We start from the raw sequence: 57,081 nt of genomic DNA on the forward strand, positions 1-57,081 counted from the left end.
GCGCGTGCCATACGCTTGTCGCGAGGGCCGGGGTTTCATCCCGTGCCCCTGACAGGCCCAAGGGCACGCGCAAGGGGCCCCCAGGTCAAGCCGACCCCGCCGCTGGTACCGACGCAAGCCGGAAGCCCAACCCAAAAAAGAGGTGCGCGTGCCAACAGGAAGACACGCGCACCCCCACCTCACCCGTGCGTCACGTTCACCCGAAACACGTGAACCTCCCCATAGTTCGAAGAACTGCACGGCGAAGACTTCGAACAGTTCGCCTGCGTATAGGCTCCAGTCTTGAAATACGCTCCCGAAAAGCTCTTCGAGAGAGTCGTCTGCAGCTTCCCGTCGAAGTACGCCTTGATCTTCCCGCCGCTCACCTCGAACCGCGCGGTGAACTTCTTCCCGAGCTGGTAGTCGCTCGTCACGAGGTGGTACTTGGAATTGTCCCCGTTGGTGATGTAGACCTTGTTCCCCTCGATGCGGAAGACCGACACGTCGTCATCTCCGCCGTGGATCTGCGCGGCGACCACGTGGGGCTTGTCGTTGGGCAGGTGGGTGACGGCGGCCTCGACTTCGAGGGTGTGCTTCCCGGAGTTCGACGACCAGGCGGCGTTGTCCTTGCCGTTGTTGGTCATCTCGCGCAGCTCGGATCGCGGGTAGCTCGACCCGCTGGTGGTCACCCCGTTCACGGCCGCGCGGAACCGGACCCCGTTGCAGCCGGGCAGCGGGACGAACCAGGGGTCGGCGCTGAACGTGGCGAGTTCGGGCTGCTTGACCTCCTTGGGTTTCCCGGAGGAGCCGGTGGGCAGGGTTTCCTTCCAGTTCTTCAGGTCCAGCACGTCGGCGGGGTACTTGCACTCCGCGTCAGCCGCGACCGCGGGCACCGCGGAGGCCAGGGCTCCCACGGAGAAAGCCGCGCAGAGCAGGGGAATGGCACGGTTCATCGGTCATGGTCCTCTCGTCGAACACCAGCACGGGAACGAATCGGAGCGCCAGCAACACGGGTGTGCCCACACTCCACAACAACGGGGCGAAAACTCCTGCGGACGCGAGCGCCAACGCGAGCACGACCACGGCCGTCAGCCCCAAACACGGGGCGAGGGAACCGAAAGCCGTCACCAGAACGGCCTTCGGGCGTGCCTCGCCCCCAACAGCGACCTGAGCCGCCAGAACAAGGTGATACGGAATCAGCACGAGCCCGAAACCCACCTGAGCCGCGAGCAGCACGAACGCGATCTGCTCAGGTCGGTCGGCCAGGAACATCACGTTGGCGGCGAGCACCGCGATGACCGCGGTGGAGACAACGGAGTGCTGCCACAGCGAACGCCAACACGCGGGGAATGCCTTGAAGACACCCAAGAAGCATCGTGCGTCACCGTCAACCCGCCACTGCTGAAGCGCCACCGCAGCGGCTGCCAATGCGGGAAGCCACGTCACAACACCGATGCTCAACACGAAGAACGCGGCACCGGCGAGCGCCGGATAAGCAACAAACTCCAACGCGCGCAACACGTTCCGCGTAGTCATCAGACGATCTCCGTAACCGGACGAGCCGAATCCAGGACGACTCGACCATCCACGACAACGCGAGTCCCACCAACAACGGCCGTCCTGTCACCACTGCGAAGCACAGCTACCGCGTCAGCGGTGACATCCGGAGCCTCGATCCGTCCCTCGACCGGCGAGAGGTACACGGATTCACCGGCACCGAACCGGACACCCCAACCGCGGGTGCAGTCCACCCGGCACGCAGCACCGGAATCCGTCGGCTCGATCGCCGTTAACAGATGCCCGGAGGAATCCATCCGAACCGTGTGCAGGGTCTTCGCTATCCGCAGGCTCGGCGTGCTCGCGGTGGGGTTGGCCTCGATCTCCGTCGTGGTCTGCGAAATTCGCGGGAGCGGGTCACCCAACGCGCGAACCACGGCGGCACCGGGGCCCGACCGCAACAGCACGCCATCCGAGCCCACGGGCACAGCCGGCCAATCGGAGTGCAGCAACAACGTCCATGTGCGCGGCGTAACGGATTCGACGAGATCCAACAGCACGATCCGGCCGGACGGCGTCATCACGAACGTGCGGTCGAGCCGCCGCACTTCCAAGGCTTCATCGAACATCGCCGCGGTCTCGGACGTCGCGTGCACAAACCCTTCCGCGGCAAGCACATCGCGCACTCGACACAAGCGCTCCCACGGGATTCCCTTGTAGACGTGGTAGCGGTCCTCATCCGCCCAGCCCTGCCCATCCACGAGAACCAGGTTGTGGTCCCCGGCGCGCTTCCGATTGGAGTAGCCGTCATCGACGACAAGAAAGGCTCCGTGGGAAGCAAGCACAAAAGCGCCGGAGTCGGGGTGGTGATGCCCGGCGTTGAGCGTCTGCCACCCATATGCCTCGTAGAACCGGTGCGCGGTCTCCCAAGCACCGTGCCCACCACCCGGCGCCGCCTTGAAGCTCGCGAACGTTGCCCGCGGGTCCCAACTCGTGCGCGCCGTCACCTGGCCCAGATCGGGGAAGTACGCCGTAGTAGGAACGGATGTAGCCGGATCGACGGCGGCAACTGAGGGATCGAACCACAGGTACTCAAGGAAAGCCTCGGGCATCACACCCGGTTTCACCCCGGACGCGTAAGCCTCGCGCCAGAAGAACTCGCCTGACACCTTCTCGGCCAACCACTGCGCCTCGCCGATGCGATAAGCCGAGGCCAGCTTGTAGTACAGGGACACGCTGTGCCCACTGCGCCGGTCATGGCAGTCGCCGTGGTCGACGTTCTCCTCGAAGCCCGGCGCGCACTGGTGCAGCCGCCAGTGGAAAGTGTTGCGCAGGAACGAACCCCGGTTCCACCAGTCGATCCCTTCCTGCTGCTGGAGCAGGTCGGTGTAGATCGCCAGCCACGGAACCCCGTAGCGCCAGTACACAACGCCCTCGGAGTCCGATCCGTCCGACGGCATCAGCTCCAGGACCCGCGCGAAGTTCGCCTTCGCCCGCTCCGTCCACTCCGGACGGTCGAGCGCGTAGCCCACCGCGGCCAGGCCGGTGTAGCAGATCCAGTTGTGGTTCTGCCAGAAGCTCGAAGACCACCAGGTCCCCTCGGACTCGACGGCGAACTTGTACAGCCGTTCGCCCTGGAGCGTCAGCTTCTCCCGCAGTTCAGCCTCCTGCGCGGGCTCCAGGTCATCCGCGATCCACGAGTAGGCCAGGGAAAGCCCGTGCAGCAGCCACCCCGCGTCGAGGTCGTGATCGGGGAGGTTCGCCTTGCCCCAGTGCGGATAGCCGATGCACGTGGAAATCCACCGCCACGCCTCGTCCAGGTAGCCCCGCTGGCCGCTCAGCACGTAGGCGAGCGCGAGATTCGCCGCCGCGGGGCCGAAGTACGTGATGCTCGCGGTGGGGTGCTCGCTGGGCGGGTGCTGCGTCCGATACCAGTCGCACTGCTCGTACAACCGCTTCCACTGCCGCGCGCGATCACCGCGCATGTCCGCGCGAAGCGAGTCCAGGCGATCGCCGATCAGGATCACAGTTCGCCCCCAACTACCCGGTACACCGACCGGAACGTGACGTCCGCGGTCGGCTCGCTGGTCCAGTCGATGTGCACCCGAGTGCGGTTCGGGTCGTCAGCGGGCGCCCTGCCCGGCCGTACGAGAAAGCACGCGGGCGCACCGCGAACCGTGTGCTCGCCGTGCAGGCGTTGGCCGCCGATCCACTCAGTGGTGCGCGCATTCCCCTGCGCCCGCGCTACCAACGGAACATCTGGTCGCAAGTGGACAGTCACGACGCTGGGCCGATCGCAGCGCACAGTCAGCTCGTCGACGAGGCACCCGTCCCGCAAGGACACCCGCCGCGTCGCGGTGACACCGGGATAAGCCTCGTACACCGCAACAGTGATCTCATCCGGTTCCGCCGAGATCAACCGCCCGGCGCACTCCGCCTGGTCCTTACCGTCCACAGTGAACGTCGGATGAGCGGCGGTACTCGCGTAGTAGGCGCGCATCGCGCGGTGTCCGTAGGGGACCTGGCCGGGGTCGGGCTGCCACGGCGTGCGCGCTCCGTACAGGTACAGGGAGAGCTTGTCGCGGTGTCCGTGCGGCCCCCCGTGCGGACCGAAATCAACGATCGCGTGGATGCCGAAGCCCTTCAGCACCGCGTGCCCGGCGTCGGGGAACACTCGGACCACAGCATCGTTGGGGGCACCCGTCAGACCGAATTCCTCCACCAGGGATTGCACTTCGGCGTACTCGGCGGCGGTGTCCGAGCGCTCGTAGGGACTGTCGTGCAGGGCCGGAACCAGGCCGCCGGAGGTCTTGATCGTGGCGAACACGCTTGCCATCGCGGAAATACGCGCGTGCACCGTGGCAGGCATGTCGCGGTATCCGCTGTGCCGCAACGCGAGCAGGTACGCCCGCAGCACGAAGGCGTGGTAGTAGGTGCTGCCTTCCCATTCCCACCCGTCCAGGTGGGTGGAGGCCAGCACGTGCTCGTACACGCCGCTCTCATCGGTCAGCCAGCTCCTGTCGGCACTCGTGTGCTGGATCTGGGCGACCGCCGAGGAGCACACGGCGCCGGCCGCGTTCAGCCACGCCGTGTAGTTGGAGTGGAACTTCCCCTCCCCCACCAGAATCGCCCGCGCGCTCCGCGCGGCATCGACCACGCCCTTCAGCAAGGGAAGGAGATCCGCCAGACCATCCACTTTGGACATTGCGAGGGCACGCGCCGCCTGTCCGACGGTGACCGCCCAGATCGCCTCCGTCAGCGCCTGCTGGAAGAGCCGTCCGCGCAGCATCCATGACTGCGCGCCCTCGTGCGCGTCGGTCCCGAGCGAGACGTAGAGCCGGTTGTAGTCCAACAGCATTGCCAGGGCGCGATTCTGGCTCACGGACGAGCTGCTGCGCGCGAGAATGAGAATCTGCCGAGCGCACGCCTGGTGCGCGAGGACGGTCCACGCCCCGCGCACCTCCGGGGAGTCGACGCGGCAGCCGTGCACGCACGAGACACCCCCGTCCGGGAATCGCCCTTCCAGCAAGCCTTCGTGGATCAGCTCGCCGCCGTGGATCGGGCACACGTAGTTGTGCCACCAGCCGCCGCGCTCGGTGGGAACGGTCACCATGGCCGCACTGGTCACCGGAACCACGCCCCGCCGTCGATGTCGATCGTGGCACCGGTCAGGTACCCCGCCTCGGGCGAGGCCAGGAACAGCGCCGCGGCCGCCACCTCGTGGGCGGTTCCCGCCCGCTTGAGCGGAATCCCGGCGACGATGGCGCGCTGCGAGTCCTCCGGGGTGAACGTGCCGTGGAACTCGGTCCCGCCGATGAACCCCGGGGCCAACGCGTTCACCGTGATCGCGGATGGGGCCAGCTCCTTGGCGAGCGCACGGGTGAAGCCCGCGACCCCGGCCTTGGCCGCGGAGTACGCCGCGGCGCCCGGCCCTCCGCCGTTGCTCGCGGCGAGCGAGGACATCGTGACGATCCGCCCACCGCCCGCGGCCTTCAGGTACGGGATGGCCGCGCGGCAGGTGCGGAAGGTCGCCGTCAGGTTGACCGCGACGACCCGCTCGAAGTGCTCATCGGTCATGTCCTCTGTAGACACTCGTCCGACCAGGTGGCCCGCGTTGCAGACCACGATGTCGAGCCCGCCGAGGAATGTCGCCGACTCGCTGAGCAGCCGGTCCACCTCGGCGCTCACGGTGACGTCCGCGCCGAGCGCCAGTGCCTTGCGCCCCAGCAGCTCCACCTCGGCGGCGACCTCAACGGCCCGCGCCTCGGACCGTCCATAGTGGATGATCACATCGGCTCCGGCCCCCGCGAGGGCGAGCGCCACCGCCGCACCGATGCCGTGCCCGGCGCCGGTCACCAGCGCGCGCTTTCCGGTCAGGTCGAAAGACATGCCAAACCTCACTTGATTCCCGCTGTCGCGAAGCCCTGGACGAAGTACCGCTGGGTGAACAGGAAGAGCACGATCATCGGCAGCGTCGCCAGCGCGGACCCCGCCATCAGGTAGGCCCACTCGGTCCGCTCGGCCTGCTGGAACGCGGCGAGGCCGACCTGGACCACGCGCAGCTCGTCGCTGGTGGTGACCAGCAGCGGCCAGAGGAAGTTGTTCCAGCTGCCCTCGAAGGTCAGCAGCGCGACCGTGGCGATGGCCGGTTTCACCAGCGGCGTCATCACCCTGGCGAAGATGCCGAACTCGCCCATGCCGTCGATGCGCGCCGCCTCCTCCAGCTCCTTGGGCAGCGCCAGGTAGAACTGGCGGAACAGGAAGATGGCGAACGGGGTGAGCGCGCCGGGGATGATCAGCGCCCACCACGAGTCCAGCCAGCCCGTCCCACCGCGGCCGAGCCAGTCGTTGCCGCCGAAGAACGGCACCGACTTGGCGATCAGGTACTGCGGGACGATCTTGGTGTAGGTCGGGATCATCATCATCGTCATCACGCCGAAGAAGATCAGCGTGCGGCCCCGGAAAGCGATGCGCGCCAAGGCGTATCCGGCCATGGACGCGACGACCAGGTTCAGCGCGGTGTGCCCGACCGCGATGGTGAGGCTGTTGCGGAAGTAGGTGCCGAACGGTGCGAAGCCCATCGCCTCCGGGTAGTTGCTCCACAACCACTCCGTCGGCAGGATCTTCGGCGGGTACGCCGCGATGTCCGCGCGGTTCTTCACCGAACTCAGCAGCATCCACACGAACGGCACGATCATCAGCAGCGACCCGGCGCCGAGCACGAGGTGCAGCAGGAAGCGCCCGCTACGCTCCGTTCTAAGAGGAGACATGACTGTCGTCCTTCCCGGTGAGCCTGCGGCTGATCACCGTCAGCACCATCAGGAAGCCGAAGAGCACGACGCTCTGCGCGGAGGCGGTGCTGATGTCGAAGCGGCCGAACGCCGCCTGGTAGATCTCGTAGGTCATCACCGTGGTGGAGTTCGCCGGGCCGCCGTCCGGGGTCAGGATGTAGACCTGGTCGAAGACCTGGAACGCGTCGATCATCGAGACCACGAAGACGAAGAACGTCGCGGGTTTCAGCAGCGGCAACGTGATCGAGAAGAACTTGCGCGGGCCGCTCGCCCCGTCGAGGTCGGCCGCCTCGTACAGCTCGTGCGGGATGCTCTGCAGCGCGGCGAGGTAGATGAGCATCTTCACGCCGATGCCCTTCCAGATGCTCACCACGATCACCGACGTCATCGCCCAGTCCGGGTCGGCCAGCCACGCGGGCCCGGTGACGCCGACCATCTCCAGCAGCGCGTTGAACAACCCGATGCGCGGCTCGAACATCCACATCCACACCAGCGCGATCGCCACGGTCGCGGTGACGTGCGGCAGGAAGAACGCCGCGCGGTACCACGCCCGCGCCCGCATCTTCACGTTGAGCAGCACCGCGACCACGGCGGCGATGACCATGGCGACCGGGACGGTGAAGAACGTGTAGACCAGCGTGTGCCAGATCGAGGCGTTCCACACGTCATCGGAGAAGATCCGCGCGAAGTTGTCGAAGCCGACCCACTCCGCGGTCCCGGCGAAGATGTCGTACTGGAGGAAGGCCAGCACGAACGTGGAGACGACCGGGATGCCGATCCACCACACCAGGTGGATCACGGCGGGCGCGAGCATCAGGGCGGCCACCCTGCGTCGGCCGCGATCCTTGCGGCGCAGCGCCTTCCGGCGTTCCAGGACTGCCGTCATCGCCCGGAGACCTGGGTGGCGGCGCGTGCGGCGAGCTCGTCGAGCGCTTCCTTCGGCGACTTCTGGCCGAGCAGCGCCGACTCGATGGCGGCCTTGAAGTCGTTGCGGATGTTCAGCCAGCCCGGCACCCCGCCCTCGGAGAACGCGGAGTCCATATTGGACATGGCGAACCGGACGAACGCGTTCTCCTTGACGTAGCTGGAGGATTCCAGCGACCTGACGGCGGGAACGTTGCCGCGCTGGCTGCTCGCGGCGAGCGAGGCGTCCGCGGAGGCGAGGAACTTGACCAGCGCGAGCGCGGCGGGCTTGTTCTTGCCGCTCGCCGACATCGAGGCGAGCGTGCCGCCCTGGAACATCGCGGGCCGTTCGTCGGTGATGACGAACGTGCCGATCTTGTCCTGGGCGATCAGCTCGGGCCGCTGCGCCTGGATCTCCAACCAGAGGTTGTTGTGCCCCAAGGCCATCGCGGCGCGGTCGGTGATGATCGGGATACTGGTGTCGCCGACCTTGGTGAACCCGATGTCCAGCGCGCGGTCGGTGCGGATGAGATCGGTCATCAGCTCAAGGCCGCGCACCGCGTTGGGGCTGTTGAACGCGACCTTGCCGTCCGGGGTGAACAGGTCCCCGCCCGCCGCCCACAGCAGCGTCTCGTAGACCTGGCGCGGATCGGTGGACAGCACGTCCATCCCGGCGCGCTGGAGCTTGCCCGAGGCGTCGCGCACGGTCAGCCTGCGCGCGTGGTCCCGCAGTTCGGCGAAGGTGCGCGGGGGCGCGGTGATGCCCGCGGCGGCGAAGAGGTCCTTGCGGTAGATGCCGAAGCGCATGTCGAGCATCACGGGCAACGCGTAGACCTTGCCGTCGTGCACCCCCGCGTCCACCGCCCGCGGCGAGTAGGTCTTCGCCAGCTCGGCGCGGTCCATGCCCAGGTCGGCCAGCAGCCTCCCGGCGAACGGCGGCACCCAGCCGATGCCCAGGAGCATCACGTCGTAGGCGCGGCCGCTGACCATCGAGGTGGTCAGCTTCTCGTTCAGCTTGGCGTAGTTCGTGTAGTCCGGCCGCACCCTGACCTTCGGGTACTGCTTGCGGAAGGCGGCCAGCTGCTCCTCGAGCACGCGCTGCCCGTCCGAACCCTCGAAGATCGGCGTGACGAGGCTGATCTCACCCTGCGGCTCACCGCCGGTGCCCTGGCCGGAGGACGGAGCGGGGCCCCCGCACCCCGACGCCAGGACGGCGACGGCCAGTACTGCTGCTGCGGCGGTTCTCATCGTGACCTCGTTCTCCACGGCGACGGGGAAGAGAGTGGTGCATCGATTTACTGTTCAGCGGTGCCCGAAGGGTAGGTGCGGGGTAGGACGCCGTCAACGCCCGCTCGCGAAAACATGTCTCTGGTACGGTCTCATCAGGTGATTGGGAGGGGTCCCGAAGTGCGCAACGGCAGCAGTGTGACGATTTACCAGGTCGCCCGAGCCGCAGGGGTCTCACCGAGCACGGTGTCCAACCTGCTCAACGGTCGGCCCGGTCGCATGCTGCCCGCGACCAAGCAGCGGGTGGAGGAGGCGATCGAACGCCTCGGCTACCGCCCCAACCGCACCGCGCGCCAGCTGCGGACCGGCCGCACGCAGGCGATCGGCTTGGTCGTGCCCTCGGTGGCGAACCCGTTCTGGGGGACATTCGCCCGGCACCTGGAGGGCTCGGCGCTCGCCGAGGACTACCACGTGCTGCTGTGCAACAGCGAGCGCGAGCCGGAGCGGGAGCGCCGCTACCTCGAACAGCTCTGGGACGACGGCATCCGCGGCGTCGTGCTGTGCTCGTCGCTGCCCTCGCTCGACCACGTCAAGCCGCTGCTGGAGGCGGGCCTGACCGTCGTCGCCTTCGACCGCACCGCCCAGGCGGGCGACCCCGAGACGCTGGTGAACATCAGCGTGGACAACGTCGTCGGCGCGCACCTGGTCACGCAGCACCTGCTGGGCCTGGGACACCGGCGGCTGGCCTACGTCTCCGGTTCGCTGCGCGCGGTGAACCGGCAGGAGCGCTACCGCGGCTACCTCTCCGCGATCGCCGAGGCGGGCCTGGACATGGCCGCGGCCAACGCCGAACTGTCCACTTCGGACGACCGCTACGGCGACCGGGACGCCGCCGAACTGGGCCGCGCCCGCACGGTGGAGCTGCTGAACTCGCCCAACCCGCCGACCGCGCTCGTCGCGATGAACGACATGTGCGCGCTCGGCGTCTGCGCGGGCGTCCGCGACACCGGCCGCCAGGTCGGCGAGGACGTCTCGGTGGTCGGTTTCGACGACATCCTGCTCGCCGAACTGTGCGCGCCCGCGCTGACGACGGTGCGACAGCCCTTGGAGCGCATGGCGGCCGAGGCTTTCCAGCACCTGCGCACCGGCATCGAGGGCGGCGCGCCCGTCGCGGGCCGGTCGCTGCTCATCCGGCCGGAGCTGGTCGTGCGCGCCTCCACCGCTCCCCCGCGCTGACGCTGGTCATGGCCCGGCTCCAATGGGCTTACGAGATGGGAACGGAGCACGGCGTTCCCGGCCCGGGCGGCGCACGCTGATCTCCTGACTCCAGACGGGTGACTCGGTTGCCGGTCCGACGGGAGGAGCTGCGATGACGCCGTTCTGGGAGGCCACGTCCGGCAGGCTCCGCGACCGCGTGGCGCACGCCGGCGCGCCCGCGGTGATCTTCTGGCTCGGCGGGCTCGCGCTCGTCCCCGGCGGGCCCGCGTGGCTGGCCACCGTTCCCGGCGCCTTCCTGTTCGCGGGCGCGCTCGTCGGCTCGGCGGTGCTGGTGAACCAGGTGGCGCCGTTGGCGTTGCAAGTGCTCCAAGGCCCGTGGCCGGGGCCGCTGAAGGAGTTGTCCCGCAAGCGAACCGCGGAGCTGAGCGCGCGCGTGGAGGCCGACGAGCTGAAGTGGCACGAGCTGACCGCGGCGGTGAAGTCCGATCTCGCCACCGACGAGGAACGCGCCGAGTACGTGGAGCTGGCGCGGCGGCTCAGCCGGTGCTCGGCCGATGTGGCCCAGCACCAGCCGACTCGGGTGGGCAACCTGCTCAGCGCGGCGCAGGCGCGGGTCGGCGAGAAGTACGGGCTGGACGCGGTGATCACCTGGCCCCGGCTGTGGCTGGTGCTGCCGAAGGCGGCGCGGGAGGAGCTCGCGGCGGCGCGCGCGGCGCTGCACTCCTCGGCGGCGACCCTGGTGTGGGCGGCGTTGTTCTGCGGCTTCACCTGGTGGTCGTGGTGGGCGCTGCCGATCGGCCTCGCGCTGATCGGGGTGACCGCGTGGTTCTGGGTGCCCTCGCGCGCGGCGAACTTCGCGGCGCTGTTCGAGTCCACCTACGACCTGCACCGGGCCGCGCTCTACGAACAGCTGCGCTGGCCGATGCCCCAGTCCTCTGTGGACGAACGCGAACAGGGCCGCGCGCTGACGAAGTACCTGCTCCGCGGCACCCGCCCCAGCTTCACCTGACCTCCCAGCCGGGTACGTACCCAATGCGGCATTCGTTACGTCTGACGAAACAAATGCCACATTGGGTACGTAAGCGCTGCGGGATCAGTGCTGGGCACCGATCGGGTCGGCCTCCGCCATGGCCTGGGCGGTCAGGCGCAGCAGCGGCGGGAAGCGGTAGCGGAACCAGCCCGCGAAGTCCGCGGCGCCGCCGGTTTCGGGGATCGCCAGGTGGAACTCGACCAAGCGCTCCAGCACCGACTCCGCGTGGTACTCGTCGAGGTTGAGCAGCTTCGCCGCGTCCTCCAGCGGCAACGGCTCCTTGGCGTGCGGGGCGAGCGCGAGGAACGCGGCGCGGGCGTCGGCGTCCAGCTCGGCGACGCTGGCCTCCACGCTCGCGCGCACGTCCAGCTTGCCGCTGGTCAGCTCGCGCAACCGCTGGTCCTCCGCGGCCAGCCGCTCCACCAGCCGGGCCACCGACCAGTGCGGGCGCAGCGCCAGCCGGGTCGCGGCCGCGAGGATCGCCAGCGGGGACCCGCCGCACAGCCGCAGCAACGCCGCGGCGGCCGCGTCGTCCCGGCCCGCCCTGGGCTGGCCGATCACCGAGACCAGCAGGTCGGTGCTCTCGCCAGGGCTCAGCGGCGGCAGGTCGAGCATCAGCCCGACGCTGCGCCAGTGCAGCCTGCGGCGGCAGCTGACGATCACCGCGCAGCGCTGGCCGGTCGGCACCAGCGGCGCGACCTGGCCGGTGCTGGTGGCGTTGTCCAGCACCACCAGCAGCTTGCGCTGCGCCGTCCAGCTGCGGAAGAGCTGGCTGCGTTCCTCCAGCGTCGCGGGCAGCGGGATGTGCGGGCCGCGCAGCGCGCGCAGGAACCCCGCGAGCACCTCGGCGGGCTCAGTGGTCGCCAGGTCCGCGTAGAGCTGGCCCTGGGAGAACCGCGCCCGCACCCGGTTGGCGGCGTGGATGCAGAACGCCGACTTGCCCGAGCCGGGGGGCCCGGTCACCGTCACCACGGGCGGCGCGGAGGACGGCGGGCGCAGCATCAGCGCCTCCACCTTGCCCAGCTCGTCGGACCGGCCGATGAAGGCGGGCAGGTCCGGCGGGAGCTGCGCGGGCGGTTCGCCCCAGCCGGCGTCCCGGCCGCTCTCCCGGACCACGGTCAGCCCGCTCGGCGTGGACTCGGTGTGGTCCGCCCCGCCCGCCAGCAGCGAGCGGTGCAACTTCTGCAGTTCGGGGCCGGGCTCGATGCCGAGCTTGGCGACCAGGGTGGAGCGGATGGTCTGGAACACCCGCAGCGCCTCGGAGCGGCGGCCCGCGCGGTGCAGCGCGAGCATCAGCTTGCCGTGCAGGCCCTCGTGCGTGGGGTACTGCCGGACGAGCGTGCCCAGCTCGGCGATCAGCTGGTGGTGCCGCCCGAGCAGCAGGTCCACCTCCATGCGCTGCTCGGTGACGCTGCTGCGGCTCTCCTCGAGCCGGGCGATGTGCGTCTTGAGCACCGGCCCCGGCTGGACGTCGCTGAGCGCGGAACCGCGCCACACCGCGAGCGCCGAGCGCAGCGAGTCGGCCGCGTTCTCGTACATCCCGCTCTCCAGCTCGGCCCGCCCGCGCTGGGCCAGCTCGGCGAAGTGCTGGACGTCCAGCGACTCCGACGGCAGGTCGAGGGAGTACCCGACGCGGTGCGTGCGCAGCACCGAGTCGGCCAGCTCGGCCCGCTCGGAGCTGGCCAGGATCTTGCGCAGGTGCGAGACGTAGGTCTGCAGCGTGGTGTTCGCCTTGGACGGCGGCCGAGGTCCCCACAGCTCCTCCATGAAGGACTCGGTCCGGACCACGCTGTTGGCGTTGACCGCGAGGAGGGCGAAGACCTGACGCATCTTCGGCGGGGTCGGCGTGATGGCGACGCCACCACGCAGGACCTCGAACTGGCCGAGCACGCGCACTTCGATGATCTCAACCTCCGCTCAGCAGGATCGCACTTGGTATACCGCAGAGTCCTCCCACCGTAGAAGGAGAAGATGGAGAAGAATCAACGCGGGGTAAACAGTTCGTCGGACGTGCGATGGCAGTCGACGAACGGTGTCCAGGGACTTTAATACCCTAACTCCATCGGGTGAAAACCGGCCCCTGACCAGCAGTAATTCCGTTACTCCACCGATCGTGTCGGCATGCGCCCGGCTGTAGCCGCCCGCTCGCTTGCCGCACAACCACGGCCCTTTGTCCCCAACAACTTGAAATCGCTTGGCCCGGTCCTGGCCGGCAGTAAGGGCCACCCGTGTATCGAACTAATCTGTTTTGTCGTTCGTTGGAGCGACGCAAAACGGCGGGGACGAGACTTCGGTCTCAACCCGTGATCGTTCCCGCCATTCGGGACAGCACCGCGTGCGCGACGGCCTCGGGGGCCTCGTCCGGGATCCAGTGGCTGATCCCGTCCAGCACGCGCAGCTCGTAGGGCGCGTCGACGAACTCCGCGCACTTGCGCGCGCCGGCCTCGCCCAGCGCGATGTCCGCGGTGCTCCAGATGTAGGTGGTCGGCACCCGCGCGGGCGGCACCGCGGCGCGCTCGCCGGGCACCGCGGCCCGGTACCAGTTCAACGCGGCGGTGAGCACGCCCGGCTCGGTCATCGCGCGCACGTGGATCTCGGTGTCCTCCAACGGCAACGCCGTGCCGAAGACCTTGTACAGCGACTCGGCTTCGTTGGCCAGCAACACCTCTTCCGCCTTGCCCGCCGTGCGGAACAGGTGGATGTACTCCGAGCGCTTGGCCTGGTCCGGGTCGTTGGCGCGGGCCCAGGCGAAGGCGGCGGGATGCGGCACCGACACCGCCGTCAGCGTCCGCACGCGCTCCGGGTGCCCGATCGCGGTCGACCACGCGACGATGGCGCCCCAGTCGTGCCCGACGAGGTGGAAGGAGCCCAGCCCGAGCGCGTCGGCGATCCCGATCACGTCGCGGACCAGGTTCGGCACCGCGTAGTCGGCGACGTCCGCGGGCCGCGCGCCCGGGGAGTACCCGCGCTGGTTGGGCGCGTACGTGCGCAACCCGGCCGCGTTGAGCAGCGCGGTGACCCGGTGCCAGCTGTGCGCGGTCTGCGGGAAGCCGTGCAGCAGCAGCACGGGCTCGCCCGACTCGGGCCCGGAGGCGACGACGTCGAAGGTGAGCTCGCCGAGTTGGATCTCCATGCGCCCCAAGCTATCGGTTGGAGCCCGGCCCCGGGAGTAGCTCGATGTCGGTGGCGCGCATCGGCTCGCCGCAAGCGGAGCAGCACGGTTCGACGTGGGCGATCTCGCCGCACGCGCGGTGGCGGTAGAGCACCGGCGGCCCGGCCTCACCCGCGGTCCACTTGTCGCCCCAGCGCACCATCACCGTGAGCAGATCGCAGAGTTCGGCGCCCTTCCCGGTGAGCACGTACTCGTACCGCGGCGGGCGGCTGGAGTACTCGCGCCGCTCCAGCACCTCCTGGTCGACCAACCACTTCAGCCGCTCGGCCAGCACCTTGCGGGAGATGCCGAGGTCCTGCTGGATCTGCTCGAACCGGGTCATGCCCACGTAGACGTCGCGCAGGATCAGCGGCGACCACGGTTCCCCAATCACGTCGAGGGTGCGCGCGATCGAGCACGCCATGTCGCCGAACCGGGTCCGTTGCACCACACGATCATAGTTCCCTAAGGGAACGTTCTGCGCTACAGTCAGTTCCCTCAAGGAACTTGGAGGTTGTGATGAGCCGTCCCGCCGTGGTCTCGGTCCAGGAGTGGCGCGCCGCCCGCGACGCCCTGCTGGTGAAGGAGAAGGAGCACACCCGCGCCCTCGACGCACTCGCGGCCGAACGGCGCAGGCTGCCGATGGTCCGCCTCGACCCCGGCTACCGGTTCACCGCGCCGGACGGCTCAGGCGTCGACTTCGCCGACCTGTTCGACGGCCGCCGCCAGCTGGTCGTCTACCACTTCATGCTGCACCCCGGCAGCGACCACGTCTGCGACGGCTGCTCGTCGTTCACCGACAACCTCGCGGACCAGTCGCACCTCAACGCCCGCGACACCACGCTCGCCCTGATGTCACCCGCGTCGCAGGAGCAGATCTCGTTGGTGCGCAAGCGGTTCGGCTGGACCACGCCCTGGTACTCGGCCTTCGGCAGCACGTTCTACGACGACCTGGAGCTGGGCGGGGGCTTCGGGGTGAGCGTCTTCCTCCGCGACGGCGACGAGATCTTCCGCAGCTACTACACCTCCGGCCGCGGCGTGGACCGCCTCCGCATGGACTTCAACCTGCTGGACCTCACCCCGTACGGCAGGCAGGAGACGTGGGAGGACTCCCCGGAAGGCTGGCCCCAGACGCCCACCATGCAATGGCTCCGCCACCGCGACGAGTACTGAGCCCCATCCCCACCCACCACCGTCGCTTTTCCCGTTTCGTACTCTTGCCGGGATTTGGGAGCGCTCTCTTCCCCGCTAAGAGTACGAAACGGGATTGGTTTGGACCACCTCAGCCGATGTGGAGGGGAGCAGGGGCGGGGTGGGCACGAGGGGAGTTTAGCGCGGGGGCGGGGTGTAGCTCTCGATTTTGGTGAGCAGGCGGCGGATGCGGAGCGCGTGCAAGGGCGAGAGGGCGTAGCCGGGGTAGCTGGCGAACCACGACGCGCTGCCGAGGCTCACCGCGTCCGCGCCCGCCCAGAAGTACTCCCGGCAGTCGTCGAAGGTGCGGATGCCCCCGGTCGCGATGATCGGCAGCGTCACCCCGGCCTCGCGCAGCTCGGACACCACGCGCAGCCCGATCGGCTTGATCGCGCGGCCGGAGACGCCGCCGTAGCGGTTGGCCAGCCACGGCTTGCCCGTGCGAGGGTCCAGCCGCAGACCCTTCACGGTGTTGATCGCGGTCAGCCCGGAGACCCCGTGCTCGGCAGCCAACCTGGCGTGGCCGAGGTAGTCGTAGTCGGGCGACAGCTTGAGGATCACCGGGTGGGTGCTGCGCGGAACGGCCTCGGCCAGCACCGCGCCGATGATCTTGTTGAAGTCGAAGTTCACGTTGTGGCAGGACACGTTGAGCTCGACGGCGGCGATCTCGCCCGCGGGGACGGCGGCGTTCACCTTGTCCACCAGGGTGACGAACTCCTCCGCGGAGAACCCGCCGAGCGAGATGATCGTGCGCTGCCCCCGGGTGCGCGGGAAGTAGTCGCGGAGGTAGGCGTCGATGCCGACGTTGCACCAGCCGAAAGCGTTGAGCCAGCCGGTGTCGGTCTGCCGCAGCACCGTGCCGTAGCGCTTCAGCAGACCGGGCAGCTCGCGCACCGGCCACACGTCGCGGGTGGTGAAGTGCCCCTCGCGCGGCTCGACGGTGACGGTCCGCGCGGTGACGGCGCCGAAACGCTCCAGCGGGACGAACTTCGAGATCGGGCTCATCCCGTACGGCACGAGCGAGGAGTTGGACACGCCGTAGCCCAGCAGGCTCGACGACGTCACCAACCGGTTGCGCAGAACGATATCGCCGAGCCGGACAGTCACTTGGTGTGCTCCGCGTGCATCGCGCGCAGCTCCCGCATCGCGTCGACCGCGTGCCGGGAGTCGGTGGACTGGATCGCCATCACCGACACGTACTCGTCGTCGGGCAGCTCCAACCGCGCCCACGCTGAGCCGTCCGGGAAGTTCACCTCGCGCACGAGCGCCCACGGAAGCCGGTGCGTCACAACGATGTTGCGCACCTCGACCCCCTCGGCGTCGGCGCGCAGGCGGGGCCGGGTGAACAGCAACGCGGCGGCGGCGAGCGCGACGCCGATGCCCGCCATGGCGATCTGGTCGGCCACCCGGAAGTACGCCCCGGTCGGGGTGTTCCCCAGCAGCACGCCCACCACGACGAAGACCGCGACCAGCGCGACGGCCAGCACGGGGGCCACCCGCCGGACCTTGCGCGGCCTGATCACCAGCTCAGTCACCCTCTCAGCCCCTTCAGCGTCAAAGCCGTGTCGAGCGCGGCGACGCACGCCTCGAAACCCTTGTCCTCCACCGAGTCCGACCGCCCGGAGCGGGCGACGGCCTGCTCGACGGTGTCGCAGGTGAGCACGCCGTTGCCGACCGGGGTGGACTCGTCCAGCGCCACCCGGGTCAGCCCCGCGGTCACCGCGTCGCACACGTACTCGAAGTGCGGGGTGCCACCGCGGATCACCACGCCGAGCGCGACGACGGCGTCGTGCGTGCGCGCGAGCTGTTGGCAGACAACGGGAAGCTCCACCGCGCCCGCGACCCGGACAACGGTCGGAGCCGCGATGCCCGCCTTCGAAGCGGCGAAAACCGCGCGCTCCAACAGGTTCCCGGTGATCTCCGCGTGCCACGTGGTCGCGGCGATCCCGAGGCGCAGCCCCGACGCGTCGGGCACGACCTGCTCCGGCCGTCCCTCCCCGCTCATGACATGTCCAGATCGTGCAACTCGTGTCCCATCCGATCCCGCTTCGTGCGCAGGTAGTCGACGTTCTCCGGGTTGGGGCGCACCGGAAGCGGCACGCGCCCGGTCACCCGCAGGCCGTAGCCCTCGAGCCCGACCCGCTTCGCCGGGTTGTTGGTGAGCAGCCGCATGGCGTGAATACCCAGGTCCACCAGGATCTGCGCGCCGGTGCCGTAGTCCCGCGCGTCCGCGGGCAGCCCCTGCGCCAGGTTGGCGTCCACGGTGTCCGCGCCCGCGTCCTGCAACTGGTAAGCCTGGAGCTTGTGCATGAGGCCGATGCCCCGGCCCTCGTGCCCGCGCATGTAGAGCACCACGCCGCGCCCCTCGGCCGTGACCATGGCCAGCGCCGCGTCCAGCTGCGGACCGCAGTCGCAGCGCAGCGAACCGAACGCGTCCCCGGTCAGGCACTCCGAGTGCACGCGCACCAGCACGTCCTCGCCGTCGCCGATCTCGCCGTAGACGAGGGCGACGTGCTCGACGCCGTCGATGAGGCTGTCGTAGCCGTACGCGCGGAAAACCCCGTGCACCGTGGGCATCCTGGCCTCGGCGACGCGCACGACCTGCTTCTCCGAGCGGCGCCGGTAGGCGATCAGGTCGGCGATGCTGATCAGCGCGAGGTCGTGCTCGGCGGCGAAGACGCGCAGCTCGTCCTGGCGCGCCATCTCGCCCTCGTTCTTCTGGCTCACGATCTCGCAGAGCACACCGGCGGGCCGCAGCCCCGCCATCCGGGCCAGGTCCACCGCGGCCTCGGTGTGGCCGGGCCGCCGCAGCACGCCGCCGTCCTTGGCGCGCAGGGGAACCACGTGCCCGGGGCGGTTGAAGTCACCGGCGACGGACTTCGAGTCGGCCAGCAACCGGATGGTGTGCGCGCGGTCGGCGGCCGAGATGCCGGTGCTGACGCCCTCCTTGGCGTCCACGGTCACCGTGTAGGCGGTGCCGCGCACGTCCTGGTTGGAGTGGTACATCGGCGGCAGGTCCAGCCGGTCGCAGTCCTCGCCGGTCAGCGGCACGCAGATGTAGCCGGAGGTGTAGCGGACCGTGAACGCGATCAGCTCGGGCGTGGCCTTCTCGGCGGCGAAGATGAGGTCGCCCTCGTTCTCCCGGTCCTCATCGTCCACGACGACAACGGGACGGCCCGCCGCGATATCGGCCAACGCCCGCTCGACGGGATCGAAAGTGGTCACCGGGCCTCCTTGCTCAGTGCTGCCCATTGTCCCCCACTCAGCGGTGCCCATCGGGGCGGTGTTCGTCACTTGGACGACAGGTGCGGGGCGGCGAGGCGCTCGACGTACTTGGCGACCACGTCGACCTCCAGGTTCACCACGTCACCGGGCTCGCGGCGGCCGAGCGTGGTCAGCTCCAGGGTGGTCGGGATCAGCGCGATGCTGAACTCGTCGGTGCCCGCGCGCACCACGGTCAGCGAGACGCCGTCCACCGCGATCGAGCCCTTCTCCACCACGTACCTGGCCAGGTTCTCCGGCATCGCGAACCGGGTCAGCCCGGAGGCGTCGCGGGAGAGCAGCGTCCCGGTGCCGTCGACGTGGCCCTGCATGATGTGGCCGCCGAGGCGCTGACCCGCGGCGACCGCGCGTTCGAGGTTGACGACCTGGCCCGCCTCGGCCTTGGCCAGGCTGGAGCGCTGCAACGTCTCGTGCACGACGTCGACGGTGAACGCGCCGTCGGTGACGTCGACGACCGTGAGGCACACGCCGTTCACCGCGATCGAGTCACCGTGCTTGGCGTCGGAGGTCACCAGCGGCCCGTGCACGGTCAGGCGCGCGGAGTTCGCGGCGTGCTCCACCGCGGTGATCCTGCCCAGTTCCTCGACGATTCCGGTGAACATGGTCCTCCTACTCAGGTGCCGGGACGGCGCTGATGCGCACGTCCGGGCCGATCATGGTGGCGCTCTCGAACGCCAGCGGCAGCGCGTCGCCGATGGTGCCGACGCCGATCCCGCCCAGTACGGGGGTACCCGCTCCGAGCAGCATCGGCGCCATGTACACCAACGCCCGGTCGACGAGCCCTGATTCCCAGAACGCGCCCGCGAGCCGCGGACCGCCCTCCAGCAGCACGTCGACCACGCCCCGCGCGGTGAGGGCGTCCATGACCTCCATCGGGTCCCGGGTGCGCAGGTGCACCGTCTCCGCCGCGTCGTCGAGCACCCGCGAACCCGGGGGGATGTCGCGCTCACCGACCACGACGCGCAGCGGCTGCCGGGTCGCGGACTCGTTCGCGGGCGGGCGGGCGATCAGCTGCGGGTCGTCGACGAGCACCGTGCCGATGCCGACGATCACCGCGTCGACCTTGAGCCGGAGCTCGTGCACCTCGGCGCGGGCTTCCGGGGAGCTGATCCAGCGGCTCGTCCCGTCCTCCGCGGCCGTCCTTCCGTCCACAGTGGACGCGAACTTCCACGTCACGTGCGGCCGCCCGGTGCGCACGTGGTGCAGCCACGCGCGCAGCGGCCCGGTGCGGACCTGGTCGGCGAGCAGTCCTGAGTGGACGGTCACGCCCGCATCGCGAAGTCGTCGCGCCCCACCGGAAGCAGCCGGGAACGGATCGTCGACCGCGTAGTACACCTGGGCGATCCCGGCGTCCAGCAACGCGTCCACGCACGGCGGGGTGCGACCGTGGTGCGCGCAGGGCTCCAGGGTGACGAAGGCGGTCCCGCCCCTGGCCGCCGTCCCGGCCATCCGCAGCGCGACCACCTCGGCGTGCGCCTGGCCGGGCGGGGAGGTGCCGCCGAACCCGACGGGTTTGCCCGCCGCGTCGACGATCATGCAGCCAACGGGCGGGTTCGGGCTGGTGAAGCCGCGTACGCCCTCGCTGACCGCGATCGCCGACCGCATCGCGAGTTCGAGCCCCGATTCCGAGGACATCAGCGCCGCGCGTCGAGGACCTGGCGGCGCAGGGCCCGCACGGCCTTGCCGGGGTCCTTGCCGTCGTAGACCGCCGAGCCCGCGACGAAGCAGTCGACGCCCGCCTCCGCGGCCTGCTCGACGGTGTCGGCGTTGATCCCGCCGTCGATCTCCACCACGAGCGTCAGGTGCCCGGTGTCGACCAGCCGCCGCGCGGTGCGCACCTTGTCCAGCACCTCGGGCATGAACGACTGCCCGCCGAAGCCCGGCTCCACCGACATCACCAGCAGCGTGTCGTAGTGCTTGAGAACGTCCACATAGGACTCCAGCGGGGTGCCGGGCTTGACCGACAGACCCGCCTTGGCCCCGGCCGCGCGCAGGTCCTTCGCGATCTTCACCGGGTCCCCGGCCGCCTCGGCGTGCACGGTCACGTTGTAGGCGCCCGCCTCGGCGTAGCCGATCGCCCACCGGTCCGGGTTCTCGATCATGAGGTGGCAGTCCAGCGGGATCTCGGTCGCCTTGCGCAGCGACTTCACCACCGGCAGGCCGAGCGTCAGGTTCGGCACGAAGTGCGCGTCCATGACGTCGACGTGCAACCAGTCGGCGCCGTCGGGACCGCCGACGGCGGCGGCCTCCTCGGCGAGACGGGCGAAGTCCGCGGACAGGATGGAGGGGGCGATCAGCGCCTGACGAGCCACGGAACAGCAGTCTAGGTGGCCTGTTCGGCCGCACGCGCGGCGGCCCGGCGGCGCACCGGCAGGTACGCGAGCACGAGCAGCAGCAGGAACGGCGGCCCGGCCAGCCACGCCACGAAGAACTGGTCGGTGAAGCCGGTGGTGACCAGGACCGCGACGAGCACGAGCGCGGCGAGGCCGGAGGTCACCGGCGCTCCCGGCAGCCGGATCGGCGACGGCGGCGCCCCCTCGCGCTCCCGGGCGCGCCGGAACGCGAAGTGCGTGGCGAAGATGATGATCCACGCCGCGAGGCCGCTGAACAGCGCGGCGCCGATCAGCAGCGGGAACGCCTGCTGCGGTGAGAACACCGAGGCCAGCACGGCGATCACCAGGCCGACCGCGCACAGCCCGAGCGAGCGCGTCGGCACTCCGCGCGAGCTGATCTTCAGCAGTGACCGCGGGGCGTGCCCGACGATCGCCAGCGAGTGCGCCATCCGCGAGCTGAGGTAGAGGTTGGTGTTCATCGCCGACAGCGCGGCGGTCAGCACCACGAAGTTCATCACCCCGGCAGCGGCGGGAACGCCCGCGTACTCGAACAGCCGGACGAAGGGGCTCTGCGTGATGCCCTCGTTGCCCGCCGCCTCCGACCACGGCACGACCAGCACCAGGACGGCCGTGCCCAGCACGTAGAACAGGCCCAGCCGCAGCACCATGCTCCGCGCGGCCCTCGGCACGTCGCGCTCGGGGTCGCGCGACTCGGCGGCGGTGAGCGTGACCGCCTCGGTGCCCAGGTAGCTGAAGGTCACCACGCTCAGCGCCAGCCACGCCGCGCCGAGCCCGTTCGGCAGGAACCCGCCGTGGTCGGTGACCGCGGACAGGCCGGGCGAGGGGTGCCCGGGGAAGCCGAAGAGCAGGAAGTACACGCCGATCCCGATGAACACCACGATGGTGGCGACCTTGATCATCGCGAACCAGTACTCGAACTCGCCGAAGAAGCGGACCGAGAGCGTGTTCACCGTCAGGATCAGCACGGAGAAGCCGACGACGGGCACCCACAGCGGCACGTCCGGCCACCAGAACCGGATGTAGAGCCCGGCCGCGACGACCTCGCTGCCGATGTTCACGATCTGCGCGACCACGTAGAGCCACCGCTGCACGAAGCCGGCCAGCGGACCGAGGTAGCGGTGCGAGATCGCCCCGAAGCCGCCCGCCTCCGGGTGCACGACGGTCATCTCCGCGAGCGCGTAGGCGAGGGTGAGCGCGACCACCGCGGCCAGGGCGTAGACCACGACCACCGCGGGCCCGGCCATCGAGATCGCCAGCCCGGAGCCGAGGAACAGCCCGGTGCCGATCGCGCCGCCGAGGGCGATCATGCCGACCTGACGACCTGACAGCTCCCGCCGCAGGCCCGTCCCCTCGTCCACACCAGCCCCCTTCGCTCGGATGATCGCCGAGTGTGCCCGGCGCACGCAGCGTGATCACCACCGGGCCCTGGGGTTTCCGTTACAACGCCCCAGCTAAATGGCCCCGGCGAGGAAGGCGCGCAGTTCGGCGAGCACCTCGGCCGGGCGCTCCTCCGGCAGGAAGTGGCCGCAGTCCGGGATCGCGCGGCCGCGGACGTCGTCGGCGTACTCGCGCCAGATGTCCAGAGCGGGTTGCGAACCGAGCAGCCCCGCCGCGCCCCACAACGCCAGCACCGGCATCTCCAGGCGGCGGCCCGCGGCGAAGTCGGCGTCGTCCAGCTCCGCGTCGTCGGGGATCGAGGCGCGGTAGTCGTCGAACCCCGCCCGCAGTGCTCCGGGGGCGGAGAACGCGCGGACGTACTCCGCGATCGCCGAGGGTTCGAGGCCGTGGCGGTTCACCGTCCACCTCTCGAAGAAGTACCCGAGGTAACCGGCGACGTCGTTGCCCACGAGGCGCTCCGGCAGGTCCGGCTGGAGGTGGAACAGCATGTGCCAGTACGCCGCGCCGACCTTCGCGTCCATGCGCTGCCACATCGCCCGCATCGGCACCACGTCCAGCACCGCGAGCCGTTCCACCTGGTCCGGGCGGTCCAGCGCCCAGCGGTGGGCGACGCGCGCACCCCGGTCGTGCCCCACCACGACCGCGCGCTCGAAGCCGAGAGTTTCAATCAACACTGAAACGTCGGAGGCCATCGTGCGCTTGTCGTAGCCGGTCCTCGCCTTGTCCGTCAGACCGTATCCGCGCAGGTCCGGGGCGATGACCGTGTGATCGCGGGCCAGCTCCGGCACCAGGAACCGCCAGCAGTGGCTGGTCTGCGGCCACCCGTGCAACAGCACCACGAGCGGCCCCTCGCCCTCGCGGCGGTAGTGCATCCGCAGCCCGTTCACCAGCGCGACCTCATCCATGACCGCCTCCTAACCCTCTAAGGTGGTTAGAGACGGTAGCGTGCGGCACACTCTCCGGACAAGGAGGGACGATGGCCAAGCGGGACTGGATCTGGGACGGCGGGCGACCGAGCGTCGACCTGGTGAACACGCTGCGCGACCGCAAGACCGGCCATCGGGAGCTGCTCGACGACGCCGACGCGCTCGCGGAGTGGCTGCGCCTGGCCGAGCTCGCCGACGTCGGCGCGGCGCAGGCGGAGCCCTACCTCGACGCGGCGCGGGACCTGCGCGAGGTGATCGACCGGGTCACCCGCGGCGACCTGGCCGAGGCCGACGTCACCGCGCTCAACGCGTGGGCGGCACGGCAGCACCGGCCGCCGGTCCAGGTGCGCCTGACGGAGCGGCGCGAGCCGGTCGCCCACGTCCCCGCCCCCGACGACCCGGTGGCCTCGGCACTGGGCGCCGCGGCGGTGGACGCGATCACGCTGCTCCTGGAGTCCTCGGCATTGCGGATCTGCGCCTCGGAGACCTGCGGCCTGCGCTTCGTGGACCGTTCCCCGGCCAGGAACCGGCAATGGTGCTCAATGGCCCGGTGCGGCAACAGGGCGAAAGCGCGGCAGCACTACGCGCGGCACAAAACCACGTAGAAAGGGGAAAGCGTGAGCTACGCCCACTGGCAGGATGTGCCGACGCGGTGGAAGGACAACGACATCTACGGCCACGTGAACAACGCGGCCTATTACTCGTTCATGGACACCGCGATCAACACCTGGCTCATCGAGATCGGCGGACTGGACATCCACAACGGAAAGACGATCGGCCTCTGCGTGGAATCGCATTGTTCCTACAAGGCACCCGCGGCATTCCCCGAGACGATCGCGGTAGGAATGCGGGTGGGGCACCTCGGCAGGTCGAGCGTGCGCTACGAACTGGGGCTCTACCGTGATGACGACCTGCTGGCCGAGGGCCACTTCGTCCACGTCTTCGTCGAACGCGAGACGCGGCGACCTCGGGAGATCGCCGCGCCTCTGCGTCCCGCCCTGGAATCACTGCTCGTGATTCCCTGAGCCGCTGCGGGGTCCCTGAGTCCCCCAGACCCCCAAGACCCCGCAGCGGCCGTTGGTGGACGCCCTCCCCGGGCTCTCCCCCAGGACCTGCCCGGCGAGTGCGTCTGGAACAAGAGTTGCCGCCGCCACGGCCACATCGAAACCCCGTGATCCGGAGTACTGGACAAAAGACCAGTTCACAGGCCGTCCCCGGCTTTCCGGTCCGGAACTCCGGCCGTTAGGGTCACCTCATGAGCACTGGTGACCCGCGCGGGGCGTTCATGGAGCGGTTCACGCTTCTGTACGCGGAGGCGGGTGACCCACCGCTGAAGCGGGTGGCGGAGACGATCGCCAGGGCCCGCCGGGTCGACGCGGACGGCAGGCCGGTGCGCGTCACCGTCCAGCGGCTCAGCGACTGGCGGCGCGGGCGCAGCGTCCCGGCGCGGTTCCCCGGGCTCGCCGCCGTGCTGGAGATCCTCATCGGCGAGGCGCGCAAGCGGCGGTCCGCTCCTCGCGTCCCGGGTTTGTACGACCTGAGCTCCTGGCGCTCCCTGTGGGAAGTGGCGGTGGCGGGCACCGCGCGCACCGAACCGGACATCAATGTGTGCCCCTATCGCGGACTGGCGTCTTTCCGCCAGGAAGACTCGGATTGGTACTTCGGCCGGGAAGAGGCCACCCAGGACCTTTTCCGCATGGTGGAGACCGCTCGCGAGAACGGCGGGATCGTCATGGTCGTCGGCGCTTCCGGGGCGGGCAAGTCCTCGCTCCTCAAAGCCGGACTGATGCCGATTCTCGGTGATTCCGCCGAGTACGTGACGCCCGGTACCGAACTCGAACTGGCCGAGGCTCCCGTGCTCATCGTGGACCAGTTCGAGGAGCTGTTCACCCTCACCGCGGACCAGGACGCGCGGCAGGATTTCGTGGCGCGGCTGCGAAAGGCCAGCGAGGACGCCGTCGTCGTCATCGGAATCCGCGCGGACTTCTACGGCCACTGCCTGGCCCACCCGGAACTGGTGGAGGCGTTGCAGGATCGGCAGCTCGTTCTCGGGCCGATGGCGCAGAAGCAGCTCCGGGAAGCGATCACGGCGCCCGCCAAGGCCGTCGGACTGCACCTGGAGCCGGGTCTCGTCGAGGTGCTCCAGCGCGATCTCGGCACCGACGCCAGGGCGCTGCCGCTGTTGTCGCACGCGCTGCTCGGAACGTGGAAGCGCCGCCAGGGCAACCGCCTCACCATCGCCGGTTACCGGGCGACGGGCGGTATCCACGGCGCGGTCGCGGCCACCGCCGAGCGGGCGTGGACGCGGCTGGACGAGCCGGGGCAGCGGGCGGCGCGGGCGCTGCTGCTGCGGCTCGTGCGCATCGACAAGGACGGCAACGACACCCGCAGGCGGACCACGCGCGATGAGCTCACCGGCTGCGAGGCCGAGGCGGCGGCGCTGGAGAGCCTGGCGGCCTCGCGGCTGGTGACGCTGGACGCGGGTTCGGTGGAGATCACCCACGAGGCCCTGCTGCGGGCCTGGCCGAGGCTGCGGAACTGGCTCGACGAGGACCGCGAGGCGGTCCTGGCGCGGCAGCGGGTCGACGAGGACGCCGAGGCGTGGACCCGCGCCGGGCACGACCCCTCCCTGCTCTACCGGGGCGCGCGGCTGGCCACCGCGCGGGGGTGGGTGTCGGCGGACGCCGCGGAGGCGACGCGGGCTTTCCTCGCCCGGTCGGAGCGGCAGGACCGGCGGGTGCGGTGGGCGCGCCGGAGCGGGGTCGCGGTCGTCGTCGTGTTCGCGCTCATCGCCGCACTGTCCACCGTGGTCGTTCTCCAGCAGCGGGACGAGGCGCGGTACGACCAGCTGGTGTCGGCCGTCGAGCGGGTCACCGACACCGACCCCTCGCTGGCGGCCCGGCTCAACCTCGCGGCCGCCGCGCTGCGCCCGGAGGACAGCAGCGCCTACTCGCGGACGATCTCCGCCCAGCACGCGATGTTCACCACCAGGCTGGACGGCCACCGGGGCACGATCAGGGCGCTCACCACCAGCGGCGACGGCAGGCTCATCGCGACGGCGAGCGAGGACAAGACGGTCCGGCTCTGGGACGCCGTCACCCGCACCCCCCTCGGCGAGCCGCTGACCGGCCACGGTGACGCCGTCATGTCCGCCTCGCTCAGCCGGGACGGCCGCCTGCTCGCGACCGGTGGCGCGGACCGGGCGATCCGGTTGTGGGACGTCAGCGACCCGACCCGCGCACGCCTCCGAGGCGCACCCCTGCCCGCACACGCGGGGACCGTGCACTCGGTCGCGCTCTCCCCCGATGGCAAGACGCTGGTCAGCACGGCCGACATCACCAGGATCTGGGATCTGACGGGCCCGGTCCCGGTCTCCCGTGAGCTGTCGAGCCACGCCGACTCGATCCGGGCGGTGACCATCAGCCCGGACGGCCGCCTCCTCGCGAGCGCGAGCACGGACGGAACCGCGCGGCTGTGGGACCTCGCCACCGCCACCCCGCTCGGCAAACCGCTGGCCGGTCACACGGGCAGGCTGTGGTCGGTCGCGTTCAGCGCGGATTCGACGATGCTGGCGACGGGCAGCGACGACGAGACCGCGCGGCTGTGGGACACCCGCGAGTTCCGGCAGATCGGCCAGCCGCTCGGCGGCCACTCCAGCGCGGTGATGTCGCTGGCGTTCAGCCCCGACAACGGGCACCTCATCACGTCCAGTCCGGACAAGAAGCTGCGGCGGTGGGACATCAGCGATCCGCAGAAGCCCAGGGGTGAAGTGCTCGCGGGCAGCAGCGGCGTGGTGTACGCCGTCGCCACCCAGGCGAACGGCAACTCCCTGGTGACCGGCGGCGAGGACACCGCGCTGCGCTTCTGGGTCACGCCTCCCGGCCTGCTCGCCGGGCACAGCGCCAGCGTGCACACCTCGGCCTTCCGCTCGACGGACCACACGCTCGCCACGGCCGGTGAGGACCGGACGGTGCGCCTGTGGGACACGCGGGACCCGTTGCGCCCCAAGCCCTGGGGCCCGCCGCTCGTCGGCCACACGAGCGCCGTCCGGTCGGTGGCCTTCGTCCCGGGCGGCCGCATGCTCGCCAGCTGCGGCGATGACCGCAAGGTGGTGTTCTGGGACGTGACCGACCCCGCGAAGGCCACGATGGCCGGGCAGCTGGACGTCGGCACCGGCGACACCCTGTGGAAGGTCACGTTCAGCCCGGACGGGCTCGTGATGGCGACCGTGAACTACAGCAGGGAAGTGCGGCTGTGGGACACCAGCGACCTGCTGCGCCCCCGGCAGCTCGGCAGCGCGCACCCCGGAGCCGTGTGGGCCGAGTTCGCCCCGCAGGGCAGAACCCTGGTCACCGGCGGCCCTGACCGGACGGTGCGGTTGTGGGACGTCGCCGATCCCGCCGCGCCGAAGCAGCTCGGGCAGCCGCTCACCGACCACGCCGGGATCGTGTGGACGGGGGCGTTCAGCCCGGACGGCCGGTCACTGGCGACGTCGGGCAGCGACCGGACGATCCGGCTGTGGGACATCAGCGACCGCGCCCGCCCCCGGCCGGGCCGGGTGCTGACCAAGGACAACGAGACCACCACCGGGCTGGCGTTCAGCCCGGACGGCCGCCGCCTCGCCAGCTCCAGCTCGCACCGCACGGTCCGGCTCTGGGACCTGGCCACCGGCGACGGGCTCACCCTCACCGGCCACCACGACCTGATCTGGTCGGTCGCCTTCAGCCCGGACGGGCAGGGACTGGCCACGACCAGCTCCGACCGCTCGGTGCGGCTGTGGACGCTGGACGCGGCGCGGGTCACCGAGCGGGTGTGCGAGCAGGCCCGGGGAGTGCTCACCCCCGAGCTGTGGCGGCAGAACGTGCCACAACTCCCCTACACCGACCCCTGCGCACACTGACCGCCATCGAACCACCCGACCGCACCCGAGGTTGGGCGGTCTTCAAGTACCCCGCACCCCCCTCACAGCAGTCGCAAACCGCCCCCAACCCCGCCGCGCGCGCCAGGGTTAGCAGGTCTTGAAGACCGCCCGACGCTAGAGCCGGTCGCGCAGCCAGTCGGCGCACTCGGCGTCGGTGGCGAAGACCGCGAGCGGGAACGGCACCAGCTTGTTCATGCCCGCGACCCGCTGCGACTGCCACTCGACCTCCTCGGCCGCCACGACCGAGGCCCAGCCGACCACGAGGCCGCGCAGCCGGTCCGCGTGCTCGGTGGCCCATTCGACCTGCCGCTTCGCCGTGCCGGACTCGGTCCGGGACACGCCGGTGGTGGTGCTGATCAACCCGAAGCGCTCGCCCCGGTCGAGGTAGGAGCCGATGCGGTCCAGGGTGGCCTGCACGTCGGCCATGGACTGGCCGCCCGTCACGTGGTTGCGCAGGATCGGCCACCCGGACTCGTCCCAGGTCGTCGGCATGGTCAGCTCCTCAGCAGCAGGTCGGGGGTGATGGTGTCCTCCGGTGTCCTCGGGCGCACCATCAGCTCGGCCGTCTTGTCCGGCAGGGTGATCCGGCCGACCGGGGTGAAGCCGAACGCCGCGGCGCTGCGCACGGCGGCCGCGTTGGTGGCGTTGGGCTCGCCGATGATGCGCCTGCACTCCGGGTCGGCGGCGAAGAGCGCGTCGATGATCGCCGGGGCGACGTCCTCCATCAGCCCGGCGCCGATGCTGCCGGGGTCGACGGTCACGTGCACGCCGAGGTCGTGCGGGTGGTAGCGGTAGAACTCGCCGATCCGGTCCAGCGCGACGCGGTAGACCTGCGTGTACACCAACGGAATCCCGTTGCGGGAGAACAACAACGGGATGGTGTGGCTACCGGAGAGGTGTCTGCGGACCTTCTCCGACCACTCCTCGAGGGTCCAGGTCTGCTTCCAGAACCGGGCGATCGCGGGGTGGTGCATCCACCCGTGCACGATCGCGACGTCCGCGCTGTCCGGCTCGACGACGCGGACCGACCACGGAGGCGGCATGGTCGGCAGGGGCGGCGCGGGAACGGCGAGACCGGTCACGGCGCGGCCTCGGAGACCGCGGGCCTGCGCAGCGGCGAATCGGCTTCACCGCGCGGAAAAGCCATCAGCAGCCCGGTCTTCTCCGGCAGCTCGATGGTGTACTCGGACCGGAACCCGGCGGCTTCGAAGGCCCGCACGGACATGACGTTGTCCGCGTCGGGCTCGGCAACCACGCGGCGGCACTCGGGGTCCGCGGCGAACAACCCCAGGCAGGTGTCGCGCAGGATCGAGCGGCCCAGCTTCCGGTTGGTCTTCGCCTCGTCACCGATGGCGATGTGCACGCCGAGGTCGTGCTCCTCGTAGGAGTAGAACGGCCGGACCCGGTCCAGCGGCACGCGGTAGACCTGGAGGAACGCGACCGCGCCCATCGACTCCGACAGGGCGAGGACGGGCAGCGTGTGCAGGGCGTGCTTGGTCGCCCGGAAGGCGTGCACGACCTCGGCCCACTTCTGCCTCGGCCACGCCTCGTGCCACCACCGCTCGACGTGCGGCTCGTGCATCCACGCGTGGACCAGGTCGACGTCCGGCGAGCGGCGGCCGTCACCGGCGTCCGGCTCCGCCGCCCGGAACGTCCAGGTCCGGCTGGACACGGGCAGCGGCGGGGGTAAGCCCTCGATCACGACATCCTCCGTTACATACCTAGGCAAGGCTCGCCTACATTAGGAGAGCCTTACCCGTCGGTAGGTGACGGGGCGGTCACGAGTACCGCTCGAAACGCCCTACTGCTCCGGACGGCGGAACAGCGCGCAGAACATCGCGTCGGTGCCGTGCCGGTGCGGCCACAGCTGCACGTACGGCCCCTCGCCCAGCTCGGGCACGCCGGGGAAGTACTCCCGCGCGTCCACCACCTCGAACTTGGCCCGGCGGGCGGCGTCCACGGCGATGCCGACCGTCTCGGACAGGTGCGGCGAGCAGACCACGTAGCCGACCACACCACCCGGCCGGACCAGGCGGAACGCCGAGCGCAGCAGCTCGCGCTGGATCTTGGTCAGCCCGCCGACGTCCTCGGGCTTGCGGCGCCAGCGGGCTTCCGGGCGCCTGCGGAGCGCGCCCAGGCCGGTGCACGGGGCGTCCACCAGCACGCGGTCGAACGCGCCCTCCGGCAGGTCGGGCTCGCGGCCGTCGCCCACGTGCACCGTGACCGGAAGGCCCTCGGTGGCCTGGCGGACCAGCTTCGCGCGGTGCTCGGCCTGCTCGACGGCGTCGAGGGTGCCGCCCTGGATCGCCACCAGGGCGCCGAGCACGTTCGCCTTGCCGCCGGGACCGGCGCACAGGTCGAGCCAGCGCTCGTCGGTCCCGGTGACCGGGACGCGGCTGAGCGCGACCGCGACCAGCTGGCTGCCCTCGTCCTGCACGGCGGCCAGGTGCTGGCGGATGGGCTCCAGCTCACCGGGGTCACCGGAGTCCAGGTGCACGCCATAGGGCGAGTACGGGGCGGGCTCGCCGCCGGTGATCGCGGCGAGCTCGTCGGCGCTGATCTCGCCGGGCCGGGCGACCAGGTGCACACCGGGGCGGGCGTCGTCGGCGGCGAGGGCGTCGGCCAGCTCACCGTGGGCGCCGCCGAGCGCGTCGGCGAAGGACTGCGCGATCCACTTCGGGTGCGCCGTGCGCAGCGCCAGGTTGCCGATCGGGTCGGTCTCGGCGGACGGGGCGAGCTGCTCCACCCACGCCGCCTCGTCCTGCTGGGACACCTTGCGCAGCACGGCGTTGGCGAAGCCGCCCGCGCCGCCACCGGCCTCGACCCGGACCATGTCCACACTGGACGCGACGGCCGCGTGCGCGGGAATCCTGGTGCGCAGCAACTGGTACGCGCCCAACCGCAGCACGTCGAGCACTCGTCCGTCCACTTCGGACAGAGGGCGGTCGGCGCAGGCCGCGAGCACCGCGTCGAGCAGGCCCTGCGCCCGGCTGGTGCCGTAGCCCAGCTCGGTGGCCAGCGCCGCGTCCCGGCCGGTGATCTTGCGCTCCCGCAACAGCTTCGGCAGCACCAGGTTGGCGTAGGCGTCGCGTTCGCGCACCGCCCGCAGCGTCTCCAGCGCGGCCACCCGCGCCGGGTCCAGCTCGGGCGGGCGCCGCGGCGCCTCCGAGCGCCCACGCGGCGGCCCCGAGTTCCGCGAGCCGCCCCGCCTGCGTGGCTGGTTGAAAGTCATCCGAGTCGTTCTCCAGCTTCGATACGGCTGCCGCGGGCCCAGTCGGTGGCGGCCATCCTCTTCTTGCCCTGCGCCTGAACCTCGCCGAGTTGCACCGCGGTCGTCGCGGTCCCGACGAGCACGCGGCGCTTCTCCACGCGCAGCTCGCCCGGCGCCAGGCCAGTCTCGTCCGTCGGCAGCACCGGAGCCAACTTGAGCCGTTCCTCCCGGAACACCGCCCAGGCGCCGGGGTCCGGCGTCACCCCGCGCACCAGGCGGTCGACCGCGGCGGCGGGCGCGGTGAAGTCCACCCGCGCGTCGTCGACGGTGACCTTCGGGGCCAGGCTGACGCCCTCGGCGGGTTGTTCGACGGCCACCAGCGTGCCGTCCTCGATTCCGTCCACAGTGGACAACAGCAGGTCCGCACCGGAGACCGACAACCGCTCCAGCAGCTCGCCCGCGGTGTCCCGCTCGCGCACCTTCTCCGTCACCACACCGAAAACCGGCCCCGCGTCGAGCTCCCGCACGATGCGGAACGTGCTCGCGCCGGTGATCTCGTCGCCGTGCCGCACGGCGGCCTGCACCGGCGCCGCGCCGCGCCACGCGGGCAGCAGCGAGAAGTGCAGGTTGACCCACCCGTGCCTGGGGATGTCCAGCGACCGCTGCGGCAGCAGGGCGCCGTAGGCCACCACCGGGCAGCAGTCCGGCTCCAGCTCGGCGAGCCGGGCCAGGAACTCGGGGTCACCGGCCTTGGCGGGGGTCAGCACCTCGATGCCGTGCTCGTCGGCGAGCTCGCCCACCGGGGAGCGGCGCACCTTCTTGCCGCGACCGGCTGGCGCGTCCGGGCGGGTCACCACGGCAACCACCTCGTGCCGCGGCGAGTCGATCAGCGCGCGCAGCGAAGGCAGCGCGACCTCCGGGGTCCCGGCGAAGACCAGCCTCATCGCGCGCCCCCCTGGCCGAAGAACGGGTGCGGGCTCTCCTTGATCACGGGCACCCCACCATCGAACCACTCCGCCGCGCGGATCTCCCGCAGCGCCCGCTTCCGGGTCTCGGCGTCGAGCCGGTCGACGAAGAGCACCCCGTCGAGGTGATCGCTCTCGTGCTGGATGCACCGGGCCAGCAGGTCGCTGCCCTCCACCTCGATCGGCTCGCCGTGCATGTTCCAGCCCTTGGCCACCACGTGCAGGTGCCTGCGGCAGTCCCAGCTCATCCCCGGGATGGACAGGCAGCCCTCCGGCCCGTCCTGCTCCTCGTCGCCGACCACGTCGAAGGTGGGGTTGATCAGGTGCCCGGCGAACCCGTCGCAGTGGTAGGTGAACACCCGTTGGCTCACCCCGATCTGCGGGGCGGCGATCCCCGCGCCACCCTTGGCCTCCATGGTGTCCCAGAGGTCCCGCACGAGACCGCGCAGCTCCTTGTCGAAGTCCACCACCTCGGCGGCCCTGGTGCGCAGCACAGGATCGCCGAACAAGCGGACGGGCTGAACGGTCACGGGGCTCCTCTCAGAACGGGTCCCGTCAGTCTACGAAGCTGAACTCGACGCAACGGCGGTGGGCGGACCGGCCACTCCCCGGGTATGACGACTGCGACGAGGCTGCTCGCGGTGACGGAACGGAGCGTGCTGGTGACCGAACCCCCCGGCGACCGCGAACTGTGGCTGCGCTCGGCCAACGGTGACCGCGACGCCTTCGGTGAGCTGTTCGAACGGCACGCCGAGGCCGTGTGGAACCACGCGTACCGGCTGACCGGCTCGTGGGCCACCGCCGAGGACCTGGCCTCGAGCACGTTCCTGACCGCATGGCGCAAGTGCGGGGAGCTGGTCCTGGTCTCCGAGAGCGCGCTGCCCTGGCTGTTCACGGTGGCGGGCAACCTGGCCCGCACGGAGTCCCGCAGGCTGCGGCGCTTCCGGCGCGCGGTCGACCGGCTGCCGGAACCCGCGGCCGTGCGCGACCACGCCGACGGGGTCGCCCAGCGGGTGGACGACGACCGCAGGCTGCGCGAGGTGCTGGCCGCAGTCGCCCGGCTGCCCAGGGGTGAGCGCGAGGCCGTGCAGCTGTGCCTGCTCGGCGAACTGTCCTTCGCGGACGCCGCGACCGCGCTCGGCATCGCCGAGTCCAGCGTGCGCGCCCGCATCTTCCGCGCCAGAGCGAAACTGCGTGCCGTCCTCCCCGAGGGAGCCTCCCGATGAGCGACTTCGACCTGCCCCCGAAGCGCACGCTGCCGTTCGAGGTGCGCATGAGCATGCGCGGCAAGCTCAACGACGGGATGAACTCCCCGCGCCGCCCCCGCGTCTCCTTCGGCGCCCTGTTCGCCACCATGACCCTGGTCGCGGGCACCGCGGTGGGCGGCCCGCTGCTGTTCGGGGCGGCCGACGAGGGGCCGCTGCCCGGCGGTGAACCGAACTTCAACGAGAAGGACCACGAGCGGATCGTCGCGAGCATGGTCAAGCACAAGGACGCGGACCTGGACCGCTGCCGTCAGGCCGGTGGCGACCGGTTCGGCGACCGATCCCGTTGGCGCGCGGTGTTCCGGACATCCCAGAACGGCGGGGACGTCACCGCCATCCGCACCGATGGCAGGCCGCTGTTCTGCCACACCACCAGGACCCAGGTGCACCTGTTGCACTCTGATGTTCCCGACGCCACCAACGACCACGCCGTCCAGCTGCACGCCGTCTCCCGGTTCGGCTTCCTCGCGGGCAGCACGAGCCGCGACAGCGTGACGGTCACCGTGACCGCCGAGGAGTACTTGGTCCGCGACGGAGTCCCGAAAACGTCGTACCACAGGGAGGGAACGACCGTCGTCGACGGCCTCTTCGTGCTACCGACGTTGACGAGTCCGGGCGCACTTTCCTTGACCTCCAACGGGATGAGGCGGCACCGGGTGACCAAGCTCGGCCATCGCCGCCCCGCGCTGACCCCGGTCCTCACCGTCACCGACCGGCCGATCCGGGCGAACCGGGACTCCGCGCTCGGCCAGGAGCTGTCCGCGTGCGTCGCCGCCGCCGCGAACACCGGTCGTCCCGCCCCCGATCCGGAGTCGTGGGAACCCGCGTTGGCGCTGGACCTCGGAAAGCACGGCAGGACGCTGGTCGCCCGGTCCGGGGAGCAGATCGGCGTGTGCCGGACCGCGGGCGCGGCGCCGGGGTTCTGGTCCATCCCGCCCAGGGACCTGGACGAACAGCGGCCCGCGCCGTCGGCGGACCGCCCGGTGGTGCCGGGCTACCTCGGCACCCCGGAGCTGGAGATCAGCACGCGCGCCGGCCGGGTGCTGCCGGAGGTGACCAAGCTGACGCTGATCGACAAGAGGTCCGGCGAACGCCTGCCCACCGTGCTGGGCAACGGGATTTTCGTCGTCCAGCCCCTCGACCCGAGAACGGTCACCGGGGGCCGTGGCTCCTCCACCCTCAGCGGGCCGTTGCAGGCCGAGATCACCGAACGGACCCCGAAGGGCGGCGAGAGCACCAGAACGGTGGTGGTGACCTACCTCTGAGCAGGTCAAGCACACGAACGGGCGTCGGAGGCGAATGGTCCGGCGCCCGTCCTTCGCCGTACATCCCGAAGCGATGCTGTGGCTACCCCGAAGAAACCCTGGGGGGTGATCCTCAGGTGCCACTGAGAGTCCCTCAGCCATCCCCCGAAATGGTTGCGGGGTGATTCCGGGTAGTCCGGGAGTATTCCCTGATGGTTCCGAACGACGGCGCGCACAAGAGTTGGTCGTGTGATGGAACTGACCGTGCCGGCCGTGGTGCTGGCCGCGCTCGGCGCCTGCTGTTATGCGGGAGCGGCGCGGTTGCAGCACAGCGCCGTCCGTGCGGCGGGCACCGGCGAGACGCTGAAAATGGCCTCCCTGCTGGGTTTGCTGCGCGACCGGCGCTGGCTGCTCGGCCTGTCGCTGCTCGTCGGCGGCACCGCGCTGCACGCGGTCGCCGTCGCGATCGGTCCGCTGATCGTGGTGCAGCCGGTGGGGGTGCTCGCCCTGGTGCTCGCCGCCGTGCTCGACGCCCGCCAGTCCGGCGAATCCCTTACCCTGCAACGACTCGCGCCCGTCCTGACGGCGACGCTCGGCATGGGTGTGTTCGTCGTGCTCGCCGCGGGCAACACCGGCTCGGTGCTCGCGCCGCTCACCGCGGTCACCGACGCGCTGCTGATCAGCGCGGGCCTGCTCGCGGTGCTCGGCCTGCTCGGCGCGCTGAGCTCCGGCGGCCGCCGCTGCCTCGCCCTCGGTGTCGCGGGTGGTGTCTCCTATGGACTGATCTCGGTCCTCATTCGTCTTGTGTCCCAACGCTTCCAGCTCAGCGGCGAGGTCGATCCGCTCGCCCTGCTCGGCATTGTCGCCGCGCTGCTGGTCGGCGGCTGGTGCGTCCAGCAGGCCTACGCCAGCGGCCCGCCGCACATGGTGGTCGCCTGCCTGACCGTGGTCGATCCGCTCGTCGCGGTGGGAATGGGCGTCGGCCTGCTCGGCGAGGCCGCGGGCACCGGCCCGGCCATCGCCGTCCTCGAACTGGCCTGCGCGGCCGTCGCGCTCGCCGGAGTCACCCTGATCGCCTTGCGCGACAACAAGAACTCCGCACCACCGGGCGGGCCCGACAGCGGCGCTCCCGATCACGAGCGGGTGCTCGCCGCCGCTCACGCCACGTCACCCCTCACGGACAGGACCGAACCATGACCAGCAACCGTCCCCTGCGGATCGTCATCGGCGCCGACACCTTCCCGCCGGACGTCAACGGCGCGGCCAACTTCGCCCACCGGCTCGCGGTCGGCCTCGCCTCGGTCGGTCACGAGGTGCACGTGCTGTGCCCGGCGCCCGCCGCGGGCGCGCCCATGCTCGCCGGGGTGAACGCCGTCGACGGCATCACCGTGCACCACCTGAAGTCCTACCGCTGGCCGTTCTACGACGACTTCCGGTTCTCGGTGCCGTGGAAGGCGAAGGCGGAGACCGAGGAGCTGCTGTGGCAGATCCGCCCGGACCTGGTGCACGTGCAGGCGCACTTCGTCGTCGGCCGCGCGCTGTCGAAAACCGCGCCGGCGCTGGGAATTCCGCTCGTGGCCACCAACCACTTCATGCCGGAGAACCTCTTCGCCCACGCCAAGGTCCCGCGCTGGCTGCGCAGCACCGCCGCGAAGCTGGCGTGGCGCGACCTCGCCAAGGTCTTCGGCCGCGCGCAGATGGTCACCGCCCCGACGCCCAGAGCCGTGGAGCTGTTGCACGCCAACAAGCTCGGCCAGGAGGCGCTGGCGATCTCCTGCGGGATCGACATCGAGAAGTACCGGGGCGGCACGCCCGTCGCGCGGACCCCGGGCGCGGCCAAGACCGTGCTGTTCGTCGGCCGCCTCGACGAGGAGAAGCGCGTCGACGAGCTGCTGCGCGCGCTGGCGAAGCTGCCGGAGCACGTCGACGTCCGCGCGGAGATCGTCGGCGGCGGCAGCTGCGAGAAGTCCCTCGCCGACCTGGCGGGCAAGCTCGGCATCGCCGACCGCGTACGCTTCCTCGGCCGGATCAGCGACGAGGAGCTGGTGCAGGCGTACGCGCGCTGCGACCTGTTCTGCATGCCGGGCATCGCCGAACTGCAGAGCCTGGTCACGATGGAGGCGATGGCCGCGGGCAAGCCGGTGATCGCCGCCGACGCGATGGCCCTGCCGCACCTGGTGCGCCCCGGCCACAACGGCTGGTTGTTCCCGCCCGGCAACGTGCTCGTGCTCGCCGCGCGGCTGGCGCAGACCCTCGGCGACGAGGAGATGCTCCGCCGGATGGGCGCGGCCAGCGCGGACATGATCACCGAGCACGCGCTCGCCGCCACCCTGGAGCGCTTCGAGTCCCTGTACCGCAAGGTGATCGCGGACGCGCAGGGCAGGCTCCGCCTGGTGCCGAAGATCGAGGCGACGGAGCGCCCTGCCGACCTACCCCGCTCCGCGTGACCGCCCACCTCCGCCGCCCAGGTACGTAGGTCTTCAAGTACCCCCAACCCCACCTCAAATAGTCGCTAACCGCAGCAAACCCCTGACGTGCCACGGGGTTTGCTGCGGTTAGCGACGCCGGGAGCCGGGGTGGGGTGTACTTGAAGACGGGGGGACCCGCGCTGGGAGCCGGGGTCAGACGAGTTCGGGTGGGTCGAAGCGGACGCGGACGGGGTCGGGTTCCTTGCGCGCGGTGCGCACGCCCTGCGCCTCCGCCAACGCCGACGCCAGCACCCTGCCGTCGCGGCGCGGAACCCGGATCAGCGCGCGTTCCCGCTCCGCGAGGCCGTCCGCGCCCTCGGGGCCGAGCGGGACCGGGCCGAGCACCTCGGCCGATTCGGGCAGCCGCACCGTCTCCAGGAACTTCGCGACGGCATCGGGAGTGCCGTCGACCGTCCCCATGCGCACCGCGGGCGGGAAACCGAGCTCCTGCCGCCCGGCCAGCTCCTGGCGGGCGTGCCACACCGGGTCCCACCGGACCAGCGCCTGCACCGGGGCGAGCGCGGACTCCGCGATCACCACGACCTTCCCGCCATCGGAACCCGGCCGCACCAGTGCGGCCGCGGTGATCCACTTGCGGTACGCCTCCTCCGTGGCGCGCAGGTCGGCCCGGTTCAGCAACGCCCAGCCGTCCAGCAGCAGCGCCGCGCCGTAGCCGCCCTCCGCGACCGGCTCCGCCCCGGGGGTGGCCACCACGAGCGCGGGTTTGCCCGGCACCGTGGCCAGCACCTCGTCGGCCCCGGAGGTGCGGACGACGACGCCGGAGAACGCGCGCCCCAGCTCCTCCGCCGTCCGCTTGGCGCCGATCACCGCGGCACGCATGCGGCGCGATGAGCAGGCAGGGCAGACGAACGACGCCTCGCTGACGCCGCACCACCGGCACGCGGCCGGTCTCGGCTGGTCGTCCCGCGATCCCCCGGGCAGCGCCAACGGCCCGGCGCAGCGGCGACAGCGCGCGGGCTCGCGACAGTTCGCACAGGTCAGCGACGGCACGTAGCCCCGTCGTGGGACCTGGATCAGCACGGGGGCACCCGCTGCCAACGCTGAGCGCGCGGCGTCGAAGGCGATCGACGGCAGCCGGGCGCCGCGCGCGGCGGGATCACGGGCGAGCTGCGTATCGGTCTCCCCGATCGACGCCACCCTCGGCGCGGCCGCTCGGACCTGCTCGCGCGTGCCGATGATCTCGTGCGCCCACCCCGTGTCGACGAGCAGCTGCGCCTCGGTGGTGCGCGCGAAACCCGCCACGAGCAGTGCGGCTCCGTTGGCGTGCGCGCGCTGCGCGAGGACTTCACGGGCATGCGGATAGGGCGAGCGCTGTTCGGCGTGCAGATCGTCGCCGTCGTCCCAGATCACCAGCAGCCCCGGATCGTGCACGGGCGCGAACGCCGCGGCGCGAGTGCCGACGACCACGCGAACGGCTCCGCGCAGCACGGCGAGCCAACGCCGGTAGCGCTCAGCCGGGCCGAGATCGGCCGACAGCGCCACAACGCCTTCGGCGCCCATCAGTGCTTCGCAGGCCCTGTGCACACGGGTGAGGTCGCGGTGGTCGGGAACAACGATCACCGCGCCGCGCCCCGTCGAGGCGACCGTCGCCGCGGCTTCGGCGAGGCGGGCGGGCCAGTCCTCCCCCGGCAGCGCCTGCCACACCGCGTGCGCCGCCCGGCCCGCGAGCGCAGCCTCCAGGAATGCCTTGCCGCGCGGATAGCCGTGCCACACCTCGGCGGTGGGCGCCTCGGGCACGGGAGCGGGGGCGCGCGGCGGCTCGGCCTCCACCTTGGCGTGCCTCGGCGGGATCGCCAGCCGCAGCACGTCGATCATCATGCCCGCGCCCCGGTCGGCGACCGCGCGGGCCAGCTTCATGATCTCCGGCGCCAGCACGGGTTCCGCGGACACCACTCTGTCCAGATAGGACAGTCGCCCGCCGAACTCCGAGGACTCCACCCGCTCCAGGACGTAGCCGTCCACCAGCTGCCCGGCGAAGCGCACCCGCACCCGCGCCCCAGGGACCGCGGCGGCGTCGTCGTCGCTGGGCACCAGGTAGTCGAAGGGCCGGTCCAGGTGCGCCAGCGGCACGTCCACGCAGATTCGCGCGAACGGCAGCGACTCGGCGGGTTGGCGTTCCCCCTTGCGCTTCGCCCGCGGTTTCCCACCCGGTTTTCCAGCCACTCCGCTGGTGTACCAGAGACCACCCACGCCCGCCGCAACAAGGCCCTCCTACCCCGCACGCTAGTTGGCCGGTCTTCAAGTACCACCAACCCCCGTCAGAAAAGTCTTTAACCGCCCCTAACCCCCTGCGCCACCACCCGGGCACCGCGGGGGTTGGGGGCGGTTTGCGATCGCTGGGAAGGGGGTTCGGTGTACTTGAAGACCGGCGAACCCCGGTGGGGGTGATTGGGCGTCGGTTAGAGGTCGCCGACGTCGATGAGGCCGTCCTGGATCGCGCGCGCCACCAGTGCCGCCTTGGTCGGGGCGCCGCGCCCGGCGTTGGCGTACTTCACCCGCACCCGGTCGATGTAGGAGTTCACCGTGCGCACCGACAGCGAGAGCTTGCGGGCCACCATCTCCTTGGACTCGCAGTGGAACCACTCGATCAGCACGTCCACCTCGCGCGGGGCGAGCTTCGGCCGCTGCGCCCGAGTGTCGGTGCCGAGCGCCCCGGCCAGCGCGGGCGTGGTGTACGGCTGGTCGTGCGCGGCCGCCCGGATCGCCGCGACCAGGTGCCGCTCGCCCTCCGCCTTGGTCACATACCCGCTCGCGCCGATGTCCAGGCAGGTCAGCGCCGTGTCGGGATCGTCGCGCATGGTGTAGACGACCACCTTGCGCCCGTCGTCGACCAGCCGCCGCAGGTCGCCGTAGGAGGGCGTGCCGCCGGAGAGCTGGAGGTCGAAGACCACCACGTCGGCCAGCGAGCCCGGCTCCAGCCAGGCCGTGCGCACGTTCGCCCCCGCGCCCAGCACCTTGATCGGCGGGTTCGCCGACGCGCACCACACCCGCACACCGGCCGCGATGGCCGGGTGGTCGTCGATCACCACCACCGTGATGCTCATGCCCGCCACGTCACCTCGACCCACACCCGGCCCTCTGCCTCCATCGTCGTCGTCGCGACGCCTGGACATTCCACAGTGGACAGTTCCGCGGTCGCGGTGTTGTCGGCGACGACGCTCACCGAGACCCGGTCCGGCCACCCCGCCACGGTCACCCGCGCCGAGCGGACAGTCGCGACCAGCACCGCCAGCATCGGTTCGGTGAGCGCCCGGCGCACCTGCTTGCTCAGCGCCGGGCGCTCCCCGCGCACCGCGAGCGATACCGTGATCCCGTTGCGCTCCACCAGGTCGATGCACGCCTGGAGCTGGTGCACCAACGGGTCCGGCACGTCGTCGCCCTCGGCGAACAACCGCCGCATCCTGGCCGCCTCCAGCGCGCACGACCGCCGCACCCGCTCGTCCTCGGGGTTGAGCGCCCCGGTCGCCAGCCCGGCCAGCAGCGGCGCGGTGGTCGTGGCCAGCGCCGTGTACCGCAGCCGCTGCTCGGCGTGCAGCCGCTCGGCCACCGCCTCTTCCGTGCGCAACTTCTCCTCCTGCTCGGCGACCCGCGCGGCGTCCACGGCGATCCACCGCATCAGCGTCGCGGCGTGCCCGACCGCGAGCTGGAAACCCCACACGATGACGGTCTGCACGGCCATCCCGACCAGGGTGGCGCGATCGGTCTGACCGGCGATGGCCAGCTGCGCCAAGGTGATCGCGTAGTGCGTCACCAGCAGCGTCGCGAGCGGGCGCACGCCGAGGTCCAGCGTCAGCAGCACGGCCAGCCAGCCGAGCGGCCCGAACGACCAGTGCGCCTGCCCGATCAGGTGCGGGGCGGGGATCGCGGCCGTCGCGGCGATCGAGATGCCGAAGACCAGCCCCGCCAACGGCCATCGCCACCGGCCGGGCGTGATCTCCAGCCAGGCCAGCGCGCCGAAGCCGCAGGCGATCAGCGCGAACGCCGTGAACGCGACCGACTGCACCCACGCCGGGCGGTAGAGGTCCATGTGCACCAACAACATCGGCAGGCTCAGTCCACAAAGGACGGCCAGCGTGATGGCGACGACGGCCAGGCGCAGCCCGCGCAGGATGTGCGCCGCAGTCGGCTCCGGCGCGGTGCCCTCGGGCTCGGCCGTCACGGGCCGTGCGGGCGCGGCGACATCAAGCATGGGGCCACTCCAGCCGCACGCTCGTGCCCGCACCCGGGCTGCTCGCGATCACGGCTCGCCCGCCGACCGCCGTCAGCCGCTCCACCAGCGAGTAGGCCAGCCCGCGCCGCTGCGGCGGCACGTGGTCGGGCTCGAAACCACGTCCGCTGTCGAGCACTTCGACGACCACCCCGCCGTTGCGCCGCGACGACACCCGGACGAGCGCGTTCAGCACGCCGGAGTGCCTGGCCACATTGGTCAGCGCTTCCCTGGTGGCCCGGCACATCGCCACCGCGACCACGGCGGGCACCGCCAGGCCGGAGGTACCGCGCCAGTCCACCCGCAACGGACACTGCTCGATGACGTCCTCCAGCAACCGCACGAGATCCACATCGCCCGCGGTGCTGCTCGGCAGCCCGGAGCCGCTGAGCACGTCGAGATCCCGCGCGGCCTGCTCCGCCAACCACGTCGCCCGCCCATCGAGCACCCCCGCCCCGACCATCAGCAGCGTCGCCGCCGCGGTGTCGTGCAGCGTGGCCAAGTGAGCACGCTCATCGGCTCGAACGGCCGCGGCGATCGCCGACTGCCTGCGCGCCAGCTCCTGAGCCGCGGAGGCGCGGTCCGCACGCCGCCCACCCCGCCGCACGAGCACGTACAGGCCGTAGGACAACGCCGCCTCGACGAGCATCCACAACGCCAGCGGCAGCGCTTCCGGCCAGCGCGTCGGGGCGGCAAGGGCCGCGCCGGAGAGATACGCGGCCACCATGAACACGGTTGCCGCCGCGGAAACCACAGGGGGCACGTGCCACTGGTGCGTGACCACCACGATGGAGATGACCACGAGCACCCAGCTCGTGCCGTTGTACAGGGCTTCGCCCGGGACCACCCACGGCTGCGCCAGGCACACCCCGGCCAGCACCACCGCATCCGCCGCGATCACCAAGGGCCCGCGCGACAACCGCACGTACACGGCGTTCCACGCGTTCAGCCCCACCGCCACCGCAAGGGTCACCGGCACCGCGTCCGGGGCGACAGCCAACAACGACAGCACACTGCACGTCGCGATCACGACCGTGCGAACGACCCCTGCGTAGCGCAGTCCGAGCCGCCGCAGTTCCCGCTCCGCTGGCCCCAACGTCCACCCGCCCCGGCTCCTCGTGACGCACCACCGTAGCGATCAAGCTCGCCCGTGTGGAGCGTCCAGCCCCCGAACCTCCCAGGCCGATGCACAACTCTCCGCCCACGCCCGAATACCCGGCTCACCGTGGTCGAACAGTCCGTTTCGTACTCTTGCCGGGAAAGAGAGCGCTCCCAAATCCCGCTATGAGTACGAAACGGGAAAATCAGGGGTGGCGGAAGATGAGGTAGCGGATGGTGCGGGGTTGGGGGACGGGGGTGTCGGCGGGGAGACCGCTGCTCGCGAGGACGTCGTCGCCCAGGGAGGGCAACGAGCCCCGGTCCTGGCCGGGGCGCCAGCGGTCGGCCACGGCGACGCAGTCGGCGATCACCTCGCGCGGGGTGATCATCAGTGAACCGGAGACCTCGATGGGGTCCTCGGCGATGAGACCCAGGTCTGTCAGCGAAGCGGCGATCTGGTCTGGACCGGAGATGTCGGCGCGCACGTCGTCGCGCGGCAGCCCGGCCTCCGAAGCGCGGTCGTAGAAGGCGTTGGACAGCTCGCGCAGCGCGCCGGTGTAGAGCGGCCAGCCCAACGACAGGCACAACCGGCCACCGGGCGCGAGCACACGGGCGATCTCCGCCAGCGCGGTCCGCCACTCGGCGATGTGGAACAGCACGCGCGCGATGTGCACACCGCCCACGGAGCCCGAGGCGTGCGGCAGCGCGGTCGCGCTCGCCACGGTGAAGGTCGAGCCGGGAATGGACACCTGCCGCCAGTCCTCGACGTCGGTCAGCTCGAAGCGGACCCCGCGCGCGGCGATCTCCGCGGCCAGGAAACCCGAGCCGGAGCCGATGTCGAGAGCGGACGGGCCCAGGCACGCCGCGAGGCGGCCGAACAGGAGTTCGGCCGCCTCGGCGGGAAGCATCATGCTCGACCCCGCAAGCGGGTCTTCGGAACAGGGATCACACCCCTGCGGCGTTCTTGAGGGCCTCGACCCGGTCCAGGCGCTCCCACGGGAGGTCCAGCTCGGGACGGCCGAAGTGGCCGTAGGCGGCGGTCTGCGCGTAGATCGGGCGCAGCAGCTCCAGGTCCCGGATGATCGCGGCCGGGCGCAGGTCGAAGACCTGGCTGATGGCGGCCTGGATCTTGGCCGGGTCGATGTTCTCGGTGCCGAAGGTCTCCACGAACAGGCCGACCGGGGCCGCCTTGCCGATGGCGTAGGCGACCTGGACCTCCATCCGGGTGGCCAGACCCGCGGCGACGGCGTTCTTGGCGACCCAGCGCATGGCGTAGGCGGCCGAGCGGTCCACCTTCGACGGGTCCTTGCCGGAGAACGCGCCGCCGCCGTGGCGGGCCATGCCGCCGTAGGTGTCGACGATGATCTTGCGGCCGGTCAGGCCCGCGTCGCCCATGGGGCCGCCGATGACGAACCGGCCGGTCGGGTTGACCAGCACGCGCACGTCGCTGGTGTCCAGCTTCAGCTCGTTGATCTCCGGGGAGATCACGTGCTCGCGGACGTCGACGGCGAGCATCTGCTCCAGGTCGATGTCGGCGGCGTGCTGGCTGGAGAGCACCACGGTGTCCAGGCGGACCGGCTGGTCGCCCGCGTACTCGATGGTGACCTGCGTCTTGCCGTCCGGGCGCAGGTACGGCAGCGTGCCGTTCTTGCGCACCTCGGTCAGCCGCTTGGACAGCCGGTGCGCCAGCGCGATCGGCAGCGGCATCAGCTCGGGGGTGTCGGTGGACGCGTAGCCGAACATCAGGCCCTGGTCGCCGGCGCCCTGCTTGTCGATGTCGTCCTCGGCGCCCTCGACCCGGGTCTCGTGCGCGGTGTCCACGCCCTGGGCGATGTCCGCGGACTGCGAGCCGATCGCGACGTTGACGCCGCAGGAGTGGCCGTCGAAGCCCTTGGCCGAGGAGTCGTAGCCGATCTCCAGGATCTTCTCGCGGACGATCGAGGGGATGTCGGCGTAGGCCTCGGTGGTCACCTCACCGGCGACGTGCACCTGGCCGGTGGTGATCAGGGTCTCCACCGCGACGCGGGAGCGCGCGTCCTTGGCGAGCAGCGCGTCCAGGATCGAGTCGCTGATGGCGTCGCAGATCTTGTCCGGATGACCCTCGGTCACGGACTCACTGGTGAAGAGTCTGCGGCTCTGCTGCGTCACGGTGCTCCCCATTAGATGTGTTCTGGTGCCAGGAAAAACTGCGTCAGCGTACTTCGCCGCCGGACGCGCCAGGTCGGACGTATTCAAGCTTCTTGCTCACAGCGTCCCAGAGCAGCGCCGCGAGTTCAGCTTTCCCACCAAGTGGGAGCTCGGTGGTACTCGCGCCACCGTCGCCGGAGGCCAGCAGCCAGCCCGAGTTGTGCTCCACCTCGAAAGCCCGCCCGTCCCCGACCGCGTTGACAACCAGCAGGTCACAGCCCTTTCGCCGGAGCTTGGCGCGGCCGTGCTCCAGCGGGGTGCCGTCGGCGTCGCCGGTCTCGGCGGCGAAACCGACCACGAGCTGTCCAGGGAAACGATGTACAACCAGCTCGGCCAGGACGTCCGGGTTGCGGGTCAGTTCCACAGCCGGGTCCGGGCGGTCATCGGACTTCTTGATCTTGTGTTCGGCGGTGGTGACCGGGCGGAAGTCGGCGACCGCCGCGGCCATCACCACCACGTCGGCGGTCTTGGCGGCCTCGCGCATGGCCTCGCGCAGCTCCAGCGCCGTGCCCACCCGCACCAGGTCCACCCCGGCGGGCGTGGCCAGGTCCGCGGTGTGCGCCGCGACCAGCGTCACGGTGGCGCCGCGCTGCGCGGCGACCCGCGCGAGCGCGAAGCCCTGCCGCCCCGACGAGCGGTTGCCGAGGAAGCGCACGGGGTCCAGGGGCTCGCGGGTGCCGCCCGCGGAGATCGCGACGTGCGTGCCTTCGAGATCGCGGGGCAGCGCGTCGCGGCGGGCCAGCAGCAGGCGGCACAGGTCGGCGATCTCGGCGGGCTCCGGCAGCCTGCCCTTGCCGGTGTCCTTGCCGGTCAGCCGCCCGCTCGCGGGTTCGGCGACGATCACCCCGCGCTCGCGCAGCAACGCCACGTTGGCCCTGGTCGCCGGGTGCTCCCACATCTCGGTGTGCATCGCCGGGACCAGCAGCACCGGGCAGCGCGCGGTGAGCAGGGTGTTGGTCAGCAGGTCGTCGGCCAGCCCGTGCGCGGCCTTGGCCAGCAGGTCCGCGGTGGCGGGGGCGACCACGACCAGGTCGGCGGTCTGCCCCAGGCGCACGTGCGGGACCTCGGGCACGTCGGCGAAGACCCCGGTGTGCACGGGGTTGCCGGACAGCGCCTCGAAGGTGGCGGCGCCGACGAAGTTCAGCGCGGCCGAGGTCGGAACGACCCGCACCTCGTGCCCGGTCTCGGTCAGCCGTCGCAGCAGGTCGCACGCCTTGAAGGCGGCGATCCCACCGGCGACGCCGAGAACGACCCGAGGGCGGGTGCCGTCCGTGTTACTCACTCGCCTTCGGTGTGCTCAAGCATCCCGGAGTGGATCTCGCGCAGCGCGATCGACAGCGGCTTCTCGCGCGGACCCGGCTCCACCAGCGGGCCGACGTACTCCAGCAGGCCCTCGCCGAGCTGGGCGTAGTAGTCGTTGATCTGCCGCGCGCGCTTGGCGGAGTAGATCACCAGGGCGTACTTCGAGCTGACCTTCTCGAGCAGGTCGTCGATCGGGGGGTTGGTGATGCCCTCGGCGCCGGTGATCGGCTGCGCGAGCGCGCCCAGCTCTGCGGGGATCGTCACTGAGATTGCTCCAAAGTCGAAAGATGGCCCTGAGGGTTCGTCAGCTCGGGCTTCGTCAGCTCGCCTGAGGCGGGGCCGACCATCAAGTCTACCAAGTCGGCGGCGGCCTGCCGCACGTCGGCGTTGACGACGTGGTGGTCGAACTCCTCGGCGGCCGCCAGTTCCTCGCGGGCCACCTGGAGCCTGCGCTCCACCACGGCCGGGTCCTCGGTGCCGCGCCCGGTGAGCCGGTCGACGAGCACCTCCCAGGACGGGGGCATCAGCATCACCAGCCGGGCCTCGGGCATCGCCCGCCGCACCAGCCGGGCGCCCTGGAGCTCGATCTCCAGGACGGCGGGTCTGCCCGCGTCGAGCGCGGTCAGCACCGGTCCTCGGGGGGTTCCGTAGTGGTTGCCCGCGTACTCGGCGTGCTCCAGGATCTCGCCCGCCTCGATCATGCGCTGGAACCAGTCCCGGTCGACGAAGTGGTAGTGCGTCCCGTCGATCTCGCCGGGCCGCGGGGACCTCGTGGTCGCCGAGACGCTGAAGTACAGGTCCGGGGCCATCCGGCGGACCTCGGCCAGCACGCTGGATTTGCCGACGCCGGAAGGGCCCGAGACGACGGTGAGCCGGGGCCGGACGACGGTGGTGCTGTCGTCCGACCCCGGCCGCTCCGTGGTCACTCTGCGCTGAACTCCGCGAGCAGCGCCTTGCGCTGACGGTCGCCGAGACCACGAAGACGACGGCTGTTGGCGATCTCCAGGCGCTCCATGATCTGGGCGGCGCGGACCTTGCCGACGCCGGGCAGCGCCTCGAGCAGAGCCGAGACCTTCATCTTGCCCAGGATCTCGTCGCTCTCCGCCTTGGTCAGCACCTCCTTGAGGTTGGTGCCACCGCGCTTCAGGCGCTCCTTGAGCTCAGCGCGAACGCGACGAGCAGCAGCCGCCTTCTCCAACGCTGCAGCCCGCTGCTCCTCGGTCAGCTGGGGAAGGGCCACGATCATCCTCCGTGGGGTGGGGGTTTATCCAGTAGGAACGGTGCGGCGACCGTACCGACCGGGTCTGACACAAGACAACGCGGGTCGAACATCCGAACACTTCTCAAGCGAGAGCGTGTCCGTGAGTCCCGCATTCGACATCAGTCCTGAGGATGACTACCCATTCGGGTTGTCCTCCTCCTGGCGGACGGTCTGCGAACGTTAGCCGTGAATGACGTTGAAAGCGGTATCACCGCACGACATTCGCGCCTAACCCTCGGCACCGGCCGCAAGTACTACCAGTACCGGCGCCTTCACCGCTACTGACCCGCTACAAGGCCCCCGATCTCCTACATCACACATTTCGTACGCGAGCCGAAACAACCCCACTTGCCGGAGGGGTCCTGACACCGTTTTCCGCGACCCTTTCGGGGGCCTCAGACGCGCAGCGAAGCGGCTATCGACTCACTCGCGCGCAAAGCCGCCGAGCGCACTTCCGCGACCCCGGGACCGTGCCGCAGAACGTCGCGGGAAGTGGTCGGCAGAACGTGCGCGAGCCGATCTCCGAAGACCGTTCTCAGGTCCTGCCCCGTTGCGCCCTGCGCACCGATGCCCGGGGCCAGCAAAGGCCCGTTGACCTGCGAGAAGTCCAGGCCGGTCGCCCCGACTGTCGCCCCGACGACGAGCCCGACGGAGCCGAGCGGATCGGCGCCGGCGTTGCGCGCGGCGGCCTCGTCGATCATGGCCTGGGCGACGCTGCGGCCCTCGCCGGACAGCGTCGCGGTCTGCACCTGCGGACCCTCCGGATTGGACGTTCTGGCGAGCACGAAGACGCCGCGGCCGGTGCGCTCGGCGAGGCTCAGCGCGGGGTCGAGCGAGCCGAAGCCGAGGAACGGTGAGAGCGTTACCGCGTCCGCGGCCAACGGCGAGGAATCGTCCAAGTAGGCGTTGGCGTACGCCGACATGGTTGACCCGATGTCTCCCCGTTTGACGTCCAGCAGGACCAGGGCGCCCGCCTGTCGCGACTCCGCGATGACCCGTTCCAGGACGGCGACACCGCGCGATCCGTGCGCCTCGAAGAACGCCGACTGGGGCTTGAGCACGGAGACGGTCCCCGCCAGCGCCTCGACGGCGGTCAGCGCGAACCGCTCCAGTCCTCCGATGTCCGTTTCCAGGCCCCACGCCTCCAGCAGCGCGGGGTGCGGGTCGATGCCCACGCACAGCGGTCCCCTCTCGGAGACCGCTGTGACGAGCCGGGCCCCGAAGGAACGGGGGCTCACGCGCGGGCCTCGCGGACCGCCGCCTGGAGGTCCTGCAGCGACCGGACGCCGATGTCTCCCCTGATCAGGGCCTCGATGCCGTGCACAGCGGCGGCCGCGCCCTGGACCGTGGTGACGCACGGGATGTCCCTGGCGACGGCCGCGGTGCGGATCTCGTAGCCGTCCAGGCGGGGCCCGTGGTTGCCGTACGGCGTGTTGATCACCATGTCGACCTCTCCCGCCAGGATCGTGTCCACGACGTTCTGGTCGCCCTCGAAGTGCTTGCGCACCACCGTGCACGGGATGCCGTTGCGCCGCAGCACCTCGGCCGTCCCGTCGGTGGCAAGAACTTCGAACCCGAGGTCGGCGAGCCGCTTGACCGGGAAGATCATCGCGCGCTTGTCCCGGTTCGCCACCGAGACGAACACCCGCCCGCTGGTGGGCAACGACCCGTAGGAAGCCGCCTGCGATTTGGCATATGCCTTACCGAAGGAGGCGTCGATGCCCATCACCTCGCCGGTGGACTTCATCTCCGGGCCGAGCAGCGAGTCCACGCCGCGGCCGTCCGGCGTGCGGAAGCGGTGGAACGGCAGGACCGCCTCCTTGACCGCGACCGGGGCGGACACCGGCAGGTCACCGCCGTCGCCGTTGGCGGGCAGCAGGCCCTCGTCGCGCAGCTCGGAGATCTTGGCGCCGAGCGCGATCCTGGCCGCCGCCTTGGCCAGCGGGACCGCCGTGGCCTTGGAGACGAACGGCACGGTCCGCGAGGCGCGCGGGTTGGCCTCCAGCACGTAGAGCACGTCGTCCTTGAGCGCGTACTGCACGTTGAGCAGGCCGAGCACGCCGATGCCCCTGGCGATCGCCTCGGTGGTGCGGCGGACCGCCTCCAGGTCGGTGCGGCCCAGGGTGATCGGCGGCAGCGCGCACGCGGAGTCGCCGGAGTGGATACCGGCCTCCTCGATGTGCTCCATCACACCGCCGAGGTAGACCTCCTGGCCGTCGCAGAGCGCGTCCACGTCGATCTCGATGGCGTCGTCGAGGAAGCGGTCGACCAGCACCGGGTGCTCCGGGCTGACCTCGGTGGCCCTGGCGATGTAGCCGGCCAGGGTGTCCTCGTCGTAGACGATCTCCATACCGCGCCCGCCGAGCACGTAGGAGGGCCGCACGAGCACCGGGTAGCCGATCTCGTCGGCGATCCGCTTGGCGCCCTCGAAGGAGGTGGCCATGCCGTACTTCGGCGCGGGCAGGCCGGCGGCGGTCAGCACCTCGCCGAACGCGCCGCGCTCCTCCGCGAGGTGGATCGCCTCCGGCGAGGTGCCCACGATCGGCACGCCCGCGTCGGCCAGCCGCTGCGCCAGGCCGAGCGGGGTCTGCCCGCCGAGCTGGACGATCACGCCCGCGACCGTGCCGGAGCGCTGCTCGGAGTGCACCACCTCCAGGACGTCCTCGAAGGTCAGCGGCTCGAAGTAGAGCCGGTCCGAGGTGTCGTAGTCGGTGGAGACCGTCTCCGGGTTGCAGTTGATCATCACGGTCTCGAACCCGGCCTCGCGCAGTGCCATGGCCGCGTGCACGCAGGAGTAGTCGAACTCGATGCCCTGGCCGATCCGGTTCGGGCCGGAGCCCAGGATCAGCACCTTCTGCCGCTCGCGCTGCTCGGCGACCTCGCACTCGGCGTCGGGGTCGAGCTCGTAGGCGGAGTAGTGGTACGGAGTGTTCGCGGCGAACTCCGCCGCGCAGGTGTCGACCGTCTTGAACACCGGCCGCACGCCGAGCCGGTGCCGCAGCACCCGCACGCCGTCCTCCCCGGCGAGCTCCGGCCGCAGCGCGGCGAGCTGCCGGTCGGACAGGCCGTTGCGCTTGGCGCGGCGCAGCAGGGGCTCGTCGAGCACCGGGGCCGCCTCGATCTCCTGGCGCAGCTCGATCAGCGCGGCGATCTGGTCGACGAACCAGGGATCGATTCCGGACACCTGGCAAACCTGCTCGACCGTGGCGCCCAGCCGCAGCGCGCGGTCGACGGTGTAGAGCCGCCCGTCGTGACCGGTCTTGAGGGCTTCGAGCGTGTCCTCCAGCGACGTGTCGGGGTCGGCGACGGTCCAGAACCCGGCCGCCTTGGTCTCCATCGAGCGCAGGACCTTGCCCAGCGCCTCGGGGAAGTTGCGGCCCATGGACATGGCCTCGCCGACGCTCTTCATGGTCGTGGTCAGCGTCGGGTCCGCGCCGGGGAACTTCTCGAAGGCGAACCGCGGCACCTTCACCACCACGTAGTCCAGCGTCGGCTCGAAGCTGGCCGGGGTCTCGCCGGTGATGTCGTTGCGGATCTCGTCCAGGGTGTAGCCGATGGCCAGCTTCGCGGCGATCTTGGCGATCGGGAAGCCGGTGGCCTTGGACGCCAGCGCGCTCGACCGCGACACGCGGGGGTTCATCTCGATGACGACCATGCGGCCGTCACGGGGGTTGATGGCGAACTGGATGTTGCAGCCGCCGGTGTCCACGCCGACCGCGCGCAGCACGTCGATGCCCACGTCGCGCATGTGCTGGAACTCGCGGTCGGTCAGCGTCATCGCCGGGGCCACGGTCACCGAGTCACCGGTGTGCACGCCCATCGGGTCGATGTTCTCGATGGAGCAGACCACGACCACGTTGTCCTTGCGGTCGCGCATCAGCTCCAGCTCGTACTCCTTCCACCCGAGCACGCTCTCCTCGATGAGCACCTCGGTGACCGGGCTCTCGTCCAGGCCGACCGACGCGAGCCGCTCCAGCTCGTCGTGCGTGTGCGCCATGCCCGACCCCAGGCCGCCCATGGTGAAGCTGGGCCGGATGACCACGGGCAGGCCCAGGTCGGCGACGGTCTCGCGGACCTCCTCCATGGAGTGGCACACGCGGCTGCGCGGGGTCTCGCCGCCGATGGAGGCGACGATGTCCTTGAACTTCTGCCGGTCCTCGCCGCGCTGGATGGCGTCGATGTCGGCGCCGATCAGCTCCACGCCGTACTTCTCCAGCACCCCGCGCTCGTGCAGGGCGACCGCGGTGTTGAGCGCGGTCTGCCCGCCGAGGGTGGCCAGGATGGCCTGGGGGCGCTCGGCGGCGATGACCTTCTCGACGAACTCGACGGTGATCGGCTCGACGTAGGTGGCGTCGGCGAACTCCGGGTCGGTCATGATCGTCGCCGGGTTGGAGTTGACCAGGCTGACCCGCAGGCCCTCCTCGCGCAGCACGCGGCAGGCCTGGGTCCCGGAGTAGTCGAACTCGCACGCCTGGCCGATCACGATCGGGCCGGAGCCGATGACCAGGACGTGCTTGATGTCAGTGCGCTTGGGCATCTACTTCTTCCCGTCCATGAGCTCGACGAACCGGTCGAACAGGGGCGCGGCGTCGTGCGGACCCGCCGCGGCCTCCGGGTGGTACTGCACGCTGAACGCCGGAACGTCCAGGCAGCGCAGGCCTTCGACCGTGTCGTCGTTGGGGCAGTAGTGGCTGACCTGGGCGGCGCCGAACTCGGAGTCGAAGCGCTCCCCCGGCGTGCCCTCGACGGCGAAGCCGTGGTTCTGGGCGGTGATGGCGACCTTGCCGGTGGCCACGTCGATCACCGGGATGTTGATGCCCCGGTGGCCGTAGCGCATCTTGTAGGTCCCGCGGCCCAGCGCGCGGCCGAGCACCTGGTTGCCGAAGCAGATGCCGAACAGCGGGACGCGGCGGGTCAGGAACTCCCGGGTGAGCGCGACCGCGTGGTCCTGGGTGGCCGGGTCGCCCGGCCCGTTGGACAGGAACACGCCGTCCGGCTCGACGGCCAGTACATCGTCCACAGTGGACCCGAGCGGCAGCACGTGCGCCTCGATGCCGCGCGCGGCCATCATCCTCGGGGTGTTGGACTTGATGCCCAGGTCCAGCGCGGCCACCCGGAACCGAGTCTCGCCGTCCGCGCGCACCACGTAGGGCTTCTTGGTCGTGACGTCACCGGCGAGGTCGGAGCCCGCCATCTCCGGCGCCTGCCGCACCTCGTCGACCAACCGGTCAACCTCGGCGACGGCGTCCCCGGAGAAGATCCCGGCGCGCATGGCCCCCTGCTCGCGGATGTGCCTCGTCAGGGTGCGGGTGTCCACGCCGGAGATGCCGACGACGCCCTGGTCGAGGAGTTCCGCGTCCAGGGACCGGACCGAGCGCCAGTTGGACGGCACGCGCGCGGGGTCTCGCACCACGTAGCCCGCGACCCAGATCCGATCGGACTCGTCGTCCTCGTCGTTCCAGCCGGTGTTGCCGATCTGCGGCGCGGTCTGCACCACGATCTGGCGGTGGTAGGAGGGATCGGTCAGGGTCTCCTGGTAGCCGGTCATGCCGGTGGAGAACACCACCTCGCCGAGGCTGCGGCCGAGCGCCCCGTAGGACTCGCCACGGAAGCTTCTGCCGTCCTCGAGCACCAGGACAGCGGGGGTGCGAGAACTCATCGCGCAGAGTTCCTCTCGGAGTCGTTATTCGGAGCCATAGTCTGCAAGGCGGCCTCCCACTGGGGGTAAACCGAACGGTCATCGCCGCGGAACCCGGTGTCCAGCAGCCAGTTCTCGTCGAGCGCCCAGGTGAGGACAAGGACGCCCTTGATCCCCATGGCCTTGCCCGCCAGCCCGCGTGCGGAGCGGGCGCCCCGGACGGTCTGCGCGGGAATCCACAGTGGACTGGCACCGACGCGCTCGACGTACAACCCCTCGGCGGTCAGCCGTGCGGTCGCCTCGGCCCGGAAGCCGATGTCGCCGATGGCGATCCGGTCGTGCCAGTCCCTGGCGTCCACGGTGCCGACGTAGACGCCCTTCAGCGGCGGCAGCAGGTCGGCCCCGAGGGTCGCGGGCGGGGCGAAGAAACCGGGCATCTCGGCCGACTGGCGGCGGGCCCGGTAGCGCCAGCCGCGCAGCATCGCCAGCAGGCTCAGCACCAGCAGGCCGACCACGATCAGGGTGAGCAGGGTGCGCATCAGCCGCACACCTTTCCCTCGTGCGCGGTGATCCGCCCGCGCAGCATGGTGAGGACCACCCGGGCGGGCAGTTCCATGCCCTCGAAAGGGGTGTTGTCGGAGATGCTGGCGAAGTCCGCGCCGCGCACGGTCCACCGCGCGTCCGGGTCGACCAGCGCCAGGTTGGCGGGCTCGCCCTCGGCCAGCGGTCGGCCCTGGTCGGGCAGCCCGGCGATCTGCGCGGGCCGCTCGCTCATGACCCGCGCCACGCCGCGCCAGTCCAGCAGCTCGGTGATCACCATCGTTTGTGCGACAACCGAAAGCGCGGTCTGGAGCCCCAGCATGCCCGGCCGGGCGCTGGACCACTCGCAGTCCTTGTCCTGCGGGGCGTGCGGCGCGTGGTCGGTGGCCACGCAGTCGACGATGCCCTCCGCGAGCGCGGCCCGCAGCGCCTGCACGTCCACCGACGTCCGCAGCGGTGGGTTGACCTTGTTGACCGGGTCGTAGCTCGCCAGCAGCTCATCGGTCAGCAACAGGTGGTGCGGCGTGACCTCCGCCGAAACCCCGGTGCCACGTGCCTTCGCCCAGCGCAGCACGTCGACCGTGCCCGTGGTGGAGACGTGGCAGACGTGCAGCCGGCCGCCGGTGTGCTTGGCCAGCAAGCAGTCCCGCGCGACGATCGACTCCTCGGCGACCGCGGGCCAGCCCGCGAGCCCGAGCCGCGAGGCGACCTCGCCCTCGTTCGCTTGCGCGCCAACGGTCAGCCGCGGCTCTTCGGCGTGCTGCGCGATCACCGCGTCCAGGGCCTTGCTGTACTCCAGCGCGCGCCGCATCAGCAGCGGGTCGTGCACGCAGTGCCCGTCGTCGCTGAAAACCCTGACGCCCGCGGCGGATCGGGCCATCGTGCCCAGCTCGGCGAGCTTCTCGCCCTTGAGCCCCACGGTGACCGCGCCGACCGGGTGCACGTCGACGAGCCCGGCCTCCTGGCCCCTGCGCCACACGTGCTCGACGACCAGCTGGGTGTCGGCGACGGGATCGGTGTTGGCCATGGCGAACACGGCGGTGTAGCCACCGAGCGCGGCCGCGGCCGACCCGGTCGCGATCGTCTCGGTGTCCTCGCGCCCCGGCTCGCGCAGGTGCGTGTGCAGGTCCACGAAGCCCGGCAGCAGGACTTTCCCTTGCGCCTCAATGACTTCGACGCCTTCAGCTGGCAGATCGGCGCCGATCCGCGCGATCACGCCGTCTTCCACGAGAACGTCAACGGGGTCGCCCTCGCCGTAGAGGAGCACTCCCCTCAGCAGCGCGCTCACAGCGCATTCCCTTCTGTGCCAATAAGCAAGTGGTAGAGCACTGCCATCCGCACGTGCACGCCGTTGGAGACCTGGTCGACGATCGCGGGGCGTTCGGAGTCGGCGACGGCGGAGGAGATCTCCATGCCGCGCAGCATCGGCCCCGGGTGCAGCACGATCGCGTGCTCGGGCAACAGCTTCATCCGGTTCTCGTTGAGCCCGTAGGCGATCGAGTACTCGCGCGCGGACGGGAAGAAGCCCCCGTGCATGCGCTCGGCCTGCACGCGCAACAGCATCACCGCGTCCAGACCCGGCAGCTCCGCGTCCAGGTTGTAGGAGACCGGGACCTTCCACGCCTCGACCCCGGCGGGCACGAGCGTGGGCGGGGCGATCAGGACGACCTCGGCGCCCAATGTGGCCAGCAGGTGGACGTTCGACCGCGCGACGCGGCTGTGCAGGATGTCGCCGACGATCCCGATCCGCCTGCCGCGCAGGTCTCCCAGGCGCTCCCGCAGGGTCGCCGCGTCCAGCAGCGCCTGCGTGGGGTGCTCGTGCATCCCGTCGCCCGCGTTGACCACGCCGGTCCCGGTGTGCCCCAACCAGCCCGCGAGCCGGTGCGCCGCACCGGATGCCGGGTGCCGCACGATCACGCAGTCGGCTCCGGCGGCGGAGAGCGTGAGCGCGGTGTCGCGCAGGGACTCGCCCTTGTTCACCGAGGACCCGCTGGCGGAGACGTTGATCACGTCCGCGCTCATCCACTTGCCCGCGATCTCGAAGGAGACCCTGGTGCGGGTGGAGTTCTCGTAGAACATCGTGATCACCGTGCGACCGCGCAGCGTCGGCAGCTTGCGCACCTCGCGGCCCAGCAGCGTCGCCTTCAGCTCGGCGGCGGTGTCGAGAACGGCGGTGGCGGTGTCCAGGTCGAGGTCGGCGGCGGAGAGCAGGTGCTTCACCGCTGGCCCCCCTGGCTCAGGTAGACGCCGTCGTCTCCGTCCACTTCGGACAGGTGGACCGCGATGTCCTCGCTGCGCGCGGTCGGCACGTTCTTGCCGACGTAGTCCGCGCGGATCGGCAGTTCGCGGTGGCCGCGGTCGACCAGCACGGCCAGCTGCACCGCGCTCGGGCGGCCGTGGTCGCGCAGGGCGTCCAGCGCGGCGCGCACGGTGCGGCCGGAGAACAGCACGTCGTCGACGAGGACGACGAGCCGATCGTCCACTCCGCACTCCGGGAGCTGCGTGTGCTCCAGGGGGCGGGCGGGTTTGCGCCGGAGATCGTCGCGGTAGAGCGTCACGTCGAGTGCGCCGACGGGCACCTTGACGCCGCTGAACTCGGCGATCTTCTCGGCGAGGCGCGCGGCGAGCGGGGCGCCCCGCGAGGGGATGCCGAGCAGCACCACCGACGCGCGGTTCGCCGCGTCCAGCGCGGTCTTCTCGATGACCTGGTGGGCCATCCGGGCAACAGTGCGCGCGACATCACCGGCCGACAGCAGCTCGCGCCGCTCGGCCGGATCCGTCGCGGCACCGGAAGGTGACGCCACGGAAGGGACCTCCTTCCCCGCCTCACTGGACGGGTCCTTAAAGGACGTCTAGCAGGGCTTTTGCCCAGCCACCGGAGACCGTATCAAGAACTCGCGATCAGCCGTCCGAGTGGTGTGTCACTACTCGCCCGCCTGCCGCAGTGAAGTCAGCTTGACCTGGTGAGTTCGAGCAGCAACCATTACTCTCCGTATTGGATGTGATGTTCCCTGCGGCAACTGGTGCCTGCCGACGGGGCGAACGAACGGAGAACCGCCACATGGGCGATTACGCCAAGGCGCTGGGCGCCAAGCTCCGCGCGATCCGCCAGCAGCAGGGCCTGTCGCTGCACGGCGTCGAGCAGAAGTCCGGCGGCCGCTGGAAGGCGGTCGTCGTCGGCTCCTATGAGCGCGGCGACCGTGCGGTGACCGTCCAGAAGCTGGCGGAGCTCGCCGACTTCTACGGCGTGCCGGTGGCGGAACTGCTGCCCGAGGGCCGGGTCCCGTCGGGGGCCGAACCGGCGAC

54 protein-coding genes (1 of these 54 only partly in view) are annotated in these 57,081 nt (G+C 70.8%); 11 read left to right on the forward strand and 43 right to left on the reverse strand.

The genetic code is table 11. The features are described from left to right. Positions 1-179: 179 nt before the first annotated feature. From NLX83_RS18130 to NLX83_RS18165, 8 genes are read right to left on the reverse strand one after another with little or no spacing between them, the layout of a single operon-like run. Positions 180-932: a polysaccharide lyase family 7 protein gene (locus NLX83_RS18130; protein ID WP_254236261.1), complete on the reverse strand. Its 753-nt coding sequence runs from the start codon at positions 930-932 to the stop codon at positions 180-182. Next, complete coding sequence (locus NLX83_RS18135) at positions 853-1,515, reverse strand: hypothetical protein (protein WP_254236262.1); 663 nt, start codon at positions 1,513-1,515, stop codon at positions 853-855. The genes NLX83_RS18130 and NLX83_RS18135 overlap by 80 nt, the downstream gene beginning before the upstream one ends. Then, the gene (locus tag NLX83_RS18140) at positions 1,515-3,503 is read right to left on the reverse strand and encodes a DUF4962 domain-containing protein (protein ID WP_254236263.1); all 1,989 of its coding nucleotides are present in this window, start codon (positions 3,501-3,503) and stop codon (positions 1,515-1,517) included. Before NLX83_RS18140 ends, NLX83_RS18135 begins: the two co-directional genes overlap by 1 nt. Further along, on the reverse strand, positions 3,500-5,104 hold the full coding sequence (locus NLX83_RS41895) for a heparinase II/III domain-containing protein (protein ID WP_254236264.1): 1,605 nt from the start codon (positions 5,102-5,104) through the stop codon (positions 3,500-3,502). Before NLX83_RS41895 ends, NLX83_RS18140 begins: the two co-directional genes overlap by 4 nt. Then, a complete protein-coding gene (locus NLX83_RS18150) occupies positions 5,101-5,865 on the reverse strand; it encodes an SDR family NAD(P)-dependent oxidoreductase (RefSeq protein ID WP_254236265.1) in 765 nt (254 codons plus the stop codon). The genes NLX83_RS41895 and NLX83_RS18150 overlap by 4 nt, the downstream gene beginning before the upstream one ends. Before the next feature lie 8 nt (positions 5,866-5,873). Then, positions 5,874-6,746 carry a carbohydrate ABC transporter permease gene (locus NLX83_RS18155; RefSeq protein ID WP_254236266.1) on the reverse strand — a complete coding sequence of 291 codons (873 nt, stop codon included), beginning with the start codon at positions 6,744-6,746 and terminating at the stop codon, positions 5,874-5,876. Next, complete coding sequence (locus NLX83_RS18160; protein ID WP_254236267.1) at positions 6,733-7,653, reverse strand: carbohydrate ABC transporter permease; 921 nt, start codon at positions 7,651-7,653, stop codon at positions 6,733-6,735. The genes NLX83_RS18155 and NLX83_RS18160 overlap by 14 nt, the downstream gene beginning before the upstream one ends. After that, complete coding sequence (locus tag NLX83_RS18165; protein WP_254236268.1) at positions 7,650-8,918, reverse strand: extracellular solute-binding protein; 1,269 nt, start codon at positions 8,916-8,918, stop codon at positions 7,650-7,652. The genes NLX83_RS18160 and NLX83_RS18165 overlap by 4 nt, the downstream gene beginning before the upstream one ends. A gap of 138 nt (positions 8,919-9,056) precedes the next feature. Here NLX83_RS18165 and NLX83_RS18170 point away from each other — a divergent pair, with 138 nt between their 5' ends. Together NLX83_RS18170 and NLX83_RS18175 are read left to right on the forward strand one after the other, a co-directional pair. Then, positions 9,057-10,133, forward strand: coding sequence for a LacI family DNA-binding transcriptional regulator (locus tag NLX83_RS18170; RefSeq protein WP_254236269.1), 1,077 nt, complete (start codon positions 9,057-9,059; stop codon positions 10,131-10,133). A 133-nt stretch (positions 10,134-10,266) separates the two neighbouring features. Beyond that, entirely contained in the window at positions 10,267-11,124 is an 858-nt protein-coding gene (locus NLX83_RS18175; RefSeq protein WP_254236270.1) for a hypothetical protein, read from the forward strand. A gap of 84 nt (positions 11,125-11,208) precedes the next feature. On the opposite strand, the gene NLX83_RS18180 is transcribed toward NLX83_RS18175, so the two are convergent. From NLX83_RS18180 to NLX83_RS18190, 3 genes are all read right to left on the reverse strand, one after another. Further along, positions 11,209-13,041 carry an AfsR/SARP family transcriptional regulator gene (locus NLX83_RS18180; RefSeq protein ID WP_254236271.1) on the reverse strand — a complete coding sequence of 611 codons (1,833 nt, stop codon included), beginning with the start codon at positions 13,039-13,041 and terminating at the stop codon, positions 11,209-11,211. A 400-nt stretch (positions 13,042-13,441) separates the two neighbouring features. Next, positions 13,442-14,278, reverse strand: a complete 837-nt coding sequence (locus NLX83_RS18185; protein WP_254236272.1) for an alpha/beta fold hydrolase — start codon at positions 14,276-14,278, stop codon at positions 13,442-13,444. A 10-nt stretch (positions 14,279-14,288) separates the two neighbouring features. Further along, positions 14,289-14,744, reverse strand: a complete 456-nt coding sequence (locus NLX83_RS18190; RefSeq protein ID WP_254236273.1) for a winged helix-turn-helix transcriptional regulator — start codon at positions 14,742-14,744, stop codon at positions 14,289-14,291. Positions 14,745-14,815: 71 nt separating this feature from the next. Between NLX83_RS18190 and NLX83_RS18195 the strand changes: the two genes are divergently transcribed. Further along, the gene (locus tag NLX83_RS18195; protein WP_254236274.1) at positions 14,816-15,469 is read left to right on the forward strand and encodes a DUF899 domain-containing protein; all 654 of its coding nucleotides are present in this window, start codon (positions 14,816-14,818) and stop codon (positions 15,467-15,469) included. 156 nt (positions 15,470-15,625) lie between these two features. On the opposite strand, the gene NLX83_RS18200 is transcribed toward NLX83_RS18195, so the two are convergent. From NLX83_RS18200 to NLX83_RS18240, 9 genes are all read right to left on the reverse strand, one after another. Further along, entirely contained in the window at positions 15,626-16,594 is a 969-nt protein-coding gene (locus NLX83_RS18200) for a dihydroorotate dehydrogenase (protein WP_254236275.1), read from the reverse strand. Next, a complete protein-coding gene (locus NLX83_RS18205; protein ID WP_254236276.1) occupies positions 16,591-17,022 on the reverse strand; it encodes a PH domain-containing protein in 432 nt (143 codons plus the stop codon). Before NLX83_RS18205 ends, NLX83_RS18200 begins: the two co-directional genes overlap by 4 nt. Continuing rightward, positions 17,019-17,492, reverse strand: coding sequence for a 6,7-dimethyl-8-ribityllumazine synthase (gene ribH, locus NLX83_RS18210; protein ID WP_254236277.1), 474 nt, complete (start codon positions 17,490-17,492; stop codon positions 17,019-17,021). Before ribH ends, NLX83_RS18205 begins: the two co-directional genes overlap by 4 nt. Further along, complete coding sequence (locus tag NLX83_RS18215) at positions 17,489-18,712, reverse strand: bifunctional 3,4-dihydroxy-2-butanone-4-phosphate synthase/GTP cyclohydrolase II (protein WP_254236278.1); 1,224 nt, start codon at positions 18,710-18,712, stop codon at positions 17,489-17,491. The genes ribH and NLX83_RS18215 overlap by 4 nt, the downstream gene beginning before the upstream one ends. Positions 18,713-18,777: 65 nt before the next feature. Further along, positions 18,778-19,371 carry a riboflavin synthase gene (locus tag NLX83_RS18220; RefSeq protein ID WP_254236279.1) on the reverse strand — a complete coding sequence of 198 codons (594 nt, stop codon included), beginning with the start codon at positions 19,369-19,371 and terminating at the stop codon, positions 18,778-18,780. A 7-nt stretch (positions 19,372-19,378) separates the two neighbouring features. Then, positions 19,379-20,404 (reverse strand): bifunctional diaminohydroxyphosphoribosylaminopyrimidine deaminase/5-amino-6-(5-phosphoribosylamino)uracil reductase RibD, encoded by a 1,026-nt coding sequence (gene ribD, locus NLX83_RS18225; protein ID WP_254236280.1) that lies wholly within the window; start codon positions 20,402-20,404, stop codon positions 19,379-19,381. Further along, complete coding sequence (gene rpe, locus NLX83_RS18230) at positions 20,404-21,081, reverse strand: ribulose-phosphate 3-epimerase (protein WP_254236281.1); 678 nt, start codon at positions 21,079-21,081, stop codon at positions 20,404-20,406. Before rpe ends, ribD begins: the two co-directional genes overlap by 1 nt. A gap of 11 nt (positions 21,082-21,092) precedes the next feature. Beyond that, positions 21,093-22,481, reverse strand: a complete 1,389-nt coding sequence (locus NLX83_RS18235; protein ID WP_308209330.1) for an amino acid permease — start codon at positions 22,479-22,481, stop codon at positions 21,093-21,095. 93 nt (positions 22,482-22,574) lie between these two features. Further along, positions 22,575-23,426 (reverse strand): alpha/beta fold hydrolase, encoded by an 852-nt coding sequence (locus NLX83_RS18240; protein WP_254236282.1) that lies wholly within the window; start codon positions 23,424-23,426, stop codon positions 22,575-22,577. Positions 23,427-23,497: 71 nt separating this feature from the next. On the opposite strand from NLX83_RS18240, the gene NLX83_RS18245 reads away from it, so the two are divergent. The 3 genes from NLX83_RS18245 (at position 23,498) to NLX83_RS18255 (ending at position 28,347) form a co-directional block, all read left to right on the forward strand. Beyond that, positions 23,498-24,052, forward strand: a complete 555-nt coding sequence (locus NLX83_RS18245; RefSeq protein WP_254236283.1) for a CGNR zinc finger domain-containing protein — start codon at positions 23,498-23,500, stop codon at positions 24,050-24,052. A 12-nt stretch (positions 24,053-24,064) separates the two neighbouring features. Continuing rightward, positions 24,065-24,472, forward strand: coding sequence for an acyl-CoA thioesterase (locus NLX83_RS18250; RefSeq protein WP_254236284.1), 408 nt, complete (start codon positions 24,065-24,067; stop codon positions 24,470-24,472). Positions 24,473-24,702: 230 nt separating this feature from the next. Further along, complete coding sequence (locus NLX83_RS18255; protein ID WP_254236285.1) at positions 24,703-28,347, forward strand: nSTAND1 domain-containing NTPase; 3,645 nt, start codon at positions 24,703-24,705, stop codon at positions 28,345-28,347. 135 nt (positions 28,348-28,482) lie between these two features. Here the strand turns inward: NLX83_RS18255 and NLX83_RS18260 are convergent, their stop codons facing one another. The 6 genes from NLX83_RS18260 to def form a co-directional block, all read right to left on the reverse strand. Then, entirely contained in the window at positions 28,483-28,860 is a 378-nt protein-coding gene (locus NLX83_RS18260) for a hypothetical protein (protein WP_254236286.1), read from the reverse strand. A gap of 2 nt (positions 28,861-28,862) precedes the next feature. Continuing rightward, positions 28,863-29,450 carry a GNAT family N-acetyltransferase gene (locus NLX83_RS18265; protein WP_254236287.1) on the reverse strand — a complete coding sequence of 196 codons (588 nt, stop codon included), beginning with the start codon at positions 29,448-29,450 and terminating at the stop codon, positions 28,863-28,865. Continuing rightward, positions 29,447-30,070, reverse strand: a complete 624-nt coding sequence (locus tag NLX83_RS18270; RefSeq protein ID WP_254236288.1) for a GNAT family N-acetyltransferase — start codon at positions 30,068-30,070, stop codon at positions 29,447-29,449. The genes NLX83_RS18265 and NLX83_RS18270 overlap by 4 nt, the downstream gene beginning before the upstream one ends. Positions 30,071-30,169: 99 nt before the next feature. Beyond that, a complete protein-coding gene (locus tag NLX83_RS18275) occupies positions 30,170-31,600 on the reverse strand; it encodes an RsmB/NOP family class I SAM-dependent RNA methyltransferase (RefSeq protein ID WP_254236289.1) in 1,431 nt (476 codons plus the stop codon). Next, a complete protein-coding gene (gene fmt, locus NLX83_RS18280) occupies positions 31,597-32,523 on the reverse strand; it encodes a methionyl-tRNA formyltransferase (RefSeq protein WP_254236290.1) in 927 nt (308 codons plus the stop codon). The genes NLX83_RS18275 and fmt overlap by 4 nt, the downstream gene beginning before the upstream one ends. After that, entirely contained in the window at positions 32,520-33,074 is a 555-nt protein-coding gene (def, locus tag NLX83_RS18285) for a peptide deformylase (protein ID WP_254236291.1), read from the reverse strand. The genes fmt and def overlap by 4 nt, the downstream gene beginning before the upstream one ends. 84 nt (positions 33,075-33,158) lie before the next feature. On the opposite strand from def, the gene NLX83_RS18290 reads away from it, so the two are divergent. The 4 genes from NLX83_RS18290 to NLX83_RS18305 all read left to right on the forward strand — a co-directional run bounded on the left by NLX83_RS18290 (position 33,159) and on the right by NLX83_RS18305 (position 37,500). Then, positions 33,159-33,770, forward strand: coding sequence for an RNA polymerase sigma factor (locus NLX83_RS18290; RefSeq protein WP_254236292.1), 612 nt, complete (start codon positions 33,159-33,161; stop codon positions 33,768-33,770). Further along, the gene (locus NLX83_RS18295) at positions 33,767-35,074 is read left to right on the forward strand and encodes a hypothetical protein (protein WP_254236293.1); all 1,308 of its coding nucleotides are present in this window, start codon (positions 33,767-33,769) and stop codon (positions 35,072-35,074) included. Before NLX83_RS18290 ends, NLX83_RS18295 begins: the two co-directional genes overlap by 4 nt. Positions 35,075-35,305: 231 nt before the next feature. After that, the gene (locus NLX83_RS18300) at positions 35,306-36,250 is read left to right on the forward strand and encodes a hypothetical protein (RefSeq protein ID WP_254236294.1); all 945 of its coding nucleotides are present in this window, start codon (positions 35,306-35,308) and stop codon (positions 36,248-36,250) included. After that, entirely contained in the window at positions 36,247-37,500 is a 1,254-nt protein-coding gene (locus NLX83_RS18305) for a glycosyltransferase (RefSeq protein ID WP_254236295.1), read from the forward strand. Before NLX83_RS18300 ends, NLX83_RS18305 begins: the two co-directional genes overlap by 4 nt. 174 nt (positions 37,501-37,674) lie before the next feature. On the opposite strand, the gene NLX83_RS18310 is transcribed toward NLX83_RS18305, so the two are convergent. The 17 genes from NLX83_RS18310 to pyrR form a co-directional block, all read right to left on the reverse strand. Further along, positions 37,675-39,705, reverse strand: coding sequence for a primosomal protein N' (locus tag NLX83_RS18310; RefSeq protein WP_254236296.1), 2,031 nt, complete (start codon positions 39,703-39,705; stop codon positions 37,675-37,677). Positions 39,706-39,941: 236 nt separating this feature from the next. Further along, positions 39,942-40,586, reverse strand: a complete 645-nt coding sequence (locus tag NLX83_RS18315) for a response regulator transcription factor (RefSeq protein ID WP_254236297.1) — start codon at positions 40,584-40,586, stop codon at positions 39,942-39,944. Next, on the reverse strand, positions 40,583-41,731 hold the full coding sequence (locus NLX83_RS18320) for a hypothetical protein (protein WP_254236298.1): 1,149 nt from the start codon (positions 41,729-41,731) through the stop codon (positions 40,583-40,585). Before NLX83_RS18320 ends, NLX83_RS18315 begins: the two co-directional genes overlap by 4 nt. Next, positions 41,724-42,845 (reverse strand): sensor histidine kinase, encoded by a 1,122-nt coding sequence (locus tag NLX83_RS18325; RefSeq protein WP_254236299.1) that lies wholly within the window; start codon positions 42,843-42,845, stop codon positions 41,724-41,726. Before NLX83_RS18325 ends, NLX83_RS18320 begins: the two co-directional genes overlap by 8 nt. A gap of 208 nt (positions 42,846-43,053) precedes the next feature. After that, complete coding sequence (locus tag NLX83_RS18330) at positions 43,054-43,758, reverse strand: class I SAM-dependent methyltransferase (protein ID WP_254236300.1); 705 nt, start codon at positions 43,756-43,758, stop codon at positions 43,054-43,056. Positions 43,759-43,792: 34 nt separating this feature from the next. Next, positions 43,793-45,007, reverse strand: coding sequence for a methionine adenosyltransferase (metK, locus tag NLX83_RS18335; protein WP_254236301.1), 1,215 nt, complete (start codon positions 45,005-45,007; stop codon positions 43,793-43,795). A 31-nt stretch (positions 45,008-45,038) separates the two neighbouring features. Continuing rightward, complete coding sequence (gene coaBC / locus NLX83_RS18340) at positions 45,039-46,316, reverse strand: bifunctional phosphopantothenoylcysteine decarboxylase/phosphopantothenate--cysteine ligase CoaBC (protein WP_254236302.1); 1,278 nt, start codon at positions 46,314-46,316, stop codon at positions 45,039-45,041. Then, the gene (rpoZ, locus tag NLX83_RS18345) at positions 46,313-46,600 is read right to left on the reverse strand and encodes a DNA-directed RNA polymerase subunit omega (protein WP_254236303.1); all 288 of its coding nucleotides are present in this window, start codon (positions 46,598-46,600) and stop codon (positions 46,313-46,315) included. The genes coaBC and rpoZ overlap by 4 nt, the downstream gene beginning before the upstream one ends. Beyond that, positions 46,597-47,262, reverse strand: a complete 666-nt coding sequence (gmk, locus tag NLX83_RS18350) for a guanylate kinase (protein WP_254236304.1) — start codon at positions 47,260-47,262, stop codon at positions 46,597-46,599. The genes rpoZ and gmk overlap by 4 nt, the downstream gene beginning before the upstream one ends. Then, a complete protein-coding gene (gene mihF, locus NLX83_RS18355) occupies positions 47,259-47,576 on the reverse strand; it encodes an integration host factor, actinobacterial type (protein ID WP_254236305.1) in 318 nt (105 codons plus the stop codon). The genes gmk and mihF overlap by 4 nt, the downstream gene beginning before the upstream one ends. A 416-nt stretch (positions 47,577-47,992) precedes the next feature. After that, the gene (pyrF, locus tag NLX83_RS18360) at positions 47,993-48,835 is read right to left on the reverse strand and encodes an orotidine-5'-phosphate decarboxylase (RefSeq protein WP_254236306.1); all 843 of its coding nucleotides are present in this window, start codon (positions 48,833-48,835) and stop codon (positions 47,993-47,995) included. Further along, positions 48,832-52,134, reverse strand: coding sequence for a carbamoyl-phosphate synthase large subunit (carB, locus tag NLX83_RS18365; RefSeq protein WP_254236307.1), 3,303 nt, complete (start codon positions 52,132-52,134; stop codon positions 48,832-48,834). Before carB ends, pyrF begins: the two co-directional genes overlap by 4 nt. Then, entirely contained in the window at positions 52,135-53,256 is a 1,122-nt protein-coding gene (gene carA, locus NLX83_RS18370; RefSeq protein ID WP_254236308.1) for a glutamine-hydrolyzing carbamoyl-phosphate synthase small subunit, read from the reverse strand. It abuts the gene before it with no gap. Continuing rightward, positions 53,253-53,774, reverse strand: coding sequence for a PH-like domain-containing protein (locus tag NLX83_RS18375; protein WP_254236309.1), 522 nt, complete (start codon positions 53,772-53,774; stop codon positions 53,253-53,255). Before NLX83_RS18375 ends, carA begins: the two co-directional genes overlap by 4 nt. Beyond that, a complete protein-coding gene (locus tag NLX83_RS18380) occupies positions 53,774-55,063 on the reverse strand; it encodes a dihydroorotase (protein ID WP_254236310.1) in 1,290 nt (429 codons plus the stop codon). The genes NLX83_RS18375 and NLX83_RS18380 overlap by 1 nt, the downstream gene beginning before the upstream one ends. After that, positions 55,060-55,995, reverse strand: coding sequence for an aspartate carbamoyltransferase catalytic subunit (locus tag NLX83_RS18385; protein ID WP_254236311.1), 936 nt, complete (start codon positions 55,993-55,995; stop codon positions 55,060-55,062). The genes NLX83_RS18380 and NLX83_RS18385 overlap by 4 nt, the downstream gene beginning before the upstream one ends. Beyond that, positions 55,992-56,579 carry a bifunctional pyr operon transcriptional regulator/uracil phosphoribosyltransferase PyrR gene (pyrR, locus tag NLX83_RS18390; RefSeq protein WP_308209331.1) on the reverse strand — a complete coding sequence of 196 codons (588 nt, stop codon included), beginning with the start codon at positions 56,577-56,579 and terminating at the stop codon, positions 55,992-55,994. Before pyrR ends, NLX83_RS18385 begins: the two co-directional genes overlap by 4 nt. Before the next feature lie 257 nt (positions 56,580-56,836). On the opposite strand from pyrR, the gene bldD reads away from it, so the two are divergent. Further along, positions 56,837-57,081 carry the 5' portion of a transcriptional regulator BldD gene (gene bldD / locus NLX83_RS18395; RefSeq protein WP_030430051.1) on the forward strand. Its footprint extends 244 nt past the window's final position, so only the first 245 of its 489 coding nucleotides appear in the window; its start codon is at positions 56,837-56,839; the stop codon falls past the right edge of the window.

Origin of the sequence: Allokutzneria sp. A3M-2-11 16, assembly GCF_024213555.1 — a bacterium.
Lineage (GTDB): Bacteria > Actinomycetota > Actinomycetes > Mycobacteriales > Pseudonocardiaceae > Allokutzneria.

Excerpts from the sequence above, each read along its gene's own strand:
- NLX83_RS18130 (WP_254236261.1), bottom strand. The coding sequence starts at position 932 with ATGAACCGTGCCATTCCCCTGCTCTGCGCGGCTTTCTCCGTGGGAGCC.
- NLX83_RS18135 (WP_254236262.1), bottom strand. The coding sequence starts at position 1,515 with ATGACTACGCGGAACGTGTTGCGCGCGTTGGAGTTTGTTGCTTATCCG.
- NLX83_RS18150 (WP_254236265.1), bottom strand. The coding sequence starts at position 5,865 with ATGTCTTTCGACCTGACCGGAAAGCGCGCGCTGGTGACCGGCGCCGGG.
- NLX83_RS18155 (WP_254236266.1), bottom strand. The coding sequence starts at position 6,746 with ATGTCTCCTCTTAGAACGGAGCGTAGCGGGCGCTTCCTGCTGCACCTC.
- NLX83_RS18160 (WP_254236267.1), bottom strand. The coding sequence starts at position 7,653 with ATGACGGCAGTCCTGGAACGCCGGAAGGCGCTGCGCCGCAAGGATCGC.
- NLX83_RS18165 (WP_254236268.1), bottom strand. The coding sequence starts at position 8,918 with ATGAGAACCGCCGCAGCAGCAGTACTGGCCGTCGCCGTCCTGGCGTCG.
- NLX83_RS18175 (WP_254236270.1), top strand. The coding sequence starts at position 10,267 with ATGACGCCGTTCTGGGAGGCCACGTCCGGCAGGCTCCGCGACCGCGTG.
- NLX83_RS18185 (WP_254236272.1), bottom strand. The coding sequence starts at position 14,278 with ATGGAGATCCAACTCGGCGAGCTCACCTTCGACGTCGTCGCCTCCGGG.
- NLX83_RS18195 (WP_254236274.1), top strand. The coding sequence starts at position 14,816 with ATGAGCCGTCCCGCCGTGGTCTCGGTCCAGGAGTGGCGCGCCGCCCGC.
- ribH (WP_254236277.1), bottom strand. The coding sequence starts at position 17,492 with ATGAGCGGGGAGGGACGGCCGGAGCAGGTCGTGCCCGACGCGTCGGGG.
- NLX83_RS18220 (WP_254236279.1), bottom strand. The coding sequence starts at position 19,371 with ATGTTCACCGGAATCGTCGAGGAACTGGGCAGGATCACCGCGGTGGAG.
- ribD (WP_254236280.1), bottom strand. The coding sequence starts at position 20,404 with ATGTCCTCGGAATCGGGGCTCGAACTCGCGATGCGGTCGGCGATCGCG.
- NLX83_RS18240 (WP_254236282.1), bottom strand. The coding sequence starts at position 23,426 with ATGGATGAGGTCGCGCTGGTGAACGGGCTGCGGATGCACTACCGCCGC.
- NLX83_RS18245 (WP_254236283.1), top strand. The coding sequence starts at position 23,498 with ATGGCCAAGCGGGACTGGATCTGGGACGGCGGGCGACCGAGCGTCGAC.
- NLX83_RS18255 (WP_254236285.1), top strand. The coding sequence starts at position 24,703 with ATGAGCACTGGTGACCCGCGCGGGGCGTTCATGGAGCGGTTCACGCTT.
- NLX83_RS18260 (WP_254236286.1), bottom strand. The coding sequence starts at position 28,860 with ATGCCGACGACCTGGGACGAGTCCGGGTGGCCGATCCTGCGCAACCAC.
- NLX83_RS18275 (WP_254236289.1), bottom strand. The coding sequence starts at position 31,600 with ATGACTTTCAACCAGCCACGCAGGCGGGGCGGCTCGCGGAACTCGGGG.
- fmt (WP_254236290.1), bottom strand. The coding sequence starts at position 32,523 with ATGAGGCTGGTCTTCGCCGGGACCCCGGAGGTCGCGCTGCCTTCGCTG.
- NLX83_RS18290 (WP_254236292.1), top strand. The coding sequence starts at position 33,159 with ATGACGACTGCGACGAGGCTGCTCGCGGTGACGGAACGGAGCGTGCTG.
- NLX83_RS18295 (WP_254236293.1), top strand. The coding sequence starts at position 33,767 with ATGAGCGACTTCGACCTGCCCCCGAAGCGCACGCTGCCGTTCGAGGTG.
- NLX83_RS18300 (WP_254236294.1), top strand. The coding sequence starts at position 35,306 with ATGGAACTGACCGTGCCGGCCGTGGTGCTGGCCGCGCTCGGCGCCTGC.
- NLX83_RS18305 (WP_254236295.1), top strand. The coding sequence starts at position 36,247 with ATGACCAGCAACCGTCCCCTGCGGATCGTCATCGGCGCCGACACCTTC.
- NLX83_RS18315 (WP_254236297.1), bottom strand. The coding sequence starts at position 40,586 with ATGAGCATCACGGTGGTGGTGATCGACGACCACCCGGCCATCGCGGCC.
- NLX83_RS18320 (WP_254236298.1), bottom strand. The coding sequence starts at position 41,731 with ATGCTTGATGTCGCCGCGCCCGCACGGCCCGTGACGGCCGAGCCCGAG.
- NLX83_RS18330 (WP_254236300.1), bottom strand. The coding sequence starts at position 43,758 with ATGATGCTTCCCGCCGAGGCGGCCGAACTCCTGTTCGGCCGCCTCGCG.
- metK (WP_254236301.1), bottom strand. The coding sequence starts at position 45,007 with ATGGGGAGCACCGTGACGCAGCAGAGCCGCAGACTCTTCACCAGTGAG.
- carB (WP_254236307.1), bottom strand. The coding sequence starts at position 52,134 with ATGCCCAAGCGCACTGACATCAAGCACGTCCTGGTCATCGGCTCCGGC.
- carA (WP_254236308.1), bottom strand. The coding sequence starts at position 53,256 with ATGAGTTCTCGCACCCCCGCTGTCCTGGTGCTCGAGGACGGCAGAAGC.
- NLX83_RS18375 (WP_254236309.1), bottom strand. The coding sequence starts at position 53,774 with ATGCGCACCCTGCTCACCCTGATCGTGGTCGGCCTGCTGGTGCTGAGC.